Source organism: Limnothrix sp. FACHB-881 (genome assembly GCF_014698135.1).
Taxonomy (GTDB): Bacteria; Cyanobacteriota; Cyanobacteriia; order CACIAM-69d; family CACIAM-69d; genus CACIAM-69d.
In genome coordinates, this window is sequence record NZ_JACJSN010000005.1 from 1 (window position 1) to 57671 (window position 57671).

General features: G+C 56.3%; 46 protein-coding genes (1 of these 46 running past the window's edge). 16 read left to right on the forward strand and 30 right to left on the reverse strand.

Going from position 1 to position 57671, the window contains the following annotated elements; genetic code table 11:
• Positions 1–245: 245 nt before the first annotated feature.
• From H6G52_RS06370 to H6G52_RS06385, 4 genes are all read right to left on the reverse strand, one after another.
• Positions 246–1781 carry an NAD(P)H-hydrate dehydratase gene (locus H6G52_RS06370; protein ID WP_190527429.1) on the reverse strand — a complete coding sequence of 512 codons (1536 nt, stop codon included), beginning with the start codon at positions 1779–1781 and terminating at the stop codon, positions 246–248.
• 271 nt (positions 1782–2052) lie between these two features.
• Complete coding sequence (locus H6G52_RS06375; protein ID WP_190355982.1) at positions 2053–2364, reverse strand: DUF2470 domain-containing protein; 312 nt, start codon at positions 2362–2364, stop codon at positions 2053–2055.
• Positions 2365–2471: 107 nt separating this feature from the next.
• Positions 2472–3437, reverse strand: coding sequence for an NAD-dependent epimerase/dehydratase family protein (locus H6G52_RS06380; protein WP_190355991.1), 966 nt, complete (start codon positions 3435–3437; stop codon positions 2472–2474).
• A 17-nt stretch (positions 3438–3454) separates the two neighbouring features.
• A complete protein-coding gene (locus H6G52_RS06385; RefSeq protein WP_190355983.1) occupies positions 3455–4087 on the reverse strand; it encodes a DedA family protein in 633 nt (210 codons plus the stop codon).
• A gap of 201 nt (positions 4088–4288) precedes the next feature.
• Here H6G52_RS06385 and H6G52_RS06390 point away from each other — a divergent pair, with 201 nt between their 5' ends.
• Positions 4289–4837: an NUDIX domain-containing protein gene (locus tag H6G52_RS06390; RefSeq protein WP_190527198.1), complete on the forward strand. Its 549-nt coding sequence runs from the start codon at positions 4289–4291 to the stop codon at positions 4835–4837.
• A 138-nt stretch (positions 4838–4975) separates the two neighbouring features.
• Positions 4976–7078, forward strand: a complete 2103-nt coding sequence (locus H6G52_RS19035; protein ID WP_190527200.1) for a mechanosensitive ion channel family protein — start codon at positions 4976–4978, stop codon at positions 7076–7078.
• A gap of 442 nt (positions 7079–7520) precedes the next feature.
• On the opposite strand, the gene H6G52_RS06400 is transcribed toward H6G52_RS19035, so the two are convergent.
• Positions 7521–8093, reverse strand: a complete 573-nt coding sequence (locus H6G52_RS06400) for a manganese efflux pump MntP family protein (RefSeq protein WP_099534212.1) — start codon at positions 8091–8093, stop codon at positions 7521–7523.
• Between the two features lie 752 nt (positions 8094–8845).
• Here H6G52_RS06400 and H6G52_RS06405 point away from each other — a divergent pair.
• The 3 genes from H6G52_RS06405 to H6G52_RS06415 all read left to right on the forward strand — a co-directional run bounded on the left by H6G52_RS06405 (position 8846) and on the right by H6G52_RS06415 (position 11361).
• On the forward strand, positions 8846–9439 hold the full coding sequence (locus tag H6G52_RS06405) for a cytochrome b/b6 domain-containing protein (RefSeq protein WP_190527202.1): 594 nt from the start codon (positions 8846–8848) through the stop codon (positions 9437–9439).
• A gap of 563 nt (positions 9440–10002) precedes the next feature.
• Entirely contained in the window at positions 10003–10866 is an 864-nt protein-coding gene (locus H6G52_RS06410) for a ParA family protein (RefSeq protein ID WP_190527204.1), read from the forward strand.
• A 165-nt stretch (positions 10867–11031) separates the two neighbouring features.
• Positions 11032–11361 carry a hypothetical protein gene (locus H6G52_RS06415; RefSeq protein WP_099534215.1) on the forward strand — a complete coding sequence of 110 codons (330 nt, stop codon included), beginning with the start codon at positions 11032–11034 and terminating at the stop codon, positions 11359–11361.
• 12 nt (positions 11362–11373) lie between these two features.
• Here H6G52_RS06415 and H6G52_RS06420 read toward each other — a convergent pair whose 3' ends face one another.
• Positions 11374–11838, reverse strand: coding sequence for a DUF2809 domain-containing protein (locus H6G52_RS06420; protein ID WP_190527206.1), 465 nt, complete (start codon positions 11836–11838; stop codon positions 11374–11376).
• Between the two features lie 196 nt (positions 11839–12034).
• On the opposite strand from H6G52_RS06420, the gene H6G52_RS06425 reads away from it, so the two are divergent.
• Positions 12035–12928, forward strand: coding sequence for an ROK family protein (locus H6G52_RS06425; protein ID WP_190527208.1), 894 nt, complete (start codon positions 12035–12037; stop codon positions 12926–12928).
• Between the two features lie 205 nt (positions 12929–13133).
• The gene (locus tag H6G52_RS06430; RefSeq protein ID WP_099534218.1) at positions 13134–13601 is read left to right on the forward strand and encodes a helix-turn-helix domain-containing protein; all 468 of its coding nucleotides are present in this window, start codon (positions 13134–13136) and stop codon (positions 13599–13601) included.
• 35 nt (positions 13602–13636) lie between these two features.
• Here the strand turns inward: H6G52_RS06430 and H6G52_RS06435 are convergent, their stop codons facing one another.
• The 5 genes from H6G52_RS06435 to H6G52_RS06455 form a co-directional block, all read right to left on the reverse strand.
• Positions 13637–14347: a hypothetical protein gene (locus H6G52_RS06435; RefSeq protein ID WP_190355422.1), complete on the reverse strand. Its 711-nt coding sequence runs from the start codon at positions 14345–14347 to the stop codon at positions 13637–13639.
• 216 nt (positions 14348–14563) lie between these two features.
• A complete protein-coding gene (locus tag H6G52_RS06440) occupies positions 14564–16477 on the reverse strand; it encodes an alkaline phosphatase PhoX (protein WP_190527209.1) in 1914 nt (637 codons plus the stop codon).
• 80 nt (positions 16478–16557) lie between these two features.
• Entirely contained in the window at positions 16558–17100 is a 543-nt protein-coding gene (locus H6G52_RS06445) for a hypothetical protein (RefSeq protein ID WP_190527211.1), read from the reverse strand.
• Between the two features lie 543 nt (positions 17101–17643).
• A complete protein-coding gene (glyA, locus tag H6G52_RS06450) occupies positions 17644–18927 on the reverse strand; it encodes a serine hydroxymethyltransferase (protein WP_190527213.1) in 1284 nt (427 codons plus the stop codon).
• Positions 18928–19114: 187 nt separating this feature from the next.
• Positions 19115–19288 (reverse strand): hypothetical protein, encoded by a 174-nt coding sequence (locus H6G52_RS06455; protein WP_190527215.1) that lies wholly within the window; start codon positions 19286–19288, stop codon positions 19115–19117.
• A gap of 22 nt (positions 19289–19310) precedes the next feature.
• On the opposite strand from H6G52_RS06455, the gene H6G52_RS06460 reads away from it, so the two are divergent.
• On the forward strand, positions 19311–19559 hold the full coding sequence (locus tag H6G52_RS06460; protein WP_190527217.1) for a hypothetical protein: 249 nt from the start codon (positions 19311–19313) through the stop codon (positions 19557–19559).
• Positions 19560–20017: 458 nt separating this feature from the next.
• On the opposite strand, the gene H6G52_RS06465 is transcribed toward H6G52_RS06460, so the two are convergent.
• A complete protein-coding gene (locus tag H6G52_RS06465; RefSeq protein WP_190527219.1) occupies positions 20018–22750 on the reverse strand; it encodes a CHAT domain-containing tetratricopeptide repeat protein in 2733 nt (910 codons plus the stop codon).
• 178 nt (positions 22751–22928) lie between these two features.
• On the opposite strand from H6G52_RS06465, the gene H6G52_RS06470 reads away from it, so the two are divergent.
• Both H6G52_RS06470 and H6G52_RS06475 read left to right on the forward strand, forming a co-directional pair.
• Positions 22929–23168: a 2TM domain-containing protein gene (locus H6G52_RS06470; RefSeq protein WP_099534230.1), complete on the forward strand. Its 240-nt coding sequence runs from the start codon at positions 22929–22931 to the stop codon at positions 23166–23168.
• 11 nt (positions 23169–23179) lie between these two features.
• Positions 23180–25003 carry a hypothetical protein gene (locus tag H6G52_RS06475; protein ID WP_190527221.1) on the forward strand — a complete coding sequence of 608 codons (1824 nt, stop codon included), beginning with the start codon at positions 23180–23182 and terminating at the stop codon, positions 25001–25003.
• Between the two features lie 18 nt (positions 25004–25021).
• On the opposite strand, the gene H6G52_RS06480 is transcribed toward H6G52_RS06475, so the two are convergent.
• The 4 genes from H6G52_RS06480 to H6G52_RS18735 form a co-directional block, all read right to left on the reverse strand.
• Positions 25022–25567: a hypothetical protein gene (locus H6G52_RS06480; RefSeq protein ID WP_190527223.1), complete on the reverse strand. Its 546-nt coding sequence runs from the start codon at positions 25565–25567 to the stop codon at positions 25022–25024.
• A gap of 107 nt (positions 25568–25674) precedes the next feature.
• Positions 25675–26598 carry a tyrosine-type recombinase/integrase gene (locus H6G52_RS06485; RefSeq protein WP_190527225.1) on the reverse strand — a complete coding sequence of 308 codons (924 nt, stop codon included), beginning with the start codon at positions 26596–26598 and terminating at the stop codon, positions 25675–25677.
• Positions 26599–26951: 353 nt separating this feature from the next.
• A complete protein-coding gene (locus H6G52_RS06490) occupies positions 26952–27569 on the reverse strand; it encodes a LysE family translocator (RefSeq protein ID WP_199312218.1) in 618 nt (205 codons plus the stop codon).
• 280 nt (positions 27570–27849) lie between these two features.
• Positions 27850–27972 carry a hypothetical protein gene (locus tag H6G52_RS18735; protein ID WP_255508499.1) on the reverse strand — a complete coding sequence of 41 codons (123 nt, stop codon included), beginning with the start codon at positions 27970–27972 and terminating at the stop codon, positions 27850–27852.
• 96 nt (positions 27973–28068) lie between these two features.
• On the opposite strand from H6G52_RS18735, the gene H6G52_RS06495 reads away from it, so the two are divergent.
• Positions 28069–33339 carry a translocation/assembly module TamB domain-containing protein gene (locus tag H6G52_RS06495; protein ID WP_190527229.1) on the forward strand — a complete coding sequence of 1757 codons (5271 nt, stop codon included), beginning with the start codon at positions 28069–28071 and terminating at the stop codon, positions 33337–33339.
• 45 nt (positions 33340–33384) lie between these two features.
• On the opposite strand, the gene H6G52_RS06500 is transcribed toward H6G52_RS06495, so the two are convergent.
• The 4 genes from H6G52_RS06500 to H6G52_RS06515 form a co-directional block, all read right to left on the reverse strand.
• Entirely contained in the window at positions 33385–34350 is a 966-nt protein-coding gene (locus tag H6G52_RS06500; RefSeq protein ID WP_143473099.1) for an Hpt domain-containing protein, read from the reverse strand.
• A gap of 102 nt (positions 34351–34452) precedes the next feature.
• Positions 34453–35679 carry a 2'-O-glycosyltransferase CruG gene (gene cruG / locus H6G52_RS06505; protein ID WP_190527231.1) on the reverse strand — a complete coding sequence of 409 codons (1227 nt, stop codon included), beginning with the start codon at positions 35677–35679 and terminating at the stop codon, positions 34453–34455.
• A 313-nt stretch (positions 35680–35992) separates the two neighbouring features.
• Positions 35993–36922: a gamma-carotene 1'-hydroxylase CruF gene (gene cruF, locus H6G52_RS06510; RefSeq protein WP_199312220.1), complete on the reverse strand. Its 930-nt coding sequence runs from the start codon at positions 36920–36922 to the stop codon at positions 35993–35995.
• Between the two features lie 220 nt (positions 36923–37142).
• On the reverse strand, positions 37143–41615 hold the full coding sequence (locus H6G52_RS06515; RefSeq protein ID WP_190527233.1) for a PAS domain-containing protein: 4473 nt from the start codon (positions 41613–41615) through the stop codon (positions 37143–37145).
• Between the two features lie 1150 nt (positions 41616–42765).
• Here H6G52_RS06515 and H6G52_RS06520 point away from each other — a divergent pair.
• Positions 42766–43197, forward strand: a complete 432-nt coding sequence (locus tag H6G52_RS06520; protein ID WP_099534239.1) for a DUF4332 domain-containing protein — start codon at positions 42766–42768, stop codon at positions 43195–43197.
• Between the two features lie 93 nt (positions 43198–43290).
• Here the strand turns inward: H6G52_RS06520 and H6G52_RS06525 are convergent, their stop codons facing one another.
• Positions 43291–44583: a homoserine dehydrogenase gene (locus H6G52_RS06525; protein WP_190527235.1), complete on the reverse strand. Its 1293-nt coding sequence runs from the start codon at positions 44581–44583 to the stop codon at positions 43291–43293.
• Positions 44584–44771: 188 nt separating this feature from the next.
• Here H6G52_RS06525 and H6G52_RS18740 point away from each other — a divergent pair, with 188 nt between their 5' ends.
• Complete coding sequence (locus H6G52_RS18740; RefSeq protein ID WP_255508501.1) at positions 44772–44894, forward strand: hypothetical protein; 123 nt, start codon at positions 44772–44774, stop codon at positions 44892–44894.
• On the opposite strand, the gene H6G52_RS06530 is transcribed toward H6G52_RS18740, so the two are convergent.
• Positions 44891–45142 carry a hypothetical protein gene (locus H6G52_RS06530; RefSeq protein ID WP_190527462.1) on the reverse strand — a complete coding sequence of 84 codons (252 nt, stop codon included), beginning with the start codon at positions 45140–45142 and terminating at the stop codon, positions 44891–44893. The genes H6G52_RS18740 and H6G52_RS06530 overlap by 4 nt on opposite strands.
• Positions 45143–45325: 183 nt before the next feature.
• Positions 45326–45949 (reverse strand): tRNA-(ms[2]io[6]A)-hydroxylase, encoded by a 624-nt coding sequence (locus H6G52_RS06535; RefSeq protein WP_099534241.1) that lies wholly within the window; start codon positions 45947–45949, stop codon positions 45326–45328.
• A 345-nt stretch (positions 45950–46294) separates the two neighbouring features.
• On the opposite strand from H6G52_RS06535, the gene hpsL reads away from it, so the two are divergent.
• Positions 46295–48040 (forward strand): hormogonium polysaccharide biosynthesis protein HpsL, encoded by a 1746-nt coding sequence (gene hpsL, locus H6G52_RS06540; RefSeq protein ID WP_190527237.1) that lies wholly within the window; start codon positions 46295–46297, stop codon positions 48038–48040.
• 86 nt (positions 48041–48126) lie between these two features.
• Complete coding sequence (locus H6G52_RS06545) at positions 48127–49041, forward strand: CoA-binding protein (RefSeq protein ID WP_190527239.1); 915 nt, start codon at positions 48127–48129, stop codon at positions 49039–49041.
• A 76-nt stretch (positions 49042–49117) separates the two neighbouring features.
• On the opposite strand, the gene grxC is transcribed toward H6G52_RS06545, so the two are convergent.
• From grxC to H6G52_RS06570, 5 genes are all read right to left on the reverse strand, one after another.
• Positions 49118–49381 carry a glutaredoxin 3 gene (gene grxC, locus H6G52_RS06550; protein WP_190527241.1) on the reverse strand — a complete coding sequence of 88 codons (264 nt, stop codon included), beginning with the start codon at positions 49379–49381 and terminating at the stop codon, positions 49118–49120.
• A gap of 193 nt (positions 49382–49574) precedes the next feature.
• Entirely contained in the window at positions 49575–52661 is a 3087-nt protein-coding gene (ppc, locus tag H6G52_RS06555) for a phosphoenolpyruvate carboxylase (protein ID WP_190527433.1), read from the reverse strand.
• A 208-nt stretch (positions 52662–52869) separates the two neighbouring features.
• On the reverse strand, positions 52870–53391 hold the full coding sequence (locus H6G52_RS06560; RefSeq protein WP_099532052.1) for a hypothetical protein: 522 nt from the start codon (positions 53389–53391) through the stop codon (positions 52870–52872).
• 150 nt (positions 53392–53541) lie between these two features.
• On the reverse strand, positions 53542–54312 hold the full coding sequence (locus H6G52_RS06565) for a DUF928 domain-containing protein (RefSeq protein WP_190355403.1): 771 nt from the start codon (positions 54310–54312) through the stop codon (positions 53542–53544).
• Positions 54313–55051: 739 nt separating this feature from the next.
• Complete coding sequence (locus H6G52_RS06570; protein WP_190527243.1) at positions 55052–55453, reverse strand: fasciclin domain-containing protein; 402 nt, start codon at positions 55451–55453, stop codon at positions 55052–55054.
• Here H6G52_RS06570 and H6G52_RS06575 point away from each other — a divergent pair.
• Positions 55434–55664, forward strand: coding sequence for a hypothetical protein (locus H6G52_RS06575; protein ID WP_190527245.1), 231 nt, complete (start codon positions 55434–55436; stop codon positions 55662–55664). The genes H6G52_RS06570 and H6G52_RS06575 overlap by 20 nt on opposite strands.
• A gap of 161 nt (positions 55665–55825) precedes the next feature.
• On the opposite strand, the gene H6G52_RS06580 is transcribed toward H6G52_RS06575, so the two are convergent.
• Positions 55826–56800 (reverse strand): deoxyhypusine synthase family protein, encoded by a 975-nt coding sequence (locus H6G52_RS06580; RefSeq protein WP_099532056.1) that lies wholly within the window; start codon positions 56798–56800, stop codon positions 55826–55828.
• A 202-nt stretch (positions 56801–57002) separates the two neighbouring features.
• Positions 57003–57671, reverse strand: partial view of a diguanylate cyclase gene (locus H6G52_RS06585; RefSeq protein WP_190527247.1) — the 3' portion only. Its footprint extends 351 nt past the window's final position; 669 of the gene's 1020 nt are visible here — the last part of the coding sequence; its start codon lies beyond the right edge, outside the window; the stop codon is at positions 57003–57005.

Consider the following 57671-nt stretch of genomic DNA (forward strand, 5'->3'; position numbering starts at 1 on the left):
TTCTCAGGACGCTATCGCAATCGTCGTCGCCGTTTTGGCTTGAGGCTTCATCTGCTGGCCGGGTTGCTCAACTACCAGGCAACACATCCAATTTGATTCGTGCAAGAGGTCTATTGATTGGGTCATGAATTCGATGATTTGATGATTCATTGATCAATCATGGGGCGATTAATCGTCATCAATGATCGTTATTAATCATTGATCGTGTGAATCGTGTGATTAGATTGCATGGTTCAATCGTGCGATTAGATCGTGTGATTCAAAATGGCCTGCTGACGAGCAACGGTGAGCAGACCATCGGCCAGGCTGGCTCCATTCACTCCCAAAATCGATCGATCCTGAACGGCTTGAATGCCCGCTTGGGCGTGCCACCAGGCGGCCGTGGCGGCCCAATAGCCCCAATCGGTGAGGGTGGTGGGGCGGGCTTGAGCCACCAATCCCCCCAGCAACCCAGCCAAAACATCACCACTCCCGCCCCGAGCCAGGCCGGGAGTGCTTTCGGGTACTATCCAGCTCTGGCCGCCGGGTTCGGCCACCACGGTGCGGGCCCCTTTCAACAGGACGATCGCCCCAGTTTGCTGGGCCGCCCGCTGGGCTAGTTCCAGTCGATCGCTGGTTTGGGCGACCAAGTTGGGAAACAGCCGCTGAAATTCTCCCCAGTGGGGGGTGAGGACAACGGGGCCTTGGCGATCGCGCCAGCCCAGTTGGGCCAGGGCGTTTAACCCATCTGCATCCAGCACGAGGGGCCGATCGCTCTCCCAAACCGCTTGGACAATCGGGGTGGCTTCTCGGGTGAGGCCGCAACCACAGGCGATCGCGTCGTAACGAGCAAGATCCAAATCAACGCGGGCAATTTTGCCCATATCCGTTTCGGGACAGGCCACCACGAGGGCTTCGGGAATTTGGGCCACCAACCAGGGCTTCAGACTGGCGGGCACGGCGACGGTTAACATGCCCACGCCGCTCGATCGGGCCCCCAAGGCGGCCAGGAACGCGGCCCCCATATAAACAGCGGAACCCGCCACCACTAGCAAGTGACCTTGCTCATATTTGTGGGTGGCGGGCGATCGGTTGAGGGGTAATTGGGCGAGGTGGGCGGTGATTCGGTTCAGTTGGGGGTCTGGGCCCAGGATGGCTTGAATGTCGGCTAGGGGCAGGTCAAAATCAATCAGTTCCGCTTGGCCGACCCAATCCAGGGCCCGATCGAGCAGAAGGCCCCGTTTCCAAAGGCCCAAACAGAGGGTGAGGGTCGATCGAATTGCTTTGCCCAGGACTGCGCCGCTGTCGGTGTGGAGGCCGGAGGGGAGATCAATGCTCACGATCGGTTTGTCGCTGTTGTTCACCCGATCGATCGCCTCGGCCAAGGATCCCTCGATCGGCCGTTCCAAACCAAAGCCAAACAACCCATCCACCAGCCAATCGGCCGCCAAAACGGGGGCTAGATCAGGGCTGACCTCAATACCCAGGCTGGCGGCGTATTGGGCATGGCGATCGGTCAGTTCCTTGCGCTGCTCAAAGGGGAGGTAAACGGCAACTTGATAGCCGCGCAGGTGTAGCTCCCGGGCCACCACCAGGGCATCACCGCCGTTGTGGCCGGGGCCGGCCAAAATTCCCACCCGCGGCCCTTGGGCGATCGATCGCCAAGCCATGACTCGCTGGGTAATGAGTCCGGCCACTTTTTCCATCAAGGCTGCGACGGGCATTCCCGCCGCAAACACCCGAGACTCGATCGCTTGCATTTGGGCCGCCGTGACGACGTAGCGATCGCGCATCCCCCCCATTGGCCCCTTTGACGGTTGCACACCAAGTCTCCTCAAAACCATGCCTCCTCAAAACCACGGAGCAGGGACTGGCCAACCCAGCCAGACCCGATCGTACAGGATTGAGAGGCTAGGGATAGCTCAGTGGCTCAATCCTGTCGATGAATGGCTTTGCTGCAAAAAATTGGCCCCATCGGGTATTTTGCGCCACAAATCTCGGTTTTAGTGGCTAATTTTGGCGTTGAGTCCTTGTGGACGGCGCTAGCGGCTGATGGTCGGGGCCATTGCTAGATTAGCGATCGCTGGCCTGTTGCGCCTCTTTAATCATGTCTACCAAAACATGATGGGCGGCCTTTGCATCGGCCAAAGGTGCTTTGAATTCGATGCGCAGGGGCTGGAGATGGCCGTCCACTTCCACGGCTAAGTCCATGCCAGCCGCGTCGATCGACCGCATTCGGGCGCTGGTGGCCGTCGTGATCTGGCCGAAATATTGGGCATAGACCAACACCGCGTCGGCGTGGTCATCGTTCATGTGTTTACAGATTCGATCGCTCACTTGGGCCGTGAACGGATTTTCGGGGGCTGCGGTTGCCGAGTCGCTCATGGGTCTGGATGGTTTGAAATCGATTTTGCTGTTTTGGGGTTACGAAAGCCGGTTGAAATTGGGATGCAACCCAGGCGAAATGTTGGAATCTAATCTCCAGGCTTTTCCTATTCAACCATTTCGGCCACCACGTCCCGGAGGGTTTGGGCCAGCGATCGGGGTTGCCAGCCCAGCTCTTGACGGGCTTTGGTGGCATCCACTCGTACACAGCGATCGTAGATGTAGCGAACACGCTCGCGGCTGAGGGGTGGTTGCCAACGAAATAACCGCCCGATCGGGTCGAGAATTGCCCCCAAAATTCGCACCAACCAGGCGGGCACTTCCTTGGGGGGAGGGATTTCAGCCGTCTCGCCCACCATCCGAAACATTTCCCGCGTGGGGCATTCTCCAGCCGAGAGGATATACCAGCCGCCCGGTGTGCCCCGTTCGGCCGCCAAGATCATGCCCGCCACCAGGTCATCCACATGCACAATCCCGGTGGGGCGATCGCCCCCGACCCAAAAGGGCAGTTTCCCTCGCAAAAATTGGCGCAGGACGGGGCCAAAGTGTGGATCATCGCCACCAAAAATGCCGGAAGGCATGACGCTGATGGTGTCCAGACCGTTTTGGGCCGCGCGATCGACCAGCACTTGGGCTTCATATTTGGTGTGGTCGTAGGCGGAATCAAACTGAGCCTGCACCCGCTGGAATGTTTCGTCCACCACTTGACCAAAGGTGTGGCCAAACACCCCGATCGTGCTGCAATAAACCAACCGCTTCACCCCAGCGGCCTGGGCTGCCGCCAGCACTTGGCGGGTTCCTTCCACGTTGGTTTGCCACATTTTTTCGCTGTCCACCAGGCCCAATTCCACATAGGCGGCTGTGTGAAACACCCAGTCCGCTTCGGCCATCCCTTGGGCCAGGGCAGCGGGCTGCTGAAGATCGCCTTCAATGATTTCAATGGGCAGGCCGGCCAGGCGCGATCGATCCGCCCGGGGCCGCACCAGGGCCACCACCCGATCGCCCCGTTTCACCAGGGCCCGCACCAAATGAGACCCGGTAAATCCCGTTGCACCGGTCACGAATACCCGCACGATCGCCCCCTGCTGTCCTAGCCCAATGGTGTGGATTTGCGGTTTTCGAGCCACAGGGACACGGCCACCACCAGCCCGATCGCTAGCAGCGCCACCCAAGTGAACTGACTAGCCCAGCTCATCAGGGTTTCCAAGGACACCAGCCGCCCGCAGAAGTAGGCCGCTGTGACCGTGACTCCGGCCCAAACGGCGGCCCCGGCTGCGTTATAGGCCAAAAATTTGCCATAGGGCATTTCCACCAAGCCCGCCATGGGGCCCGCAAAAATCCGCAGCAGGGCCACGAACCGGCCCCAAAACACGGCCTTACCGGCGTTGTTGCTAAATTGCTCGCGAGCGCCTTCCAGCTTCTCTTCACCAATCCGGAAGAGTTTGCCCAGCCGCACCAACAGCGACCAACCGCCCCAGCGGCCCAGCCAGTAGCCCAGGTTGTCGCCCAAAATTGCGCCGCCGATGGCCGTTCCCAGAACGCCGCCATAGCTCAATTCGCCACTGCCCGCCAAAAAACCGCCCACAAGGGTGATGGTTTCGCCCGGCAGGGGGATACCGGCGTTTTCCAGGGCAATTCCCAGGAATACGGCCCAGTAGCCATATTCTTGCGCGAGCGCTTCGATAGTTTCGAGCGTAATCAGCTCGGGAATCAAAGCGAGCATGGAGGAGGATAGGGGTGGTGTAAAACTTTGTTAACTCATTCTAAACGGCGGGTTGGCGATCGCGGCCATGGAGTGACGAAGTTTTGGGTGGTTGGGGCGAATCCACACCCGATCGCCCGGGGTCGGTAATTCAAAATAGCCAGTGATAGCCAGTTCAAAACAGCCAGTTCAAGACAGCCGATTCAGGACAGCAACCAACGAATGGAACCAGCGCATTACTCGGAACGGAATCCGGAACCTCGGGGGACGCGATCGCCCCGGCCTTATTTGGATGCGATCACCTATGGCCAGGCCCTGAGCGCTTTGGTGATTACCTGTGTAGATTTGTTGTTCTGCGAGGGCGATCGACGGCTTTTGGGCTTTCGACGACGGCCGCCCCGGGTGGGTTGGTGGTTGGTGGGTGGGCGAATGTTTCCCGGCGAAAGTCCCCAGCGCACCGCCATCCGCAAGGCAAAGGAGGAGGCTGGCCTAGAAATTTTGCCCAGCCAGTTGCAGTGGATTGGGGCCTATTCCACGGAGTTTGCGGAGCGATCGCAACCCCCGGCCGAGGAAGGGTTACACAGCGTGAATCTGACCTTTGCCGTGAGGCTGACGGCAACCCAGGCGGCCCAGGTGCAACTCAGCGAGGATGAATATTCCGAATGGGCTTGGGTGCGATCGAGTGAGTTGCCCCAGTGGGTGACGGGCCAGGGCCCGATGGATGAAGCTCTACTGGCGATCGGGCGGGCTTGCGATCAGTTGAGCAAGTGAAGCGTCTGATCGAGATTTCGATTCACTTCGATCAACATGATTTCGATCAATATTTCGATCAATGCCTCGATCAATATTAATTATTGATTAATTTATTGAAGTCCATTCCAATTGCCGACCTTGATCGGAATCCCCAACGTGATCCAGAGAGCAATCCAGCGAGCAATCCGAACCATCATCCAACGTCGCTCGGGGCGATCGGCAGGACGACGCTGGCCATTGGGGGCGATCGTCCTGGGGCTGATCCTCTGGTTGGGGGCCAGCAGTCCCCTGAATGCTCAGGCTCCTGCGGCGGCCGGCTCACCCCTGGAAGCCAACTGGGCCAATAGCTTCATCCAGCCTTGGGCTGCTCCTTGGGTGGGAGCTGAGGCCGATCGCCCCCAAGCCGCATGGATTGAATTTGATGGGCGGCCGGTGTTCCAGATTGCGGCTCCCCCCAAGGAGTTGGCTCGGCGGACTGCCACCATCACCACCCAGCTACAGGGAGCGGGCGATCGCTTCCTCAGCGACCCTAAGGGATCGTTGGCGGTCACGATCGAACTCAGCGCGTCTGCCCCCGCTGCGGCTCCCAATTCCAATGCGGCGGTTCCCGGCTCGGGGTCGGCTCCCGCCGTTGCTGCTCCTGCGGCCCCCGCTGCGCCCTTGCCTGCTACGGCCTTGCCTGCTACGGCCTTGGTTGATGCGCCTCGAATTTTGGTCAATGGTCGCTACATCATGACGGTGACGGCCCTGGATGCGGGAACCCAGCTCACCCAGCCCCGAATCTATGCCACTTCCGTGAAAACGGCCATTGAGGAATCTTTGCAACAGGCCCGGGCCGATCGACAACCGGCGGCCTTGGGGCAACAGGTGCGATCGAGCTTGGCCATTTGGTTAGTAGCCTTGGGGGCCCATCTGATGTTGGGTTGGGGTCTGCAACGGCTCGATCGACTTAGCCACAGCACCCCGCCCGTTGACCCGAAACCCAACGACAGTTTTCCCCTGGCCGCTTGGTTGCAACGCCAGCGCCGAGACCATTGGCTGGCGATCGGGCGGATTCTGATTCAAATTGCCCAGCCTTCCGTATGGGCCACCGCCAGTTTGTGGGTGTTGGGTAACTTCCCCGTCACCCGCTGGCTCCAGGCCCGAATCTTTGATGCCCTTGAGGCCTACCTCAAGCTGGGTTTGGCCACCCTGGTCACCTACATTGCAATTTTGTTGAGTTACATCGCTGTCGATCGGGCAACGGCGATCCTCACGGCCGGAACCCAAATTGCTCCCCGCACTCGCCCCCGTTTGCAACAGCGTGTCCTCACCCTATCCAGCATCCTCAAAAGTTTCCTGACCGTGTTGCTGGTCATTTTGGGGGCGATCGTTGGCCTGGCTGGCATTGGCGTAGATGTGGGGCCACTGATTGCCGGGGCGGGGTTAATTGGGGTGGCCCTGTCGCTGGCTTCCCAAAACCTGATTAAGGATGCGATTAACGGGTTTTTGATTTTGGCGGAGGATCAATTTTCCGTGGGCGACGCGATCGCGGTGGGCAACCTGACCGGGCGGGTGGAGGCGCTCACCCTGCGGGTCACGAAACTGCGGGATGCAGAACAGCGGCTGATTGTGATTCCCAACAGCGAAATCCGCACGGTGGCCAACCTGTCCAACCACTATTCCCAAGCGGATTTGCGAATCCCGATCGCCTATGGAGCCGACTTAGATCAAGCCCTGGCGATTTTGAATCAGCTCAGTGATGATTTGGCGGCGGATCCGCAGTGGTCAGAAATTTTGCTCGATCGTCCCCAAGTGCTGGGGATTGATGAGTTTTCCGCCAGTGGTTCCATGGTGCGGGTTTGGATTCGCACCACTCCCTTGCAACAGTGGGGCGCGGCCCGAGAATTTCGGCGGCGCGTGGCAATTGCCTTTAATGCGGCCCAAATTGGCCTGATGGGTCAAACCGATCCACCTGCTCCAATTGTGCCTTTGGAAATGGAGGACAATGGGGCGCGCGATCGGGCAGAGGAGCGCGACAATGCGGAGCGCGACACCCTGGCCCAACAGTCCCAGCCCCGAAACCCAGACCCCACAACCACCACAACCAAATCACTAAAGTCCGACAGTAACGGCCAGGGCACGCACCATGCCCATGCTCCCCGCGATCGGGATGGCGGCGACCCGGCCCCGATTGCGGATGGAATGACCGCTTCCGCGCCCAATCCGGGAGCTGATCTGGATGCGGGCCCGATCGACCCGTCGGCCAAAACCAGTTAGGCCCCCTCCGTGTCTAGGGACTTGTGCCAGTCTGATTGAGACAGGTCTTGTCCGTATTGGTTGTGTTTGAATAGGTTGCAATAATTACCCTTGCCCCCGTGCGATCGTCTCTGATAGGCGATCGCTTCTTTTTTGCACCCATTTGCATCCCGCCAAGCCAGGTTCCCTCCGCCGCAATCCTGTTGTGGGCCAGAGTTTAGGCCTAGCTGCGAACGTCACCCTAAACGGCCATAGAACTGTTAGGCAACTGTGAAGCTTTCGTAATAGCCAATTTGGGCAGCTAGAACCCAAATTTGACGAAACAGGGTTTATTTAGGAAGGAAAAGCTTCTTTCTGAAATAAAAAGAGGGGAGCTAATCGAGATTAGCTTCCCCAAACTACAGGTTCTTGATACCTGCTATACCATTTCAATTATTGACATAATGATGGCCACTTTGCCGAATCACCCCGCAGTTAGTAACATTTTGAAGCCAAGCAAAATCAGAATCACACCGCCCACAATCTCCACCTTGCCCACGTGGGAGTAGAGTCGGCAGCCAAAGGACTTCCCTAAAAAGACCCCCGCCAAGCAGACTGCAAAGGTGATGAGGCCAATCACGCCGGCCACTTGCAAGATGGGCGTGTTTACCACCGTCAGCCCCACACCCGCCGCCAGAGCATCAATGCTCGTGGCGATCGCGAGGCCCGTGAGCATTCTGGTGTCAGCGGGGTTGCAGGCTTGCTCGCTGGGGTTGTCGTCATCATTACCCAGGGCTTCGCGAATGGTCTTGGCCCCGATCGCCACCAACAACAAGAAGGCAATCCACTGATCGTAGGCTTCAATGGTCGATCGCCAGGTCAGGCTCAGACCCCAACCCAAGATCGGCATCAACATTTGAAACCCACCAAAAAACAGAGCAATTTTGATGGCTTTGTGCCAGCGAGCATACTTCATGGATAAGCCGCTGGAAACAGAGACCGCGAAGGCATCTGCTGATAGTCCTAGCCCTAAAGAAGCTGCTGTTAAAATGTCCATGGCGGTTGTTGGGGAATTGAGTTGAGTTGGAAATCAGGGATGTTTATAAAAATGCTTGATTTTCTATCGGGAACAATCTATCAAGCATAAAACTAGAAGTTTTTATCTCATTTCTGAAACAGTGTCATTATAGATAATTTTTTGATTTCTTTGTTTCATATTCAATTCATCTTTGTTGTTTTATTTTCGATTCATTTTTGATTCATTTTTTCTAATTCAAATTAAATTGAGTGGATTAATCAAAGTTGGATTAATCAGAAGAAGATTTTAAGCAAGATAATCACGCTTTAGGGCTTTCCTTGGACTAATGATATCTCTGTATTCTAATAGGAGAATTGGCTTAGTATATTTGCTGGTAGGGCATTTCAATTGATTGTGATGTGGTTTGATCTGTATTTGATCTATTACTACCGTAATGTGGTAACCCTCAAGATCAGTAATAATGAATTTATTTTGAAAAATGAAATAATAGTGAATAGAAAATGAATTGAATTTGAATCTCAATGCAAAATCTTGAACCCAATCTCCTGTAATCCCTTGGAGGGTTGCGAGCACCCCAAAATACTCGCCAGGTTTTCTTTTGACCCTTGATCTTGATTTTCAGTGGATGATAATTTTTTAGTATTGGGCAGCCCATGCCGCAACTTATTTTTTCTGGAATTCCTTAAACTCTTTAAACTATATTCAACCGATGAGATGGTCTTTTACGACGATCTTTTTTAGTCAGTCAGGATGACTTGAGAGGAAAATTCATGGCCAAGGCTCAGCCCTATCAACCTTCGTTATTGCGGTTTTTGCATGGCATCAGTGCCATCTTGGGGATTGGGGCGATCGTGACGGCGGCCCTGACCTACAACACTTACGATGGCCGGTGGGGACGGTTGCCGTTGCCCCCGATCGCGGACATTGAAGGTCTGCACGGCACATTCGGTCTGTTTTTCCTGGTGATGTTGTTGCCGCTGGCGCTATACAGCTTTTATTTGGGTGCTCATCGGTTGCTTTCGATCGCGGCGCTGCGACAACTGGGCAATCAACAGGCGGGCCAAGCCAAGCGATCGCTCCATCGCCTGGCGAATACGTTGATGTTGTTGGCGGCGGGGCTGGCGGTGGTTTCCGGTCGGCAAATTAAGGAGGAATGGCTGCCGGCCGGGGAATTTCACCATGTTTGGTATTCCGTACATTTGGCGGCTTGGGTGGTGATGGTGTTGTGTTTGGGGTTGCATGTGGCGGCGGCGTTGCGATCGGGCGGTTGGCCCCTGATTCGATCGATGTTGAGCTGGCAGGTGCGATCGAGCGATCGGCCCCAAGCTTGGTGGTCACAGGTTCAAGGTATTTGGCGACGTTAAGCCGCTTCTTTTGAGGAGGGGAAGCGCTGAGAAATTCGGTATTAAACGAGGGACAAGGGGTTTAGGGCCTGTCGTCAAATTACCTGAAACCCTGATTCCACCGTTGGCAGATCGGGGGAGACAAGGGGCTTAAGCCCCTCGTTATGACAGACCCTAAACACCTTATCTGCTTGTACTTGGGGCATTGGCGATTCAAGGGCTGGATTTGAGATGGCATAGACCGCAATTTTGTATCGCAACTTCTAGTTTCTGAAGTGCCTTGGAGCTAACTGGCGGCGAGGTCAGTCTCCGTTGGGGGGTATGGGACTGCTTGGGGACTGGTTCTGACGGGTCTGTTTTGATGGATTTACTCGAAAGCATTCTCAAAATCATTTTTGAGTTTTTAACAAGTTGACAATTTGAATGTTTATATTCTTGTTAATTTATGTTTTGAAATTCTTGAGACGTTGTGAATTCATTAATTCAAATTCTTTTATTCTTGAGTGGCTGGATGGTTGACCAGCGAGCAAGATGGCGAGTGAAGCGGTAGAATTCGCCTGTGGTCTGGGATGTGGGCAAAACCGGTGGCAAGCACAACGATCGCGATCGTGAATCCCAAAGGGGGCGTGGGCAAAACCACAACGGTGCTTTGTTTGGCGGAACTGTTGGCGGCTCGATCGCCTGTGGAATCGCCTGTGGTGATGGTGGACTTGGATCCCCAATCGCACCTAACGGCCCTGTTGGGAGCAACGGATTCACCCTCGATCGCGACAACGTTGCAAGAACAGGGGGCGATCGGCGATCGACTGGTGGCGGCGGGCGATCGGGGATGGCTGTTGCCGGGTGGTTTGGATTTGGAGTCGGCGGCGGTGGCCTTGGCTCGATCGCCCGAAGGGTTGTTGCGGCTGCGTCAGGCCTTGGCGCAATCTTGGCCACTGCTGGGCAAGCTTGATGAGCAAAAACCCAAACCATTTTTGGCAACCTCTCCCGCCCAAACCCAAAGCCCTCTGGTGTTGCTGGACTGTCCGCCGGGATTGGGGTTTTGGACGCTGAGTGCGTTAGCGGCGGCGGATGGGTTGTTGATTCCGGTACAATGCCAACCCTTGGCCTTGCGCAGTTTGTTGGCTCTGATGGAAACGGTGGCCAGTGTGCGATCGCAGCTCAATCCCAATTTGCGGGTTGTGGGGGTGTTGCCCACCATGAGCGAACGACGGGCCCCTTGGTGTGATCAGGTGTTGGCGGGATTGCAAGATTGGGCCCTGGCCAGCCGAGGCGCGATCGCCCTATTTCCGCCCATTCCTCGATCGGCTTGTTTCCCCAAGCTCACGGTCGATGGAAAATTGTTGCGATCGGGACTTGCTCGCCAACGCCGATCAGTTGTGTTGCAGGGTTATGAGGCGATCGCAGCGGTTTTGGTCGATCGTCCCTCACCCACCAATCCAACCTGATCGATCGCTGCTACTCATCTCCTCGATTCATCTCCTCGATGGATGCTGCAACCGATCGACTGATTAACGAATAGACCAATCAACCGATCGACTGATTAATCTGATCAATTCCCCTGATTTTCCCTATCCACTTCTCGGTTCAAATCCCCAATTCTGCAATCCACCATGTCTCCAGAACCCACGGCCGGCGACCAGTTGTTAGCGCAATATCTGCAACCCACGGAATCCGAGACGGATTCGCTGCCGCCCGCACCCAAGGGCCAAGCGGCCAGTTTGCGCCGGGCTACTTTTCAAGTGCGGGAGTCGGTGCTGGACGAACTCGATCGCTTCCATTTGGAACTGCAATTGGCCCTGGGCAAAAGCAACGCCCCCTATAAGGAAACGATCGTGGAAGCGGCGATCGTTCATCTCCTGAACCAGGCCAAGGAAGATGGGGGGCAATGGATTGAACGATTGCAACAATGGCAGCAAAGCCGGCTGCGATCGCGCCGCTAGCGTCGTTACTCGTCACTGATCGATCGAGGGGCGATCGGGCGGGGCCACTTGGGGTTGTTCCTGGCCCCAGCGATCGAGCCACCGCAACCCTCCGTAGCCCAGCAAGGCCCCAAGGCCGTAGTGGACAAAATCCCACCAGTCGAAGTAGCTGCCAAAAATAATTTGCCCTAGGAAGGTGGCGCGAATCGCTTGCAACATCGGTGGATGCCACAGTTGCAGTAGTTCAATCCCGATCGCGATCGCCATCACCCAAGCACTCAGCACCCCAGCCGATCGCCGGGGCCACAACCAACGGGCCACCCCAATCAGAAAAATCATCACCAACACATCGCCCAGGTGATGTTGCACCCAATTTTCCAAGGGGCCGTGATAGCGCTTGGTTCCCAACCCGAGGGCCGTGAGCATCCCCAAAATGCCGGCCAATGGCCAACGATTTTGGCGACGATTTTGGGGTCTAGAAGCGGTTGGAGTCGCCATCGAAGGGTTTGGGTCACGTAATGGGGTTTCGACCCCCAATTTAGCGTTCTTGAATGCAAGATTACTAGACTAATCTTGCATTGAGATGGCTGATTGCTGCCCTTTTTGGGGTTGCTGACCGTTGCCCAGGCTTTTGACCCGATCGCGCCGCTAACCGAGATGCCAAAATAGCGCGGCGGAGTTTTGGTACAGAGTCATGGGTTTGGCAACGGTAATCGGGGTAGATTTGGGCGGCACGGCCATCAAGTTGGGACGATATACGGCCACGGGTGATTGCTTGGCTTCGTTGGTGATTGATACTCCCCAGCCGGCCACACCCACAGCAGTTACGGAGGCGATCGCCGCCGCCATTCAGCAACTCGACCCCGATCGAGGAGCGATCGCGATCGGGATTGGCACGCCGGGCCCCGCCGACGCGGCCGGCCGGATTGCCCGAGTCGCCATCAACCTGGAAGGCTGGCGCGATGTGCCCTTAGCCGATTGGATGGAAGCGGCCACGGGCCGATCGACCATTTTGGCCAACGATGCCAACTGTGCTGGCTTAGGAGAAGCCTGGTTAGGGGCCGGTCGCCAATTCCAAGACCTGCTGGTGTTGACCCTGGGCACGGGCGTAGGCGGAGCCGTCATTTTGGGGGGCGAACTGTTCACGGGCCGCACCGGAGCCGCCGGGGAATTGGGTCTGATTACCCTCAATCCCGATGGGCCCCCTTGCAACAGCGGCAATCAAGGATCATTGGAGCAATACACCTCCGTGCAAGCGGTGCGACGGCGCACGGGTCTGGAACCTCACCAGGTGGCGGCCAAGGCCGCGGCGGGCGATCTGGAGGCGATCGCCTTTTGGGCCGCCTACGGCCGAGACTTGGGAGCCGGATTAGCCAGCCTAATCTACATTTTCACACCCGAAGCTTTGGTAATTGGCGGTGGCATCAGCGCCGGGTCCCAGTGGTTTTTCCCGGCCATGGAAGCGGAAGTGAACCGGCGGGTGCTGCCCTCCTCCCGGGAAGGATTGCAAATTGTGGTGGCGGAATTGGGCAATCAGGCAGGCATGGCTGGAGCGGCCCGGTTGGCTTGGCAGCGATTGGCCCCCTAGGGTGCGTCGATCGGGGCGATCGGGTCGGGTGAATCAAAAGCGTCCGGATTCGACCCTGCCAGCCAGAAGAGCAAAGTGGGGATACGACCGCCGGGCCTTGGCTAGACACCGCAAGCCCAGGGTGGTTGTGCTGGCTCAGGTCAATCGCTTGGCCCCCTGATTTGCTGTTTTTTGATCGCTTGATTGACGATCCCAGGTCGTTCCTATGCCGCCGCGCGTCACGCTGAACCCCCATCTCAGCCTCGATCGCCTGCGCGATCGCTACCGTCAAGCCAAGGAAGCCACCGAGGCCCGCCGATGGCACCTGCTCTATTTAATTGCCCAAGGCTGGACCATTACCCAAGCGGCCCGAGTGGTGGACTTGAGCTATGACTATGCCAAGGAGTTGGTTCGTCGCTATAACCAACTGGGCCCCAATGCGATCGACCGGCGACCCAGCCAACGCCATCGATCGGCTCGATCGCTCCTGACCACGGAGCAACAACAGGAATTAGCGCAATTGCTGGATCAACCGGCTCCCGACGGGGGCCCTTGGTCGGGGCCCAAGGTGGCCCAATGGATTGCCGAACGCACCGGGCGCGATCGGGTCTGGCCCCAGCGGGGTTGGGAATATTTGCAACGACTCCAAGAGGGGAAACCGAGCAACCACCGCACCAACGGGAAGCAACATTAACGGACAACACCAACAGAGGGGTTAATCAACAGTTGTTAATCGGGTTGAACCAGCGACGCTAAAAACGCTTCCCATTGGGCAATTTCAGCAGGATCCGCCTGAGTTTGCTGTTTCCAAGCCAAAATTCCCTCCGCCCCTTGCCGGGCCGCCGCCAATCGTCCCAACGCCCGATCGGCATAACACCGAAACTCCAGCGCCATAATTTGCAATTGCGGATCCTGGTTTTCTAGCCCAAAACCATTCACATCGGCGCAATGCTCATCCAGCGCCTCCCAAGCGCCGTGATATTTTTCCCAATACAAAACCCAATACCAAACCGTGCGAAATCGCTCGGCATCCCGTAAATATTCCGTGGCCACGTTCATGGCATGGGCAAAGCGATCGATCGCTTCCTCCAGCAAAGACAAATGCCCCAACGTATTGCCATAGGCCAGATAGAAATCAAAAATTTCCGCCGTTTCCAACTGCCCGGCCATGCCCCGATCGAGTGATTGGAAAATTGCCTGAGCCGCTGCATAGTTCCGCAGGCTCATTAGGCAATAGGCCTTGCGCAGTTCCACCAGCGCCAAAAATGGTCCGGTCACCACCCCTGAAGGTTGGTTGCCCAGGTCTGCAAACACCGCTTCATATTGGGCAAGGGCGCTGGCAATGTCTCCTTCGCCGGCCAACCGGGCTGCCTCATTGAAGCGATCGAGACAAACTTGAGGAACAACCTGAGAAACACCAAAAGATGCGGGATCGGCCATGAACCAACCTCAAAAACAAGCGCCATCGCCCAGCATAACAACAGCGCGATCGCACCGGAAATTACCAGGCGATCGCGCTGTGAGGGTTCATCAACAGCTTGTTTTATGGTCTTGAGCGTCTCGTGGCGGATTGCAATGACAGGGGGCAATCGGGAATCGATCGCCCCCTACACCTAAGAATCCAATTGGAACCTAGAAACTGACGAATTCACCAGCCTACGAACCAATGATGCCGCCGTCCTTCTTGCGAATCACCAGCGTGCAATCGCGGGGAATCCGACCACTACCTTGGGGCGCTGGGAAATTGGTCTTCGCCGGGTTCCCATCCCCAGGGTGCTGCAGATTCACAAACATCGTGCGGCGATCGGGCGTAACCGTAATGCCCGTCACCTCACAGTCCGTAACCCCCGTCAGCAGGCGGCGAATATCACCCGTTTCCAGGTTAGCCACCAGCAACTGATCATTCAGGCCCTTCTTCTGAGTACCATCGGTCTCAATGAACAGACGGCCATCGGGATCCGCCCACAGACCATCGGGGCTGCTGAACGTGCGCTCGTCGCCGTTGCCGTGGGTATCCTTCGCCAGGATGAAAATATCCCAAGTGAAGCTAGTGCCCGTGTAATCATCACTGTCGCGCCAACTGATGATGTGGCCATCGGGGTTGGGGCCCAAGGGGTTCGCCGCATTCACCTGCGTGTCTTTGCGCTGGGTGTTGTTGGTCAGGGTGCAATAAACCCGCCCATTCGCCGCTGCCGTGATCCACTCGGGGCGATCCATCGGCGTTGCCCCCAGGGCATCCGCCGCCAACCGGGCATAGGTCAACACTTCCGCCTGATCGCTGAATTTGCCGCGCAGGGCCGGGTTGCTGATGTTTAGCTCCAGCCAACTGCCCGTGCCGTTGTCATTGAACTTGGCCACATAGAGCTTGCCTTCGTCCAAGGGGCTGACCCCACGGGCCCGCATCGATCGCCAGTTGTCCGCCGAAACGAACTTGTAGATGTAGTCAAAGCGCTCATCGTCGCCCATGTAGACGACAATCCGGCCGCCGCGACCTTCCACCACTTCAGCCCCTTCATGCTTAATCCGACCCAAAGCGGTGCGCTTGACAGGGGTTTGGTTGGGGTTCATGGGGTCAATTTCCACTACCCAACCGAAGCGGTTTTCTTCATTGGCATGTTCAGCGCTGGCCAGGTCAAAACGCTTGTCAAACAGTTCCCAGCCATAGCCAAAGCCAGCCGCCGCGAAGCCGTAGCGCTTTTGGGCGTTGGTCGTTTTCCAAGTGCCCGTTTTGGTTTGGGCGTTGTAGGTGCTGTCGCCAAAGTAGCCGTTGAAGTTTTCTTCGCAAGTCAGGTAAGTGCCCCAAGGGGTTTTGCCGTTGGCGCAGTTGTTCAGGGTTCCCAAGGGCGGGTTACCGGCAGCGGTGCGCAGCAGGGGGCTGTTGGCAGCGGGGCCGCTGAAGGTGACGGGGGTGTTCACGTGGATCCGGCGCGATCGGGGGCTGGGCACTGCTTGCCACTTGGCTCCCCGTACCCGCCGAATTTCCACCACCGAAACTCCGTGGGCGTGCTGTGAAACCCGCACATCTTCCAGGCTGGTGGGCAAGTTTTTGCCAATGACGTGGCTGTTGGTTCCGTACTCGTGGTTAATGGCCAACATCCCGTTGTCATTGCCTTGATCCAACGGGAAATACCACATCCCATCGTGGCCAATGCCGATTTGCTGGGCCTGTTCGGCCGAGCTGGGACGACGGTTGGGATCCCCATTGTAGTTGGGGCCTTGGCCGGGGCCCTGCAAGGGACTGCCCCAAGGAATCAGAATGTCGTACTCATAGGCGGAGGAGATGGCCGGCACCGGGCCCGAGCCTGCCGCAGCAGGGACGATCGGGAAGTCCACCAATTTCCGCGCTTGGGCCAACAATTCCCCACCGGCCAGACCGGCTTCGGGGTTAGCTCCCGTGGCCGCTGCGGCTCCTTGGGCCAGCAGTTTGTCGCCAGCCAGGGCCGCCAAAAAGCCGCTGGCTCCCAACATGGCGCTGCGGGCCAAGAGGTTTCGGCGGGACAAGCGGGCGCGCAAAATGTCTTCAAAGGGGCGGTTGTTCGATCGATTGCTGATGCCGTTGTCGTGAATCACGGGTCTTCTCCTAGTCCTGGCGATGCAAGTGGTGGAAACAGGCTGATGAAGGGGCTGAGGCCGCTGTCTTCGCCGCTGTCCTAATCGAGGTCGCTGAGATAGTCCTGAGCTTGCGATCGCGTCATTTGACCCGTATCCCAAGCCTGATCAATGGTTGCGCCGCGACCACCCACACCCCGAGGGCCCGTTTCCGGTTGCCCCGACTGCGTTGGGTTAGCCGGTTGCGCCGCCACCACAGAATCAGGCGGCTCCACTGGCTGAGGATCCGGCCGTTGCAGCAAGCGACCGGACGCATAATATTGCGTCCAGGCGTTGACCCTTGGGTTTTGTTGCCACTGCGATCGGGTAACACTCACCGTCAAAATGGGCACTAAATTTCCATGGCGATTGCCCAACACCACAACCTGAACCATCGAAAGGGCCGGTTTTTGCTGAAATTCCCGCGCGATCGCCGCTTGGGCCATTCGTTCGGCTTGGGCCACTAAATCGCGCTGTTCGGTCAGGGTATAAATCGGCAATTCGAGAGTTAGATTGGGGGGGTTGGCCAGGGCCGGCTGATCAATCAAAGTCAGTCCGCTCCCAAAGTTCCAAGGCCCGATCGCGACGGGATTCAGAACAGCCATGCAAACTGAGGCCAATGCAAACCTAGCCAAGCTCATAAATTCAGCGACGCACGAGACCCATTTGCCAAGAAACCAACATCCACCATGTCGGCTTCCGCAAAGAGCCATAAACGCTATTTACGCTAGGTTTCTTCAGTAAAGACAGGGTTAAGTGAAAACTGGATTTTGATTAACTTTTGGGATCTTTTGCCCTTAAGAAACCTTAATTCTCTAAATTGTCTTTTTCAAAAAATCCAAAATCAACTCATTTTGAGATCTTGAATTTCTCAATCTTTTAGAAGATTTTTAGCAGTTGCCAAGCTGTTAAGGAAAAGCCAAGAACTAAAAGCTTAAAAAGTTAGAATCTTTAGAATCTATGGATTTAAAAATATTCAATCAAACCCCAAAAATTCCCAAGAAAAAGGGCAGGCTTTTGGCCTTGCCCCTTTCAAAAAAACTAAGATTGATGCGCGACTTGCTCAACCAATTAACGAAGACAAGAGTCTCAAACCCTTTGCCCCCCCCCGCAACTGCGGGTGTTTGGCAAGTGCTGCCCGACAGCTTCTACGCCAGGGCTGGCAGCGCCACCCGCAGGTGGGGATAGAGCGGGAAGCGATCGCACAGGGCCGCCACCCGATCGCGGCAGGCTTCTTCCACCGACGCATCGGCCGCGTTAATCAGCCGCTCGGCGATGATGTCACCGATTTCCGTGAATTCCGCCGCACCCATGCCGCGCGTGGTCATGGCCGGCGAACCCAACCGAATACCGCTGGTGACGAAGGGCGATTGCGGATCAAAGGGCACGGTGTTCTTGTTGGCGGTGATGTTGATTTCACCCAACAGGCGATCGGCTTCCTTGCCGGTCATTTCGATCGAGCGCAGATCCACCAGCACCAAGTGGTTATCCGTGCCGCCAGACACCAGCTTCAGGCCGCGCGCCTGCAACTGAGCACCCATAGCCTTGGCGTTTTCAATCACTTGGGCGGCGTAGGTTTTGAAATCCGGGCGCAGGGCTTCCCCAAAGGCCACAGCCTTAGCGGCAATCACATGCTCCAGGGGGCCGCCTTGACTGCCGGGAAACACCGACTTATCAAACTTCTTGCCCAACTCCTCATCGCGGCACAGAATCAAACCACCGCGAGGGCCGCGCAGGGTTTTGTGGGTGGTGGTGGTCACCACGTCGCAGTAGGGCAGGGGGTTGGGATGCAGCCCGGCGGCCACCAACCCGGCGATGTGGGCGATGTCCGCCATCAGGTATGCGCCCACTTCATCGGCGATCGCCCGGAATTGGGCAAAGTCGATCGTCCGAGGATAGGCGGAATAGCCACAGATGAGCAGCTTGGGCTTGTGTTCGATCGCCAGCTTGCGGATCAGGTCAAAGTCCAGTTGCTCGGTCTCGGGACTCACGCCGTACTGCACCACGTTGAACCACTTGCCGGACACGTTCACGGGCGAACCGTGGGTCAAGTGGCCACCATGGGACAAGTCCATGCCCATGATCGTGTCGCCCGGTTGCAGCAGGGTCAGGAACACGGCGAAGTTGGCTTGCGCGCCCGAGTGGGGTTGCACGTTGGCCCAAGCCGCGCCGAACAGTTCCTTCACGCGATCAATCGCCAGTTGCTCCACCTGATCGACGAATTCACAGCCGCCGTAGTAGCGCTTGGCAGGCAGGCCTTCTGCATATTTATTGGTCAGCACCGAGCCTTGGGCCGCCATCACCGCCGCCGAGGTGAAGTTTTCGCTGGCAATCAGTTCCAGGTGGTCGCGCTGGCGCTGTAACTCGAGACCGATAATTTCGGCCACGAGGGGATCGGATTCGGCCAAAAAATCCAGGTTCGTGCGAGTCACGATGTCAGTTTCCTTGCTTGTTGCGTGGGGGTTGAAAGGGCTGGGGCGAGTGAGGGTCGCGCGATCGATCTGGCTCGGGTTTCGGGTTGCGAGCGCGATCAGCTAACTGTGGCGAAAACACCCCAAGCCAATCATCATACGGCCGATTGGACGGCGGGGCGATCGATCCATAATGCAATCAGCAGTTTCACCAGCTCCGACGGGGGCGATCGATCATGGTGACATGGAAATCTTTAAGTGAGCAAGCCGAACAACTGTCCTGGCGCGATCGGCTGATGTTGATCTGGCAACTGGTGCGATCGTTGGGCAGGCGATCGCACAACAGCGCACGGATGACGGAGCCATCTGTACGCATAGGCACTGTGATCAGGCAACGTCGAGGCTTGCCGAAGAACGTAGAGATCAAGGGAGCATCCAGACGTACTTTGCGTGTGATACGGGCGCAATCGTCCAAGCAGCAATCTCCAGAAGCTGTGGGAGTTTTGGAGTCATCTGATGTTGTAATTACCTCTCATTCCGAATCCATCGCTGCTCAATCATTTTTTGAGCAAGCTGCTCCTTGGTTGGGTGTTGTGGATGGGCCAAGTGATCTTTCAACTAATCCGGACTATCTAGATGGCTATGGTCAATAGTGATGTGGTTGATAATGCTCTAATTTTGTTGGATTCAGGCCCACTCGTAGCCCTAATTAACCGAGGCGATCAGTTCTATCCTTGGGCAAAGGCAACTACATTACAGCTCAAACCCCCATTTCTGACCTGCGAATCAGTCATTTCAGAAAGCTGGTTCTTACTCAAACGAATGCCCCATGGTCGAACTTCTTTGCTAAATCTTCTCGAACGAGGTTTTATTCAAATCAAACTGGATTCAACCCAAGAAAAAGATCGATTGCTGGAACTGATGCAGCGGTATAGCTCAGTTCCGATGTCCGTGGCTGATGCCTGCTTGGTACGACTCTCGGAAAAATTCCCAACGGGCGTTGTGTTGACGCTGGATAGCGATTTTTTGGTTTATCGACGATTCGATCGCGAGCCAATTCCAACGATCATGCCTCCACCGTTATGACTGATGCTGTGGCAATGATTCAGGGTTAGTTCGTATCTCCGATCGCCACGAAGGCCGCCCAATTTTGGGGCCCGGGATATTGCTCCCGCACCTGCAACATGGCCGATCGCAACGCCACCGCCGGATCACTGCCCGCTGCTCGCTCTGCATAGAACGCTTGCATCATCAGCGCCGTGGGTTCGTCCGGCACTTTCCAGAGACTCGCCACCACCGTCGGCACGCCGGCCTTGAGAAACGCCCGTGCCAAACCGATCACCCCTTCACCGCTGACGGTTCCTCGGCCCGTGTCGCAAGCACTCAGCACCGCCAGCCGCGCTTGCAAATTGCGATCGAAAATTTCCGCGATCGTCAATCGCCCGTCCTCATTGCCGCCGGGAACCAGGGCCAACCAACTTTCCAACCCGCCATCGACCGTCCTGGGCACAACCCCATGGGTCGCAAAATGCAGCAGACCCGCGCGATCGATCCGTTCTTTCACCTGCGATTCGGTGGCTTGGGCCCCAATTAAAGGCGTGGCATTCAGGGTTTGGGCGATCGCCCGGGCCTCCGCCTCTGCGCCCTGCAACGGGTTCAAATTGTCCGGCATTGGGTCAGGATTGCCCACAATCAGCGCCGGGCCGTTGCTGGTTTGGGGACGGCGGGCCGCTTCCGCCAACACCGACACCGAAGGCGCAAAGGCCAGAGTGTGGCGATCGATCAAAAATTTGCCCGACTCATCCCGCAGGGCCGCAAAGGGAACCACCGCCAATTCACGGTGGGGAATGATGATCAATTTGCTGCCCGTTTCTGTGGGTAATAAATCAGCGATCGGCTTGATCAACAGGTCATAGCCTTGTCGTAAATCTGTGGGATTTTCAGTAATCCGTTCGTTGCCCGTTCCTCGTAATTGATTAGCAAGATCACTCAGTCCTTGATCATTGCCCCGCATACTGATTAACCGCAGGGTAACCGCACTGTTTCGCAAAGCTTCCGCCGTTTGACCCAGACCTTTTGCGGATTCGGGTAAGGGAACTTTCCGAAAGGCGATCGCCCCCTGAGGCGGAATCACCCAAATATATAGCTCTCCCCAAACGGCGGAATAGTGAATAATTGTGCCCTTTTGCTGTTGGGCGATCGACTGCATTTCAGCAGCCGTCAGGGATGAATTTTGGGATGTGGAATTGGATTGCAAAAAAGACAGCAGCGATCGGGCCCGACCGCGATCGGCAACGACAACCCCTTCAGCCGTTTGATTCATGGCGATCAAAGTTCGTTGCAAAGCTTGATAAACATTTTGTTGGGTTTCCAGCAGCGAGGTGCGATCGCGATCGTTCTGGCCCAAATCAGCTTGAATTGCTTCCAAAAGATCTAAGCTGGACTGCAACGCTTTGGCGGATTCTGCCAATCGATTGGTATAGAAATTGGCAAGACCAAGGTTGCTGAATGTCATGGCTGCCACCTCGCGATCGCCAATGGAGCGGGCGATCGCCAAGGACTGTTCGTAATATTCAATGGCACGCTGATATTGATTAAGAGCTTGGTAAGCCATTCCGAGGACAGTCAGGGAGTAAGCGGCTCCTGCTTGGTTGCCAATTTTTCGTTTAATCGCTAGGGATTGTTCGTGATAGGTAATGGCGCGTTGATATTGCCCAAGGTCATGGTAACTGTTGCCCAAGCTGCTCAAAACCACGGCTTCACCTTCTCGATCGCCGATCGCCCGCTGAATGGCTAAGGCTTGCTCGTAATAATTAATCGCTTGCTGATGCTGACCCAAATTGTTATAAACATTGCCTAAATGATTTAGAGAAATGGCTTCTCCGCTGCGATTACCAATTTCGCGCTTGATCGCCAAAGATTGTTCCTGATAGTCAATTGCTCGTTGCGGCTGACCGAGGGAATTGTAGATCTGACCAAGATTACTCAGGGAAATAGCTTCTCCATTGCGATCGCCAATTTCGCGCTTAATTGCCAGGGCTTGTTCTTGATAATTGATCGATCGCTGATATTGACCCAGTAAATTGTAAATAGCGCCAAGATTACCAAGGGTAATCGCTTCTCCCTGGCGATCACCCAATTGGCGATCGAGGGTCAAAGATTGTTCATGATAGTCAAGGGCGCGTTGATAGTCTCCCAAGGATTGGTAGGCTAATCCCAAATTCCCTAAAGAAGCAGAAATGCCTCGTTGATTGCCGATCGCACGGTCAATTTCTAGGGCTTGTTCATAATAGGTAATGGCGCGTTGGTATTGTCCCAAACGGTTGTAGGCATTACCCAAACTGCCGAGGGAATCGGCCAGACCCGATTGATCGCCCAATTGACGCTCGATCGCCAGGGCTTGTTCGTAATAGGTAATGGCGCGTTGATGATCTCCGAGGGATTGATAAGCATTGCCCAGGTTATGGATCGACTGGGCGACTCCCTGGAGATTGCCCCGTTGGCGATCGAGCGCTAAGGACTGCTCGTGATACTCAATGGCGAGCTGGTATTGACCCAAAGCATTATAGGCATTGCCCAAATTACCGAGGGCCGCTGCTTCCCCGCTCTGAGACCGAAGGGCGCGATAAATCCGAAGGGCGGCTTCCCAGGACTGAAGGGCCGCCCGAAACTGACCGGTTCGGTATTGTTGAATTCCCTGTTGCAACAGCCGATCGGCCGCTGGTTTGGAGGGCAAATCCGTAGGCGACTGGGCGGGTTGTGCCGATCGAACCGGCTGGGGCAGGGCGATCGCGAGGATTGCGCCCAACAGCCACACCAACCCGCCCAACCAGAGTCCACGCATGGCCCATTTCCCCCGCACTGGATCGCCTTGCCACCCACCATAGCCTCAACCCAATCGCGATCGCCCCCTGAACCAGTTACAGCCGACCGTTGATTCACCCCAACCGCGATCGCCCCGGCAGACCATGGCAGAATGAGAACCGGTTTTCCGTCCCAAATCGCAACCCGGTAACTGTCCTATGCCTCCCCGTTGGCCCCGTGAACCCGATCGCGCCGATCCTGAATATCGCAAACTTGACGATCGGATGACCTTTGCGACCCACGTGGCGATTTTTGCCGCCAGTAACTCGGGTCTGTGGTTTTTTGAAACCCTGAACCGGGCGAGTGATCCTTGGGCCGTTTGGGTCACCCTGGGCTGGTTGGGAGCCTTGACCCTCCATGGGGTTTATATCTTCGCGATCGCGGACTATTCCGCTTAGATGGGTTGCCCATGACTGCGCTGCTAGAGGCGATCGAACAAGCCCTGGATCATTGGGATCGTCAGCCCTTTGCGCTGGAACCCCTGGCCCAATTGCGGGATCTGCGTCGTCAATTGGCGGAACAGTGGCTGGCCACGCCGGACGCAGCCATGGCGACCCAATGGGAAACCGGCCGCGCCGCCCAAGCGGCCCTTTGGGATTGCAACTTGCGCTATGAAGCCTTGACCCCCGAGGAACGCCAGTGGCTGGAGCCGATCGAGCGGGAATTGGCCGCCACTTGGCCAGCTCCCCGCCTCCAAGCGGTTTGGGCGATCGCCCTCTATCAACGGGCCGAAACCTGGTTGCCCGATCTGCATGGGTTGCAACTGCCGCCTTGGGCGATCGAACCCTTTTTTGACTATTGCTTGGCCTTTCCCTGCTTTTTTCGAGAATTGGGCGAGGTCGATCGCTATGCCAACTTCACCATCGCCCTGGTGGACTATTTACATGAACAAATTTTCCGCTATCCACAATCGGCACAATGGCAAAAAATCGCCCTGACGTTTAGTAATTTGGCGAACCTTGTCCCGCTTTATTTTTGCGATCGAAATTTGCGATCGACCTTTGCCAAACGGGCCGCGATTTTGGAATTTTCCCTGCGGTTGGCGGGCCATCAATTGGAATATGACTTTGCACCCCGACCGCCCGATCGCCCCAAAATTCGACTCGGAATTCTGAAAACCAATTATTTATCCCACCCGGAAACTTTCACAACCTTTCCGGTGTTTGAGTGGCTCGATCGCGATCGGTTTGAAGTGATTTTGTATGTCATTGATCGCGATCCAGATCTGCTAGATGCCTATCAACAACGGCGATCGGGAGATGCGATCGTGCCGCTGGTGGGTGATTTAAAACAACAGGTGGCCCGAATTCGGCAAGATGATTTGGATGTGTTGTTGGTGGCCACGATCGTCACCAATTCCCTACATCGGGTGTTGATGATTGGGGCCCATCGGTTGGCGCGAGTGCAAATCCATTCCGTTTCTTCCCCCGTCACCAGCGGCATGACCCATATGGATTACTACCTATCCGGTCAGCTCACGGAAACCGCCAGCGCCGCCGCCCATTATCAGGAAAAATTGCTCTTTGTGTCGGGGCCGGCCCACTGTTTTGACTATTCCTTGGAAGCCGCCGAACCGCGATTAGTCATCGATCGGGCCAGTGTGGGGATTCCTGAGGGGGCGATCGCCTTTGTTTCGGGAGCCAATTTATATAAAACCATCCCCGAACAACGGGAAACTTGGGCGAAACTGCTGGCCCAGTTTCCTGATAGTTATCTCTTGCTTTGTCCCTTTGGAGCCAGTTGGAAGCGCAACTATCCCAAGGTGCAATTTTGGCGGCGCTTGCGGGAAACTTTGGCCGCCCACGGAGTCAATCCCGATCGAGCCATTGTGTTTGACCAACTGCCCAGCCGCGCCGATGTGAAAGCGGTGTTGCAACTGGCTGATATCTATCTCGATTCGTTTCCCTTTGGTGGGGCGAATTCCATTGTGGATGCGATCGAGGTGGGGTTGCCGGTGGTGGCCCGCGAAAGTGACTGGTTTCGATCGCGCCAAGGGGCTGCCATTTTGCGCGATGTGGGTTTGGGAGATTGGGTTGCCCGCTCAGAGGCAGATTACCTGGCTCTGGCGGGGCGTTTGGCGGCGGATTCAGCCCTGCGGCAATCAATTCGCCAGCACCTGACCCGAGCCTTGGCCCAGCCGCCGCGCTGCCTGGATAGTCGAGCCTACGCGGCCGAGGTGAGCCAGCAGTTGATGCGGGTGTTGGAACAGTGGCAGGGCAATCGGGTTGAGTGACCGATTTCGTGACCGAACCTAGGGCGAGCTTTGGCCGTCGCCGGTCGATCGTTGCATTTGCAGCAGCGACCCGTTGTAAGGGTTCGGCAAGTCCTGTGTCCGAATCCAGGGATCCGACAAGCTTTGGCGTTGCAGCACTTCGTAATACAGGCGGCTGATGTTGCGGCTGTCGGCATTAGTGCCCTTTTCGGGGAACGGCAGCCCTAGGATGACTTGCAACTGTCCCCAAATCGTTTGATCGGTTTGGGTTGGGGGGTTGTGGCGATAAAACGTTGCGTCAAAGGCTTGGGGAATGGTGGTGATCGGAATGGCGGCCGATGAACGACTGCCGGGCGTACCGGTTTGTACCGTGCCGCTGCCCAAGGGGTCGTTTGGCCCCGGCACAATGACCCGATCGCCATAGTCAGCCGACTGGGCCAGGGCGGGGCCCACGCTCAAAACCGTGGCGGCGATCGCCGAGCCGATCACAGTAGCCCAAGTGGTGGTCTTCATTTGCTTTGCTCCTAATCGATCGCAGTCTTGCATCGTGCTCGATCGCTTCTCAGACGGCCGCCCACGAGTCACGGGCCAATGGCTCCAAAGATCAGCCCCATCTTGCCACGGGTTCCCGAAAGGATGCAATGGACGAATGGTTTGCGACGAAGAGTTTGCAGAGTAATGATTCCCAATCCTTAAAGATCCAGATAGCGCCCGGAACTGTCCTGGGGGCGGGCATGGAGATAGCGGCCCGTGGTGGCAATGCTGGCATGGCCCAGGGTGGCTTGCACCAGGTGAATCGGCGCACCCCGATCGAGGCTGTGGCTGGCGTGGGCGTGGCGCAACCAGTGGGGCGAAACATTGGCCTCAATGCCCACGCGCTGGGCCGCCGATCGCACAATTCGCATCAGTTGCGAGGGATCCAGATGCCCCCCCTTGCGACTCCGAAAAATCGGGTCTTGGCGATGGGGCAACGGTTCGATCGACTCGCGATAGGCCTGGAGTTCTTGCCAAAGCGTTGGCGGCAGCAACACCGCGCGGGTTTTGTTGCCTTTGCCATAGACCGTCACTTGGCCCCCATCCCCTCGGGGTTGCAAGTCTCGCCAACACAGTCCACAAAGCTCACTAGCCCGCACCCCAGCCGCATAAAGCAATCGCAACATTAATCGATTTCGGAGCTGGGGTTCTGCTGCCAGCATTTCTTGTACCTGAGCTTCACTTAAAATCCGCTCCGAAAGAGTGTCTTTCGTGCTGGGGACTTTAAAAGCCACCGCCGGATTGTCGGGAGCCAGGCCCATTTGATGCGCAAACCGCAGCAGGGATTTAATCGCCGCGATCGAGCGACCCATGCTGCTCGGAGCCAGTCGATCGCGCTCCAACTCATCCAAAAACCCCTGCACATCAATGGCGCTCACCTGCTCGATCGGGCAATCCACAAAGGCCAAAAACCGCAAGGCCTCCCGCTGGTAATAGCGACGGGTGTGGCGGCTTTTGCCATGGAGCCACAGGGCCAGGAGCCGCTCATGGGCCGGCGAAAGGGGCAAATCAGAGCGATCGACCCGATCGGCTTCAGGCCGTGAGCCGATCAATTTTCGAGAAGTGCCGCCCAATTTCGCCATGAAACCTTCCCTCGGAACCTATTTCATAATCATCATAATTGTTTAAAAAGAAGTTTAAATTCTCAAAGCCTATAGCAACCGAGTTTTAAGCAAATACAGCCCTTATCTCGATTACTAAGCATAGTAGCCCGTAGGGTGGGCAATGCCCACCGAGCCGTTGCTTCATGGTATCTGTGATATGGCGTGCCAATTATTTTAGGGAAAGGCTGTATCTAGGATATCGAAAAAGTCCAAATTGATCTGCTGTTGATCTGAGTGATGATCACTCAAATCATTCGATTGATTGATAAAAATAAGGGCTACCGATCAATCAAGACAAGGGGCTTAAGCCCCTTGCTCCCAGGTGATTGAAACTATGATCGAAAAATGACCACCAATCCCACCACAATCATGATCACCGCCGCCACCCGATTCATCATCACCCCTAGCCGTTGACCAAAACGCAACCTCGCACGACTTGCCAGATAGGCATATCCCAATTTAACGCCACCCACCGCCAACGCCGCAATTGCCATCAGAATCAGAATATCCAAGGTTGTCAATTGCTTCAAATTAACAAACGCTGGCAAGAACCCTAGATAAAATAAAACAGCCTTTTGATCACCCAAAGTAATCGCTAAGCCAGTGATGAAATGCCCCCAGTTGGATGGCTGCACAGAAATGGTTTTAGTGGGTTCCAATTCCTCCGTCTTACTCAAGGATTCATGACCAATAGGCGATCGCCCCGTTGAACGCCACAACAAACAGCCGATCGTCACCAAATAAGCGCCGCCCAAATACCGAATGATGGCGAAAGCACTGCCTAGCGATTCAACCAACAGAGTCAACCCAAAAACCGCCAGCAAAATCAACAGTAAATCCCCCAAAACAATGCCCAGCGTTGTCCAAACACCTGGCCGGAATCCCCCTTGGGCTGCTGCCGCTACCACCGTGAACACACTAACGCTGGGTAATGTGGCTAGGATTGTCATTGCTCCAAAGAGTGCAAATAGGTTAGTCCATTCAAGATTCATTTAAAGCACCAAACTTGTTAGGCAAATTTAAAAATTAATTTAGTGATTAATTTTGTTTAATAAAGTCCTAAATTAATAAGTTATTTAAACTAATAGCTTTAAAAATTACTTAAACTACTAAAATTTGCCTTTATTGCACCAACTGTAACGCAAACAGGCGCGATCGCCCCCGCAAACCAGCTCAACAGCCACCATGATCATGATTGTGGCCTATAAATTGCGATACAAAACCACAAAGCTAAACCACAAGGCTAAAAAACCAGCTAGGCCGCGCCGATCGCCCCGTTGTGCCCAACCGAGGCCAGCCCTCGATCGCCAACCAAGACCCCATGGGCAATCCAGAACTTGGAACAGTCAACAAGACCAGCGAAATGAGTCGTCTATGATATGCACAATCGTGCAGCGGGGCTGATGGCTAGCTCGCACGGGGTGAGGAGTTGCACCGGGTTTCAGAGCTATGCAGTCGCCAGGAAATTTGCCCGATCGGGAGCCGGATCAGCCCTCCGAGCTTGAGCCATCCCCCCCCGGATCGCGCCGTCCCCAAAGGAATCGAAGATCCCTGTGGCGTTGGGTGGGACGGGCGGCCGTTTTGGGGTCGATCGGGCTGGTGGCCGGGGGGCTGGGGTTTGGTTGGTATTGGCTGCACTATCGATTTTCGGATTTTTTGTCCGCAGCCCTCAGCGATGCCCTGATGCGGCCGGTGAAGGTGGGGCCCCTGACGGGATTGTCCTTGGGCGGGCTGACCTTTGGGGAATCGGCCCTGTTGCCCACCGCGCAGGATCCTGACCAGGCGAAGGCCGGTGCGGTTGAGGCCAGGTTTGATTTTTGGTCGATCGCCCAGTTGCCTAATTTGCTGGGCGATCGCGTCATCCCGATCGCGATTACCTTTCGGGATCCGTCGGTGTATGTGGAGCAAACCAACGACGGCAATTTATTTGAAGTGCGCTTGAAGTCGGGCCCTAAGCCGCCCTTTGAGCTGCGTCCCAGTCGTTTTGAGTTCCAAAATGCCCAGGTGACCTTGGTGCCTGCGCCGGCCTTGGTGAATCGGCCCCGGCGATCGACCCCGCCGTTGCCCGTGAAGATTGTGGCTTCCGGTTCGGCGGATTTGGAGCAGTGGCGTGCTGGCCAGCCGGAATTGGCGCGGTTTTCGGTGTTGGGAACCGTGGGGCAAGCGCGGCCCGGACAGTTTGACCTCAAAGGAGAGTTCAAAATTCCGACCCAGGAGTTGGCGGTGCGATCGCGCCTGCAAAACCTGGATGTGACTGGATTGGCCCAGGCCATGCCCGCTCCGATGACGATCGAGCGGGGACGGGTGGATGGGGTGGCCGATGGGCGATATCAATTGGGGAAAAGCATTCCGGCGCTTCAGGGCACGCTCCAACTGCGAGATTGGCGCATCACCAGCCCCCTCGTACCCAAGCCCATGGCCCTAGCCACGGGCCGGTTGCGGTTGCGGGGGCCCGTCGTGACGCTGGATCAGGCCCAAGGTCAATATGGATCCTTGCAGGCGATCGCGAATGGGCCGGTGGATTTTTCGGGAACGGTGTTGAATCTGCAAAATCCCCTCAAAACCACCCTGGAGGCTCAATATGATGTGACGTTGCGGGCGGAGGCATTGCGGCCGGCGGATCTGGCAACCACGCTCGATCAGACCTTGCCTCTCCCGATCGTGGGGCCGGTGGAGGTGAATGCCAGGCTACGGGGAACGCTCGATCGCCCGCAAATTACCGGCAATTTCGTCTCGGTGGGCGGCTTACGGGTCGATCGCCTGGCCTTTCGGCGCGTTCAAGGCAATTTCTCCGCGATCGGCCAAGAATCGGAACCGCCCAAAAATTCGCCCCTTCGCCTGTTTGAAAATTGGCAAAGTCGGTTAGTGCGGGCCTTTCCCCTGGCGGCTCGGCTCGATCGGCTGCGCGTTGAACCAACGGCCGGGGGTGCAATCACCGCCGATGGTTCGGCCCGTCTGTTGGCGAATGGGGCCTTGGATCGGTTGGGCATCGATCGGCTGTCGGCCGATTGGCGGGTTCAGGATTTGCCCCTGGCCCCGATCGCCCAAGCCTATGGCCTAAATTTACCCCAGGATCCGGGGCCGGTCTCCATCACGGGGCGATCGCGCGGCAACTTAACCGCGCTGGACACGGAGGCCCGCACGGAACTGCTGGGCGGGCAACTCACAACGGTGGTGCAACTGCGCGATCGGGCTTGGGCCGGCTCGGCCCGGCTGCAAAATCTGCAAGTGGGGCGGGTGATTCCGCAACTCTCGGGCCAATTGACCGCCACAGCCCAAGCTCGGGGCACTTTAGATCGTCCCTTGACGGGTTTGGCTGTGCAGGCGGCGGGCAACTTGCAGAATTTAGCCGGTGGCAAGCTGGATTGGGCCGCCCAGGCCACGGGCGATCGTTGGCAATTGCAAACCCAATTGGCGGGCATTCAGTTGGCGCGGATTGTGCCCCAAGCCACCGGACAACTCAGCAGCCAGGTCACGGCCCAAGGAACCGTGGCCGGCCTGTTGGCCCGCAATCCTGCTTCGATCGCGGCCCAAGTGACGGGGCAACTGAGGCCGGGCGATCGCTCCAGTTTGTTAACCGTTGCCCAAGCCAACTACCTCAACCAACGGCTGCCGATCGACTTTGCGGCCCGTTGGGATGGGCAAGCGATTCGGCTCGATCGGGCTGTGGGGCCCGGGTTGCGGGCTGAAGGGTCTTTGTTTCCCAACATTCCCCCACAACTGGCCGGCTTGCCCACCCTCCGCCATCTGGATTTGCAAGTGGCGGTGCAAAACGTCAATTTGGAACCCCTGCCCGGTTTGGTTCCTAATCTAATTCCGGCCGGGGTGCGGGATGCGTTTCGCGATCGACCCCTGTTGGCGGGGCGGGCGAATTTTACCGGCCAGATTAATGGCCCTCTAGCCGGTTTACGGGCGATCGGGACGGCCAACTTGGTGGGGTTGGAAGCGGCGGGCGCAAACTTTAACCTGCTGATGAGTGGGCCCGTGGACGTGAGCTTGCATCGGGGATTGTCGATCGACCTGCGGGGCGAGTCTGATCGCCTGGCCCTGCGGCTCGATCGACAATTTCTACCCACCGGCTTAGATCTGCAATGGCAAGGGGCCACCGCCACCGGCCGCCGCCAAGGGCGAGATTTCTTGGCCGAGCTGGCGAATTTGCAATTGGAGCGGTTGCGTTGGCCCGCGGCCCTCACGGAACCGGCCGGCATTCCCCGAGGGACGATCGCCGCCCGAGCACGCCTGAACCTCGATCGCTTCACCGCCCAGGGTCAAATCAGCGCCGAACAACCGGGCGTGGGAGTGGCCTTTGGCGATCGATTCACTGGCCTGTTGGGGTATGCCAACAACCGCGCCGTACTGACCGACGGCAAATTGACCCAAGGAGACAGTGAATATCTGGTGGGGGCGGAGTTGGTGGTGGCCGCTGACCCGCGCTTCAAAGGCCAGGTACAAGCCCGCAACGGCAAGCTAGAAACCCTGATTCGGATCCTGCAACTAACGGATTTTGAATCCGCAGCCCAATGGGCCAAAAACCTGCGGCCGCCCACCTATGCCGCCGCTGCCCAGGTGGCTCCCTTGGCGGTGGAAATGGCTGACCAACCCCTTTCCCAGCAGTTGCGGAAGTTAGCGGAAATCAAGGCCCTGCTGAACCAGTCGATCGCCGATCGCTGCAATGCCAGCCCGATCGCCAATCTCGATCGAATCCGGGGCGGATTTGGGGCCAATCTCACCTTCAATGGCAGCGTGCAAACGGGCATTGCCGCCAAGTTCAATCTCTCGGGTCGCGACTGGAGTTGGTTACCGGAAGAGGCCTGTAGCCTGGCTCAAGTGGCCCTGAATGCGGATCAGGTGGATATTCGCGGCGACTTCCAAGACAACACCCTCACCCTGGCCCCCTTGGAATTTCGCCGCAACGATATCCTGCTGGCCTTTGCGGGGCAAATTGGCAAAACCCAATCGGGTCAATTTCAGCTCACCAACTTTCCCGCCGAATCCCTGGAAAATATTCCCCAAGTCCGTGAACTCTACGGCCGCACCGGTTTGCCCCGCCTCAGTGGCCGGGTGAATATCACGGCGGCCCTGGCCGGCACGATCGACGATCCAAGGGCCGTGGGGCAGGTGGTGCTCAACAGCGGCAAACTGAACAACACCCCGATCGAAACGGCCACCAGCAACTTTAGCTATGCCCAAGCGCGGCTGAATTTCAGCAGTGCCGTGGCGGTGCAAGGCAGCCAAGACAAAGACCCGATCGCGATCACCGGCAGCATTCCCCAAAAGTTGCCCTTCGCCAAGGTGGAACCGGATAACGACAGCCTGCGCCTGAATGCCGAATTGGAAGATAAGGAATTGGGGTTGGCGAGCTTGCTGATTCCACAATTCCAATGGCTGGGCGGCCAAGGGCGCGTGCGGCTGAGTGTGGGCGGAACCTTGGCCCAACCCCAGGCCACCGGAGAGGCCCAGTTTGCCAACGCGGCGATCGGGTTGCAGGGTCTCTCCCAAACCATCACCAACATCAACGGCCAGGCCACCTTCACGGGCGATCGGCTGGTGGTGAACGGCATCAACGGAGCCTTTGGCCAGGGACAAATTCGCCTAGCGGGCATCTTGCCGATCGCCGACACCAAAGCCCTAGGGCCCAATGATTCCCCCCTGAACGTGGCTTTGGATCAATTGCAGCTTAATGTGCGGGATCTCTACGAAGGAGGCGTGAACGGCCAAATCAGCATCACGGGCACGGCTCTCAAGCCGATCGTCGGCGGCAGCCTGGGTCTGGTCAATGGTCGGGTGATCTTGCCCACGGATCCGGCGGCCCTGATGGCTAGCACGCCCAATGCCGCCACGGTGGGGATCAGCCCTCGCTTCCAAAACCTGCAAGTGAACTTGGGCCGGGGTCTGCAAATTTTGAAATTGCCTGTCCTGAATTTCCTGGCGGAGGGGGGATTGGAGCTGAACGGAACCTTAGCCGATCCGCGTCCCAGTGGCCGCATTCGACTGCAACGGGGCTTAATTAACCTGTTCACAACGCAATTTACCCTGGAGCGCGGCGAACCCCAATTTGCGGAATTTCGCCCCCGATCGGGTCTGGATCCTTACCTGGATGTGAAGATGGTGGCCTTTGTGCCCGACTCCAGTCGCAACCCCCTGCAAACGGACAATACCAGCGGCTTCAACCCCGCCGAAATTCGAGAAAGTGTGGTTGGATCCATGGGTTCCGCTCGCACCGTTCGGATCAAGGCCACCGTCCAAGGTCGCGCCAGCCAACTGCTGGATCAAATTCGCCTCACCAGTCGGCCCGCCCGCAGCGAGGCGCAAATTTTGGCCCTGATTGGTGGCAGCCTAATCAACACCTTTGACGATCGCAGTGGTGGGGCCGTGGTGCTGGCCAACTTGGCCGGCGCTGGGTTGCTCAACAACATTCAAACCAACATTGCCAGCGCGATCGGGCTGACGGATTTTCGGATTTATCCCACCACCGTCACCGCCCGGCCCCGGGGCGACAACAACCGGAACGATCGAGCCACCGCCCTGGGCCTCGGCATTGAAGCGGGCATTGACCTGAATAACAACCTCTCCGTTTCGATCGCTCAGATCATCTCGGAAATTAACAACACCACCCGCCTCAATCTGGACTATCGCCTCAACGACGACACCGTAATTCGCGGCTCCACAGACTTTGCGGGCGAGTCGCGTCTTTCGGTGCAATTTGAGCGCCGCTTTTAGGGGGCTAGTTCACCGTTGATTAACCCCCAGCATCTTGCAGCGCACCTAGCGAGCTGCCGCCGCCAAATAGCGGGCAATTTCCATCAATTGATCCTTGGGGAACGTGGAAATCAGAATCCGAGCAGCACCCTTGGGATCCCGAGGAATGCTGACTTGGCCATTGGCCGGGGCTGGGGCCGGAGTAGCGGCCGGAGCGGCTGGGGTCGCGGCGGGAGCGGCCGCAGCGGCTGCGGCGGCCGGGGGAGCAAATTTTTGGAGTTCAGGGCCCAGGGTGATGCTGTGGCCTTTGCCCCCGGCCATTAACTCAGTGGCCTGTTTCAGATCCCGCACCACGATCGGGGCGATCGCATTGAAGGGCACTTTGGGATGGGCGATCGCCCGGCGGGTGGCTTGGATCAGGGTTTGCCAAGTGGCATAGCCATCACCCAATTGCAGCAGCTTTTGACAGAGGCGATCGAGCTGTGCGCGCAACTCCGGCGTGGCCGGTTGCTTAAACAGCACCACCATTTGCTTCAGCGCTTCCATCACCAACGGGCCAAAATTGGCCGGCAGGGGTTTAGCCGCTGGGGCAGGCGCTGGGGCAGGTGTTTCCGGTTCGCCCGCCGCCCGCTTCTTAATTCGTTCGTATAGGGCTTCTAGGGATGGGCGCAGACTGTCCACCGCCGGAACGGCCTGCTCATCGTTGTAAGTGCCACCCTCCAGGGCCCGGGTCAATTTCTCCAAAAGGGCGACACCGTTTGCGAAATCTTGCTGATCTCTGTTATCTAACTTGATAGGGTTTTCGCGCAGGAACTTAAAACAGTTTTCAAGCAACAAAGCTAGGTGGCGCATTCCCTCAAAGCCAAGCATGGCCGCACTGCCCTTGATGGTGTGGGCGGCTCGGTAGATGGTGTTGCACTCCTCATATTCTTCGATGACTGCTTGCAAGTTCCCCAGGGCCGCCTGCATCGCCTCCAGATGCTCATTGGCTTCCATGATGAAGTACTTGACAACTTGTTCGTTACCACTCACGGGCGGCACTCCTCGCGACGACAGGACGGAAGCAGCGGCCGGGCTAGGATCCAGGGCAATCAAAAGGGGGGCAAAACCCCTGGAAGATGTGATGCCGCTGAACTAGCCCGCGTTGGTTGGCACGGCTGGGGAATAGCTACGCCCGCGCCACTGCGTCGGCGTTTGCACCGATGATAGCCCAATTCTCAGGGCGGCCAAGGGATCCGCCAAGGGAGACAGAAAGAAAAGCCAGGGAAGCTTTGCGCCGCTGAGGTTATAGGACGGTGCGATCGCCCAATTTAAGGCAAATCGGATGAGCAACAGTGCCAGATTCAGGCCCCAGGCGGCGGTTACCAACCAGGAAGCACTGGCACAGGCCGGCTCGAATAATAACAATACCAAGGGTAAGGGCAAGCCCTGCACTGCTAACAAAAAGAGACAATCCCCCAGGGTTTGGGCCCGGGGGCTGGCATCCTTAAGATCGAGCGATCGGCCCCACTCTTTCCAGGTTTCGGCGGCCCCTTCATACATGCGCACCTCGATCAGCTTGCCCCCATCCAAAAAGCCCACCTTCATTCCCTGGGCCGCCGCCGCCCGCGCCAGGGTCACATCATCACAAAAAGACCCCCGAGCGCTGCTGTAGCCGCCCAAGTCCACGAGCCGATTGCGCCGCACCAAAAAGCATTGACCATTGGCCATGGTGCGAGTGGGCCCCCCGATCGAGCTGCCCGCCGGCCCAAACCGATACACCAGCGTCATCAACAGGGCCGGTTGCAAAATCAGCTCACCGGGCGTTTGCAGCAAAAAGCGCGGCGAAAAAGAAACCAGATCATAGCCCCCCGCTTCGGCCGCCGCGATCGCCGCCGACACCAAGCCCGCCTTGGGCCGAGTATCCGCATCAATCCCCAAAATCCAACGGCTCTGTTCGTTGCTGTGGCGAAATCCTGTGTGCAACGCCCAGGGCCGCCCCACCCAATCTCCCGGCAAGGGATCATCCGGCAACAATCGCAGGCGGGGATCTTGGCGACCGGCGGCCTTCACCAGTTCCGGCGTGCCATCGGTGGAGTCGCTATCAATCACCAAAATTTCCCGCACTTCGTAGCCCTGAAGCCCCAAGCCCGTTAGGCAGGGCCCCAGCCTGGCCGCCTCGTTCAGGGTGGGCACCAGGATGCTGACGGAACCGAGCTGGTCGTGGGTGGTGTCCCTGGGTTGCAGGGGCTGTTGGCGACCGGGGCCTTGCATTAACCGAGCCAACAAAATGGCAACGGCCGGAAGCTGCACCAATAACAACCCAAGGGCGATCGCCCCCCAAACTACCGCTCCGGTCTCAGTTTCCGCTCCGGTCACCATGCTGCTGTTCTCCAGTGGGATTGATCGCAGTGGGATTGATCGCAAAGGGCGATCAAAACAAGGCGCAATATTAAAGCGCAATACAGGGCAAAATGCATCAGCCCAAGGGGTTTGTGAACACCCGCGAGGCTCTCAACGTGAATTTTACAGGGGGCTTGTGGCCAATTGGAGCTTGCCTGCTTGGCTGAATGCTTCACCGAACAACAACCCCCCGCACCCGCTCAGAGGGGATTGGGGGGAGAAGATTGGGGTTATGTTGCGATCGGGCGATCGGCCAAAAGCGGCCAAGCTCCCGTTCGTTACTGAGTAACCACTACTTAGCAACCACTTCCAGCGGGGGAGCATTCAGAGGCTCGGTCTCCGCCGGTTCCGCCTTGGGAGCCTCCGTCGGCGCGATCGCCCACAACAGCACCGCCGGCAACACCCCGATCGCCACACTCATCATCGTGGGCACCAGGAAGCCCGGATCCAGCGAAAACACCGTAATCGCTGCCCCAAAGACAAAATTCACCAGATAGACAATCACCGGAACCGTCAGTTGCGATCGGGTCAAATTCAACCGCTGACCACGCCACAACAGCGCCGCCACCGACATAAACACCATCCCCGTCGCCACCCAACCCGACAGGTTGCGATAGGGCATTCCAAAGAACTCGCCAATTTCCTCAAATTCCCAGAAGGGCAGCGACGTTTGGCTCATGGCCGGATCCAACACCAGATCCCAAGCCATCAGCAACACCGCGCCACCCACCACGGCTCCCGCCTGGCGCAGCAGCCCCGGCAAATTCAAACGCTCCAGCCCCACCATCACCAGCAGGTAGCAAACCGCACCCATATAAAACCAAGACAGCGGAATCGTGAACGGCACCAAACCCGCAACCTTATATCCCAACCCCGACAGGTAGTGATAGTGACCAAAGGGGAAGCCAGTGCTGGTTCCGAGCAGTTCGCTGCCCAAGGACAGGCCCACCGAGGGCAAGAAAAACAGCAACATCCGTTGCCAACCCAAAACGCGGGCCAGGTACAGGGCCACGGCCGCTGCACCCAGGATGATGTAGCCAACACCCCCCTGACCCATACTCCATTGAAAAAACTGGATTCCAATGGGCGGCAAGCTGGCGATCAGGTCAGGACGAGGCAAGACGTACAGCAACCCAGCCAGGCCAAACGCCATGGCAATAATGTGACCTATCAGGCAAGCGCGCTCAATCAACGAGAGCGGCTGTTGGGGCAGTGACTTCATGACACTCCTCAAAGTTTCGAGACACCGATCGCATCCGGCCAGTTGGGCCCGGATGGTGTCTAACTAGTTTACGAATCTTTAAGAGAATTTTTTAAAAAAGATTAGATTTTGCCAAGCGGGGGCCGATCTCTCGATCGGATTGTTGCCAGCTCAGCCAGATCGTTGCCAACGGAAGGCCCTGGCCCAAGGGATGGCCCTCAAGGGATCCAGAGACCAAGCCCTAGGTTTCTGGATGGGCCGTCGGGCCCGTTTGATGGTGCGGAATTTCAATGACAAAGGTAGCTCCTTGGCCGGGCGCAGATTCGCAAATCAAGCGGCCCCCATGGCGCTCCGTCACGATTTGATAGCTGATGGACATGCCTAGCCCCGTGCCCTTGCCCACGGGCTTGGTAGTAAAGAAAGGATCGAAGAGCCGTTGCTGGATGTCTGGTGCGATGCCTGGCCCGTTGTCTGAGAGTTGAACTTGCACCCAATGCGGGTTGATCGCCCGGGTCGTGATCGTGATTTGGCTTGGGTGGTTTTTGATGGCTTCGGTGTCACGGAGGCGATCGCGCTCTTCAAGGGCATCGATCGCATTCACCAAAATATTCATAAACACCTGATTGAGCTGTCCGGCATAGCATTCCACCCTCGGCAAAGCACCGTATTGCTTCACCACCTGAATACCTGGATGCTCCGGCTTGGGTTTCAGGCGATTTTGCAGAATTAGCAGGGTGCTATCAATTCCCTCGTGCAAATCCACCTCCTTCACATCCGCTTCATCCAGTCGGGAGAAGTTCCGCAAGGAGGAGACAATTTCGCGAATTCGATCGGTGCCCACCCGCATGGATTGCAGGAGCTTGGGCAAATCTTCCGCCACAAATTCCAAATCCACTTCCTCAATCAGGTCGTTGAGGTCTGGGTCTGGGTTGGGAATTCGTTCTTGATAGGCTTGCACAATTTCCAGCAGGTCTTCCGCGTAGCGATGAGCATGGCTGAGGTTGCCATGGATGAAGTTCACCGGGTTGTTAATTTCATGGGCCACGCCCGCCACCAACTGCCCCAAGCTGGACATTTTTTCGCTTTGGATCAGTTGATTTTGCGTATGTTGCAAATCCAGTAGCGCCGCTTCTAGGTCGGCTGCCTTTTGTTGGAGGGCATCTTCGGCTTGGCGACGCTTGGTGATGTCGATCGAGGTGGCCACAATTCGATAAACGCGCCCCTTCTTGTCGAACAGTGGATTCAGGGTGGTCAGCAGCCACAGATGTCCCTTCTGGGTGGTGACATACTCATCCTGAACAATGGTTTGGCGTTGGTCTACGCAGCTCCAATAATGGGCTTCCATGATGGCTCCGTACTCTTCGCCAAACACTTCGGTGGGGGTGTGGTGATAGACCCGGGACTCGTGCAGTCCGGTTAAGCGTGCGCTGGCCGCATTCCAACCGATATATTCCAACCGGCGATCGGGCAGGACAGCCAAAACAAAAATGGGATATTCCACCCCGTCAAAGATGGTGCGCAGGAAGGCTTCGCGATCGAACAGTTCCAGTTCCGCCAACTTGCGATCGGTAATATCCGTGTGAACCCCCACCCACTCATAGACACTAGCCACATCATCCAGAATCGGCACGGCCCGCACGCTCATGTAGCGATATTGCCCGTCATAGCGTCGCAGCCGGTGCTCCAGGGTGAAGGGCTGTTTGCTGATGATGGAACGAGACCAGGCGGCCTCCGTGGCGGCGCGATCGGCTGGGTGAATCGCATTCAGCCAACCCCAGCCCAACAAATCCTGGCGCGATTGGCCCGTAAAGGCCCGCCATTTGGGCTGATCGGCCGCAAACTCTCCCAGGCGGCTGGTGACCCAAACAATTTGCGAGGTGGCCTCAATCAGAGTGCGGAACCGCACTTCGCTCCGGCGACGGATGGCCTCCGCCTGTTTGAGATCGCTGATATCCATCAAAATGCCGTAGACCCGCACGATTTGGCCATTGGCATCTCGCTCCGGCAGTCCCTTGACCCGGAAGTAGCGCGATAACCCGTTAATTTGCTCGATGCCTTCGAGTTCCAGATCGTAGGATTGACCGTCGCTGAGGCATTCTTCAAACGCCATCTGCAAACGTTGCTGGGAGGAAGGGCTGTAGAGGGAAATCGACTGATCAAACTCCGGCACACCTTCCTCGATCGGGTAGTTAAAGAGCCGAAAAATTTCCTCTGACCAACTGACTTTACCGGTCGCCACGTGATATTCCCAGGAACCCAAATGGGCCACGCGCTGGGCCTCTTGCAGGCTCTCGGTAAGGCGACGGAGCCGCTCTTGGGCTTCGTAATACTCCGTCACGTCATACATCACGACCATGGCCCCGATTTGGTAGCCGTCGCTTTCCCGTAGAGGTTCCGCATGGCAAACAATTCGATGGGGGTCTTCGTTGGCCACATGAACCACCATCTCGAAATCATGAACCGATTCCCCTAGGATCGCCCGGCTCAAGGGCATTTGGGCCGGAGCGATCGGGGTGATGCCATCCGGCTCCAAGACGGTGCAGAGGCTCATCCACTCTTCGGGCAAGAGTCCTTGCAGGTTGCAGTTGTACCACTGTCGGGCCGTGTGGTTGGCGAGGGTGATGCGCCCAGCCATGTCACAGGCCATCACCCCGTCGGAAACGTTATCCAACACCAATTGCATGAGCGATCGCTCCTGTTGCAGGGCCACTTCAGCGGCCTTGCGATCGGTCACATCCAAAATCAATCCATCCCAGATTGATCGCCCATCCTTGAGAAACCGTCCCCGCGCGGCGGACTGGAGCCACTTCACTTCCCCTTGGGGGGTAATGATCCGATATTCATACTGCCAATCGGCGCGGGTTTCAATGGCAACCCGAATGGATGTTTGAACATTGAGCAAGTCATCGGGGTGGGTCAGCGTCCAGAGACTGAGGGGGTCATTTTGGCCGCGTAAGGGGTCAATGCCATAGACCTCCTGGCAACCGGGACTGAGATACAAAAAACGCCCCACGGGATCATTGCCGGACGTTTCGTACTGATAAATCACGCCGGGTATGCTGCCCGCCAATCGCTGGAACCGATCGCGCATTTGCTCTAGGTTTTGCAGCGCCAACTGTCGATCGGTAATGTCCAGCAGCAACCCATCGGCATGTAGCGTGCCTTCTTCGTCCAACACCATGCGCGAAATGCCCTGGATCCAGCGCAATTCACCCGAGGGCAACAAAATTCGATATTTGTGTCGCCATTCCAGGCCATGGTTCACGGCTCGCTCCATGGATTCTGCGAAGATGGCCACATCATCGGGATGCACACAACCCCACATGACGGCCGAATCCGCCAGGATCGCATCCGGCTCCACATGGAAGATTTCGCGCACCCGGGAGCTGATATAGATAAATTCTCCTAGGGGGTCGCCGGTTCTGCGTCGGTACTGGAAGACAATGCCCGGTAGATTATCGGCAATTTGTTGAAACCGGCTGTTGGCCTGGCGCAAGGCCGTTTCGATCCGCCGCTGCTCCGTGATTTCAACCACGATCGTCCCGATCGCGCTGATGGTTCCTTCTCGATCCCAAATTGGGAAATAGGACAGGTTCCAAACCCGATCGGGGTCGGGGTGATGCAGTTGGGCCCCGGTCAACTCCAGGTTGGAAATGGCCTGGCCCGTTTGCCACACCTCTTCATAGATGCGTTCCAAGTGAGGGGCCAGGTTGGGCGCGGTGGCCTGCATCGTTTGTCCGAGGTGGTCGGCCGCCGTGAGGCCATTCAACTCGGACAAGCGATGATTGGCTTCCAGAATGCGATAGTGGCGATCGGTAATCGCAATCCCGATCGGGGCCGCCGCAATCAGCGATTTCAGCAACGCCTGCTGCCGCAACAGCTCCTGTTCAGATTGGTAGCGCTCCGTCACATCCTCGTAAATCGCCATCAGATACTGCGGGCGATCGCCGTTCCAAATGGCAATGCGGCGGCTTTGTAACCAACGCTGCTCACCACCAATCCGCATGGGCATGGGCGGCTGATCCAAAATTTGTCGTTGTGCCAAGGCCGCCCGATCGCCCGATCGCAACTCCGCCGCCTCTTCCGGCGCAAACAGCTCATCCATGGGCCGGCCCAACAAATCCGCCGCCGCCACCCCAAACAACCGCTCGGCGGCCGGGTTCAAGGTGCTGACTCGCAACTCCGCCGCCTCCTTCACCACCACCGGCATCGGCAAAGCATCCAACACCGCCGACAGGAACCGTTGAGTGCGCCGCAGCTCCTCCTCCGCCTGTCGCTGTTGCGTCACATCAATCACCAAGCCATCCCAAAGCGTTCTCCCATCGGCCAAGCGTTCCGGCCGGGACACCAAGCGCAACCAACGCTCTTTCCCCGAGGGCAACATGAACGGCCCTTCCCAGTGAAAATCCGACAGGTTTTGCCGCGATCGCTCCGTAGCCTGCATCAGGGTTTCCCGATCAGCCAGCGACAACATCTCAATCGCCTGGATCATCCCCTCCGGTTCCACCTCGAATAGCTCACGACAGCCGATCGAGGCGTAGGGAAACGTCATTTCGCCCGCCGCGTCTACTTGGAATTGGTAGACCACGCCCGGTAGGTTTTGCGTTAAACGATCAAACTGAGTTTGCTGCTGACGAACCTTCAGGCGCAGGGTTTCTAGCTCTTGCTGAAGAGCATTGAACACTTCTGGTTCCAGAACAATCGAAGCAGTCATGGCAGGCGCAGGATGGGGAGAAGGAGCAACTAGGAAGCAACTAGCGATGAACTAGCGATGAACTAGAGCCAATTGGTCAACCTCAGTGGGTGAATCTGAAGAGCAACTAGAGCCAATTGGTCAACCTCAATTGATCAATTTCAAGTTGATCAGCTTGCAATGGCGAAATATGAGCGAAACATGATGAAAATTCAGCAAAAACACAAGCAAAACACAATATTTTACGACCTTGCTTCATGTCATGGTTTGTACCTTAGTTGCAAAAAGAAATCCATAAATTTGCTGGCGGCAATTGGCAGAAACTGACAGCAATTAATCACCATTGATTCATGACTCAATCATAATCATCCGTAAAAATATCCACGATTACCATGCACGATCGATATTTGCGATTAATGATTACCATTCATCATGGTCGCTAGCGATAGTCACTGATTATTGCATCCATAGAAATTGATCATTTTCCTCGAAACTAATCAATCATCGGATTACAAAATCCGTGAATGCTGATTAATGATCTAGAAACAGTCGATCGGGGCAGGGTTTTGGGGCAGGATTGTGGAATTGAAGACAAAATGCAACCTCAATTCGTGAAATTGCGCCCTAGGATTGCTCCAAAAGATCACCAATCTCCAAAACCCATACCCAAAACCAAGGCAGGACGTAGACGTTAGCAACTGAGCTGGCAAAAACGAAAAACCCAGCAGGGCTAACTCAAGGCGCTGCTGCCCAAGGGTTGGCTAGCATTTGTTTCGTTTTTGTGAATGAATTTTCGGGAACCCGGATGATTTGACCCGATCGACCTGAGTTCAGCCTATTGACGCAAATCCGGGAGTGATGCATTTGCTGATAGTCTAAGTCTATTCATCCACGATCCCCAAGTATGAGGATGCCAAAGCTGTTTGAGGCTTGGAGATTGCAGCTCGAAAATGTGCATCGGGATCGTGCCTCGGAAATGCGCAATCGAATCTTCAAATTGCAGCATTGGGTAGAGCAGTGACGGGGTTGGCTGCGATCGAGAGAGCATGAAGGCGGTGGTTATCCCTCGGACTCTCAACAAGACGGAAGAAGCACCCAAAACCGGACGATTTATCCATGCATCACCCGTGAATCATTATCACTCTTTGCAGCATAAGGGAGCGTAATCAAAATGGCTCAGCGGGCGATCGCCCAATGGTGGCCCTTGGCTCAATTGCCGGGGCTGAGTGCGAAGGACTTGTTGCAACTTCAGGAATTGGGATTGGTTGATACCCGATCGCTTCTGCGATCGGCCGCGAGTCGCGATCAACAACGGGCGATCGCCGCCCAATTGCAGCTCCACGAACACCATGTGCGTAAATGGGTTGCCCTGGCGGATTTGGCCCGGGTTCCCAGCGTGGGTCTAGATTACTGTGGTTTACTGTTGCATTCAGGCATCATTAGTACCGTTCAACTAGCACAGCAACCGGCCCACAAACTCCATCAGCAGGTGTTGCGGTTGCATGTGCGAGAGTTGCAGCGGCGCAATCTCTGTCCTGGTTTGGGTGAAGTAACGCGCTGGATTTTGCAGGCCCGAGAATTGGTGGGGCGATCGTCGTCCTGATCGCCTCCCCCGATTGCTTAAGTCTCCAGTGAATTCCCAGTGAATTCCCAGTGCATCTCCAGTCAATTCCAGAGCGAATTCCAGCGGCGATGGCTAAATCACGCGCAGGACGCTGGCGACCGATCGAATGGCATCGCTGGCGTGAATGTCAGCCAGGGCGGCACGGAAGTCCCCTTCTCGCACCGCGTGGGTAACTACCACCACTTGGGCTTCGTCGCCGTTCACCTCCGTTTGCACCAGCGATTCCAAGCTGACCAGACGGTTCCCAAAGCAACTGCCGATATGGCCGATCGTGCCGGGGCGATCGCTCGTCAGGAAGCGAACATAGAACCGGGTTTCCAGATCATCCAGTGAGGCGATGGGGCAAAAATCGCTGTGGCTACAAGCCAACATGGGATTAATGACCGGTGTGGCCCTCTCGCCCGTGGCTTGCATGGCCGCCGCCACATTCAACACATCGGAAACCACGGCGCTGGCGGTGGGGCCAGACCCGGCCCCAGGGCCAAAGAACATCACCTGCCCGATCGGCTGGCCTTCCACAAAAATTGCATTGAATGCGCCGTCCACACGGGCCAGGGGGTGGCTGTGGGGCACTAGGGTAGGATGCACCCGCAGCGATACGGCAGGCCCCTGGCGACGGGCGATCGCCAGCAGTTTGATCGCAAAGCCCAACTTGTCCGCGTAGGTAATATCCGTGGCGGTGATGTTGCGAATACCTTCCGTATGCACCGCTTCCCGTTTGATGCGACCTCCGAAGGCTAGGGAGGCCAGGATTGCGATTTTGTCGGCCGCGTCCAGGCCGTCCACGTCGGCGGTGGGGTCGGCTTCCGCATAGCCCAACCGTTGGGCATCGGCGAGCACATCGCCAAAGTCGGCTCCTTCGGCGGTCATCCGCGACAGGATGTAGTTAGTCGTGCCGTTGATGATGCCGGTGATTCCATTGAGCCGATCGCCCCCCAGGGATTGCTTCAGGGGTTGAATGATGGGGATGCCACCGCCCACGGCCGCTTCCAGCATCAAATAAACCCCCGCTTGCTTGGCCGCATCAAATAGCTCTGGGCCAAAGCGGGCGATCGCGGCTTTGTTGGCGGTCACCACATGTTTTCCGTGGCGGATGGCTTCCAACATCAGCGATCGCGCCGGTTCCAGTCCGCCAATCACCTCCACCACAATATCCACATCGGGATCGGTGACGATCGATTGCAAATCGGTTGTGAGCTGTTCGCGGGGAATTTCCACCGGCCGGGGCTTATCGAGCGATCGGGCCCCCACCCGATAGAGTTCCAACGATTGCAGGAGCGGGCTGCGGCCGGTCGCGTCCAGCAAAATCTGCGCCACACCCGCTCCAACGGTTCCGAGACCCAACAGACCGACTTTGAAACCCACGACTTTTCCCAACTTTCTCTAAACAATTCGTCCTGGGTCAGGGCGGCCACCCACGGGAGCCACTGACGGAGGAAACACCCGATCGCGATTTGGGGCCGCTTGCTCAACGAGCCTGCTCAGCAAACCTCCCGCACCAGTTTTCGGAGTTTCGCGATCGATCAAATTTCCAAATCGTCAAATTCCTGACCATGGATATTCTGACATTGGGCGGCCCGCTCAAACGGGCCGGTTCCCCGGGTTCATCCATCACCGAACAATCGCCAGGCAATCACCAGGCAATCGCTAGACAACGGCTGGGCGATCGCCCCTAGGATTCCGAATCCAGTCGCTCTAGGTCGATTTGATTCAGGTCGATCGGTTGCAGTTGCGATTCAAAGGGCTTAGTGAATCGGGCGGCAGCAATTTCGTTTAACTTATCCAGCGGCGTATCCCAAATAAATTGGGTCGCAGCCTTGGCAAATTCCTGATTTGGGCATTGGTCACCCAAAACACAACCATTGACACAGGCGGTTTTACAGTCGATCGACTGGGGATCCAGGGAATTGGTTATTTGGCTCATGGTGATGATTCCGGCTCTTCTCTGGCCCCTTAACATAGCTGATTTTCCAGTTCAAGCCATTGCAGGTAAGGTGCTCAGTCCCCTGGTTCCCCAGGATTTTGCGATCTCAGAATTAGGGTTTCAAGGACTTTTGGCCGATTGCAAGTTGATCGCAAGTCGATCGCAGGGATCTAAAAACTCGCCCTAACTGTGAACCCGTGCTTGGGGATGCAGCGTCGCCAAAACATTGCTTTCGATCGCCGCCAACTCCGCCAGCCGTTCCATCACCACCGGGCGATCGTAGTAAGTATCCGCCAAAACCCAATAAATCCCGTAATGTCGTGCTTCGGAAGCCATTAAGCTGCGATAGAAGGCCGCCAACTTCGGATTGGGGCAATGTTGCGCCAACAGGCCCAGTCGTTCATGGCTGCGGGCTTCGATCAGCCCCGCCACCAGCAGGGAATCCAGCAGGCGACCGGGTTCCTGGCGGCGAATTTGCGATCGCAGGGTGGCCCCATAGGGCGGAGCTGCCAAGGCCCGAGGGGCAATCCCCAGGCGATCGAGCCATTGGTTTACCTGCTCAAAATGCTCCAGCTCCTCTTGAGCGATCGCGGTGAGCTTGCGCACCAGCAGCGTTTTTGTGGGGTATTGGCCCATCAGTTGCAAAGCCACCCCGGCCGCCTTTCGCTCGCAGTTGGCATGATCAATCAGCACCTCATCCAAATGGGCGATCGCCTGGTTCACCCAAGCTTGGGAGGTGGGCTGCTGCAAAAAACGCACCGAGGGCAACTCAGAAACGGCCGGCTGCGGCAGAGAAGGGGAAGACATGGCGATCGGGAGGAAATTGCAAAGAACTGGAACCGTCGATCAGACAAGTTAATCAACCGGGTGAACCACTTGGTGGTCAATTTGGTGGTCAATTTGTTGATCATGGTCAACTGGTTGATCAAGTGATCGAACAAATCCAGTGAACCAGGCCATTGAACAACTGAGCAACCCAAGAGACCCAAACATCTCAAACCGGCAGCGGGCGATCAGGGCAGCCCCGAAACCATCCCGGAATTCGCGAAATACAATGGCAAACGTTTCCTAGTCAATTCCTAGTCGATCGGGCCCGTTCGCCGCCCTGTCCGCAACCCACGCTGCCGCCCCTCACTCTCCCCACCCCCGTCTATGGCCGTCGCTCGCAAAGCCAAAGCCCGCCCCACAAAAGCCAAAAAACGCAACACCAAAACCAAGAAAAAACGCAATCAGAAGCGAAAAAATACCAAGGTCAAAGTTGATCCCAAGGAGCTAAAAAAGCGCCAACGGGAACAAGCCAAAGCTCGCCAAGCCTTTATTCAGTCCCTCACACCGTCCCTCATTGTGGGTGTGATTTTAGGGGTGATCGCTGCCGTTGCCGTTGATCCCAAAATGGGTGTAGTGGCCGGCGCGGCCATTCCGGTTTTGTCCCTGTCTTTGAAATATCCGCGTCAGGCTTTTTGGGGCTTTTTAATGTATTTGCCCCTCAGCGGCACGGTCACCTATGCCTTGGGTGGCAGCGTGGTGTTGCAATTGGCCAAAGACGGCATTTATTTGCCAGCTTTGATTGGCATTTGGCGATCGTGTCGGCAGATGCGAATTCCTTTCTGGGCCTCCAACGCTCTGAAACCCACGCTCCTGATTTTGTTAACTTGCTCCGTGATGACGCTGCTGTCCGTGAATGGAATGCAGCAGCTTAAAAAGCCCTTTCCTGATGACAAATCGCCGCTTGCTTTGGGAATTTTAGGCTTCAAGGTTTTCATGGGTTATATTCCCATTATTTTCTGCACCTATCACCTCATTCGCAGTAAAAAAGAACTGCTGTTTGCTACGCGAATCACATCGGTTTTGGCCATTGTTTGCTGTGCATTAGCCTATGTGCAATATTACTTTCTGCTGACGGGGCGCTGTGCGGGCACTGACCACTTGGAAGGATCGGGATTGTTCAAGGCCTCGATCGACGCTCGTTGCTTTGTGGGCGGCTCCTTGGTTTGGAGTCCATCGCAAAATATGGTGCGACTACCGGGAACCTTTGTGGCTCCTTGGCAGTGGGCTTGGTTTCTAATTTCCAATGCCTTTTTTACCTATACGACGGCTTTTAATGATCCATCCCCCCTGTGGCGGCTGATTGGCTTGGGAGCCATGGGTGGCATCTTCATGAATGCGGTGATTTCAGGCCAGCGAATTGCCTTGGCGCTCGTGCCAGTGGTGACCGTCATTCTGTTGGTTTTGACGGGGCAAGTCACCAACTTAAAACGCTTTTTGCCGATCGCCCTTGGTTTGGTGTTGCTGTTGGGTGGTGCAGCGGTTTTATTCCCTGATGTGTTGCAAGAGCGGATCGATAGTTTCACCAGCCGTTGGGCTGCTTCTCCGGCCGATGAATTCATTGGGGAGCAGTTTGGATTTGTGCTTAAAAAAGCCCAAAATAATCCCTTTGGGGCGGGCTTAGGCCGAGCCACCAACTCAGCGCGGGTTTTTGGTCGCACAACCTTAATTGAAACCTGGTTTCCCAAGGTGATGTGGGAGGTGGGTTTTCCGGGCATTGCGGCATTTTTGGCCTTCGTTACGGTGATCACCATCACCACGTTTAAGGCCTATCGATCGGTCAAGGAAAAAAATCTGCGCGGCATCGGAGCCAGCTATTGGGTGTTTGTGCTGTTTATCAGTTATCAAACCTATTACTACCCGTTGGATGTGGATCCAGTGGCGGTTTATTACTGGTACGCAGTCGGGGTGTTGTTGCGATTGCCCGAGATCGATCGCGCCGATCGCAAGCAACGACTCTTGGAAGCCGAGGACGATTCAGAAGACTTAGAGGCAGATTTAACCGATGATTTGGAGGAATCAGCCAATAATGGAAACAGTCGCCGGGGAGCCGCCAAGGCCGCTCCCGGTTAGCATCTGGTTTTAGCATCTCGCTATTTTTGTGCCAGTCTTGTGGGATTGAATCAACGAATCGGCAGGAGCGTCAGGGAGCTTTGTGGATGAGACTGACACCCAACACCAAGGTTTTGATTTGTGGGATTGCCGAACCGCTGGCGATCGACCATGTGCCGCTGATGCGGGACTACGGCACACAGGTGCTGGCGGGTGTCAGCCCCGGCGAAGGGGGCCGATCGATCAATGAAATTCCCGTTTTTGATTTGGTAGAAGAGGCGATCGCCACGGTGGGGCCGATCGATGTGGTGATTGTTTTTTCGCCAGCCTATGCGGCGGTGGATGCGGCCTTGGAGGCGATCGCGGCCGGCATTCGCCAGGTGGTGATGGTGTCGGCCGGTGTGCCGCCGTTGGATATGGTGCGCCTGGTGCGGCGAGCAGAGGCCACCGATACGTTGGTGCTCGGCCCCAATTGCCCGGGAATTATTGTGCCGGGACAGGTGTTGTTGGGAATGCACCCGGCCGAGTGCTATCAACCGGGGTCGATCGGGATTGTCAGCCGGTGCAGCACCCTGGCCTACGAGGTGGCGCTGCAACTGACGCGGGCTGGGTTTGGCCAATCGATCGCCGCTTGCATTGGGGCCGATCGCGTGGTGGGATCGTCGTTGCTGCAGTGGCTGCAAATGCTGGATGAGGACGATCGCACCGAGGCCATTGTGTTGATTGGCGAAGTCAGCGGTGATGGGGAACTGCGAGCCGCGCGTTACATTGCCGAAACGATCGATAAGCCTGTGATTGCCTACATTGCCGGACACTTTGCCCCCGTGAACCGCTCGATTGGCCATGCCAACCAGATCGTGGCCTCGCGCACAGAGTTGGGCAAACGGGGCAAAACCGATGTTGCCACCAAGGTCGCCGCGCTCAAGGCCGCCAAGGTGAGAGTGGCCGATCGCCCCTCCAAAATCCCCGAACTATTGCAAAGGGCCCTGAACACTAAAGCCAAGGCCCCTAGTGCCAAGTGATAACCGGTTGAGCTAAACACCGGTTGAGCTAGGCAATGGCTAAACACCGGTTGAGCTAGACCTGACCAGCGGCAGCCTAGACCGCCGCCAATAGCTCATCTAGCTTGCCTTCCTGCTCCAGGGCGTGGATATCATCACAGCCGCCCACATGATGGTTATTGATAAAAATTTGGGGAACCGATCGCCGACCATTGGCCCGTTCCGCCATCTTGGCCCGCCCTGGCTCATCGCCGTCTAGGACATATTCCGTATATTTCACCCCTTTGTGGTCGAGCAATCGCTTGGCCCGAATGCAAAAGGGGCAAGTTGTCCAGAGATAAATTTCAACGTTGGCAGCCATAGGATGCGATCGCAGTGGTGTTCAAGATTTATGAAGGATTGTATCTAGTTTCTCGATCGCTTGCGGCCTAGGCCAGGCTTCAGCCCGCCTTCAGACACCAGAAGGGCGATCAACCCGTCGGTCGATCGCCCTTCCATTCAGGCCCCATTGAGCCGAGACGCATTGGGATCAGCACCCCAATGAGTCACCGCGATCAACCGGTGTTCCGCATTCCGGCCGCAATCCCGTTAATGGTCAGCAGGGCCCCGCGCAACAGCTCGCTGCGGCTATAGCGCGATCGCGCCATACCAGTTGCTGACTGTTGTTTGTGTTGGCGTAACCGCTTGAGCAACGACGCTTGCAGGAAGCCCAGGGGCACGATCGTGCCGTTACGCAACTGCACCGATCGCTGCAACGCCGGGTCTCCATCCAACAGGCGCTCATGGCCTGTAATTTTCAGCACCAGATCCCGAGTCGTCATGTACTCATGGGCAATTTGCTCAAACAAAGCCTCAAACCGGGCCCGGTTAGCCGGCTGCGTCAACTCATTGGTGTAGTGGCGAGCAATTTGCAGATCCACCTTCGCCAACGTCATTTCCACCTTCGAGATTGCCATCTTGAAGAACGGCCACTTGAAGTAGAAATATTGCAGCAACTTCAGGTGTTCTTCCGGCTCCTGATCCACAAAGTCTTGCAGGGCCGTGCCCACCCCATACCAGGCAGGCAACAAGAAGCGGCTTTGGGTCCAGCTAAACACCCAGGGAATGGCCCGCAGGCTGCTGAGATCTTTCTTGCCGCCCCGGCGGGCCGGTCGCGAAGAGATTTGCAATTGACTAATTTCCTCGATCGGGGTGACCTCATGGAAAAAGTCAATGAAATCCGGTTGCTCATAGATCAGTGCCCGGTAATGTTCCCGCGATCGCGCCGACAGGGACTCAACAATCTCATTCCAAGCCTCAATGTCATCAAACCCCGTGCCCAGCAGGCTTGATTGAATCGTGGCGGCGGCCACCTTCTCCAGGTTATAGAGCGCCAACTCGGGCAAGGAATATTTGGAAGCCAGCACTTCCCCCTGCTCCGTGATTTTGATGCGGCCTTGGATACTGCGGCCCGGTTGGGCCAAAATGGCCTCGTAGGCTGGGCCACCGCCGCGCCCCACGGATCCACCGCGCCCGTGGAAAATCTTGAGGGCCACCCCAAAGCGATCGGCCACCCCTTGCAACGCCTTTTGGGCCTTGTGAATTTCCCAATTACTGCTGAGGAAGCCCGAGTCCTTGTTACTGTCCGAGTAACCGAGCATCACCTCTTGCTGATTGCTGGTGGGGGTGTGGGGGCGCATTTTGGCAAATTCTGCGCCTGTTTGCCCTTCGGTAGTCGCTTCCAAAACGGCATCAAGGCGATCGTAGCCACCCGCCAACAATGCGCGGTAAAGCCGCATGGAGAACAGCCCCTCCATCACCGACGGCGCACATTTCAAGTCTTCCACCGTCTCAAACAGCGGCACAACGCGCAGGGTTCCTGACCCGGTGGCGGGGTCATAGAGGCCGGCTTCCTTGGCCAGCAGCAGCACCTCCAGCAGATCGCTGGCGTTGTGGCTCATGCTGATGATGTAGGTTTGGCAGACTCCGGGGCCAAACTCGTGCTGTAACTGTCGCACCACCCGCAGGGTTTCGATCGCCTCGCGGGTTTTGTCGGAAAAGGGCAACTCCGCCGGAATCAAAGGACGACGGGTGCTTAATTCCTGCACCAGCCAGGCCGTTCGCTCTGCCTCGTCCATTTCTCGATAAGGCTTGGGCAACAGTTGCAAATATTCCGTAATTTCATCGATTGCAGCCGAGTGACGGCTACTCTCTTGGCGAATATCCAAATGGGCCAAACTAAACCCAAAGATTTCCACCCGACAGATCAGATCTTCCAAATCCGAGCAAACTAAGCCCGTCTGTTGCAAACTGCGCCGAATGAGATTCAATTCCGCCAAAAATTCCGTGCCCGATCGATAGATGCTGACCGGATTGTTTTCCAACATATCCGAGTGCAATTCATCTCCTTCGTAGAGCCGGTTCGATCGAGCCAGGGTGTTAATCAACCGCTGTTCAATGTAAGCCAGCTTCAGGCGATAGGGTTCTTGGCGGAAACGCACCGCATATTTTTCGTAAATATCTGGCAGTCGGGCCTGCTCCTGCTCCAAAGATTCCAGCAGCTCCGGCAGCACGTCGCTCCAGTGCAAAGAAAGGCTCAACAAACTGCTGAGACTTTTCACCGATTGCAGATATTTTTTCAGCACCAAGTTGCGCTGATAGCAGGCGGTTTTCCAGGTCACTTCTGGCGTGACGGAAGGGTTGCCATCGCGATCGGAACCTACCCAAGATCCAAACCGACAAAAATCGAAACGGGGCGGAGTCAGGCCCGGAAATGACGATTTCAACGCCCGATCGAACCGGTGATAGAGCTGGGGAATCACCTCAAACAGCACTTCTTCAAAATAGTGCAAGGCATAGTCCACCTCATCCAGCACCGTTGGTTTGAATTGGTGCAACTCATCGGTGCGCCACCAAAGGCGAATTTCTTCCGTGAGTTTTTGGCGCAGGGTTTGGGCCTCGATCGAGGTGCTCAGTCCCCGATCGCGCAAATCTTCCTCCACCAAATCCAGCTCCCGCAAAATCTTCACCAACCGCCGCTGTTTATCGCGAATCGTGTGGCGCACAATTTCCGTTGGGTGAGCCGTAAAGACCAACTGAATATCCAATTGATCAATCAACTTTTGAATTTGCCGAGGCGGCACATTCAGTTGTTGCAAATAGGGAAATAGCCAATAGAACGTACCGCAATTATCCGGAATCTGATCCGGTTTGGGAATGCTCCGCTCCAGCACCTTTGCTTCAATTCCACCCTTCGATTCAGGATTGTCAAAGGGGCTATGGTTGCTAAAAAGCTTCGTCAAAATGGGCTGACTGCTGGCAGTTTCGTATTGCCGTTGTTGATCGCGTTGTTCGTAATGTTGCTCAACGATATTAATCAGTTGAAAATAAAGGGCAAAGGCACGCGCAGCCCGAATTGCCGAATTAAGGTCTAGGTTTTCAACCAGCTTCAAAACATCAGCTTCGCAAAAATCAGCGGCTTGGCCGTCCGGCGCGCAGAGATCCAACAGTCGATCTAGCAGGGATACCAATTCCTGACCGCACTCCTGTTGCAACACCTGCCGCCACAGGTCTTCCATCACCTTGAGACGATGCCGCAAAAACAAGTCTGATGCCGAGGCTGCGGCAACTTCTCGATCGAGCGAATGGATGGTCGAACTCATAGAGCGATCGGCTGGCTCGGTAAGGTTGGTCATGCTCCCTAGATTATAGGAAGGCGGGGCTTTAGAAACCCATCCTCATCCCGCCAGCTCGCCAGCGGGTGGGTTCTTGATGAGGGACGGGAAACCTGAATCCTGTTTGGGTCTGGGGGTGGGCAGTTTCCCCCCAAGGAGCCAACATGGTGCATGAAATCCCGGATGGATTGTGCGTTTAAACGGCCCCAGAATCGGTATAGCCCTGTACGGTTTCCGGGTTTTGCAGCCGAATTAAATCATTTGCTTGGCGGGTTTGCATCGGATCAAGATTTTTGATCACCAACAGGTATTGATCTTGATCAAGTCGATTGCGATAGGCCAGCACATCACCGTTACCTCCCGTCAGGCCCAGGCCGCCCCCAACGGTCACGCTGCCCATGGCTCCCCCGATCGCCCCCAACAGACCACCTACCAAATGGTTGCCCACCGGGCCAGCCCATTCCGTGAAGGTTTGCAACCCCGTCGCCAAGCTGAATCCCACGCCGGCCAAAAAGCCAAAGGGAATCGTCCAAAAAGCCATCATCTTAATTTGGCGACGAGCCTGCTGGCTGGGGTCAATGAATCCAAATTCATCGGCGGTTTTGTAGCCCTTGCCCAAAATGGCCATTTGCTTGAGGTCAAAGCCTGCCGCTTCCAGGGCCGTGTAAGCCGCTTCCACGCCCATGCGATCGGCAAAGACAGCAATTAGGTAGTTCATCAACCAACTCCAAGAAACAAGCCCTAAAAACCAAAATCAGGATTGAGCTTACACTCCATCCTGATTCTGACTCGACAGGCATCATAGCCTACGCACTGTCTTGAGGATTGCCACCCGGCAATCTGACGAGTTGCGGGGCCGGTTGCTGGTCTAGTTGCTGGGCAGGTTAATGGCCATCAGCGATCGATCCAAACCCGCCGAAGTGGCCAGCGCTTGCCAAGCGGCTGCTCGATCGCCCGAGCGATCGGCTTCAATCACGCTGCTCACCGCGTCGTACCAAATGCCCGCACGAGCATAGGCCGCCGCCGCCGTCAGCCGATCGGGAGCTGCCGTTGCTTCCGCCACTGCAGAGCTGGCTTCCACCCGTTGAATCCAGCCGCTAGCGAAGGTGTTGCGCGGTTCTTCGCCGTTGGCCGTTTCGCAAGTGACCGAAACGTACCATTGATAGGCCTTGCCAGCGGTCAGGCCTTGGCCCTTATCCCGCAGCTTCACCTGCACCAAGCCGCCTTCCTGGGGAAGAGCGATGGTTTGCTCGTCCAAGTCGGCTTCCGTTGCGTCCGTCAACCGGAAACGAGCCGTGCTGCCCATCCCAGCGGGCACATAGACCCACAGCGAAGGATGAGCACTGGCCGTCAGCGCACCCTGTTGGCCTGGAACTAAGGGCATGAGGGCCAAGGCCGAGGAACCACAAGCACCGCGCCGGCCTCCACTGACCGTGTGGCGAAGGGTGCGGTTACCCCGGGGAGCGAACCCAGCTTCTTGGCTCGGGAGCGAATTAAAGCTAACGGCGGGCCCTTCTGAGCCAGCTTGACCGTTAACCAAAGGCATTCCTGCCGAAGCGGTGAAACTTGAAAGGGCGATCGCCCCGGCCGTCAAAACCGAGGAAACAAAGAATCGGGAGAGCATGCGATTGGGCACCATAAGAACTACCCCTTATGAGACTGATACAAGCAAAAGCAGTAGCGACCTACAAGGGCTGGATGTTATCTGTCCTCGCGGCTGCTGTTCCCTACCCCTGAGACTCTATTGAAAACGATACTCGGGAAAAAGTAGTGAACCATGTTCCGATCGCGGCTTCGGTTGGGCCATGGTCTGGATTGATTATGACCATAGCTGTGCCCTGCGAACCGCAAACTCAACACCAGGCGAGGACGGAAGCGAATTCCCGTTCAGTCAATAGATGCCCCTGGAAGCCGAGTCCGTCTAGACAGTTAACAAACTGTCTCTCAGTGTATGGCATTCCCCCAAACCAGCTATGTACCGATCAACACTCAGTTCACGGTGAGCTGACTGATCTTACCGGCGGGCGGGCGCGAAACAGGAACCGGAGCGATCGCGCTAAATCCTACGCTGAGCGCGGAACGCCCCTTGCGGAGCACAATTCACAAAGCAAGTTTGGGGGAAGCTTGGCGAAAGCAGTCCCCTATTGGGAATTTTGAAGAAATGTAAAGAGTCGCAAACAATCGCAAGCTTGAGTTGGACTGCCTCAAGCGGGATCGAAAAGTTGGATCGAATTTGACTCAACTTGATGGATTCAGCTTGGCAGACTCAACTGAATTTTGGGGAGCGGGGCAGCCCCTTTCCGGCCGGTTCTGAAATCGGAAAACCGCGTTTTTGCCATTGTTTTTGCCATTGATTAACCCACTGGCCCCCTAACCCGTTAACCCATCAAAATCACCCGATCGAGCACATGGATCACGCCATTGGCCGCTTCGATGTCGGCCGCCACCACCGTGGCATTTTTCACCTCGAAGTTTTTGCCAACCCGCACCGGAATTGGAGCACCTTCGAGCGATTCCAGTTGGGTTATCTGGGCCAAATCCGCTTGGGTGTATTTACCAGCCACCACGTGATATTTCAGGATGCGAGCCAGTTGTGGGGGGTTTTGCACCAGGGTTTGCACCGTGCCGGGTGGTAGCTGAGCAAAGGCCTGGTCGTTGGGCGCAAACACGGTGAAGGGGCCTGGACTTTTCAGGGCTTCGACCAATCCAGCCACCTTGACGGCGGTTACGAGGGTTTCAAAGGAACCGGCATTAATGGCAATGTCAACAATGTCGGGCATGGTCAAGGATGGGGGTGAAGTCCAGGTACAGGGCAATGCAGAGCCGCTGGGGCCCAAGGTTGCCGCTAAATCCCAATCATCCTACCGTCGATCGCCCGATCGATTGGCGGTGGGCAATTTTGGAGTTTTAATACCTCCGATTGGGCATGGTTGGCCCGCCCCGCTGTCCTTGGGAAATGGCAACCATCCCCAGACAGCAGAGCAGGGCTAGACCTAGCAACGATGAGCTACATCGAATGAGCTACATCGATTGACAAGCAATTGGCAATCAGCAATTGACATTTAGCAATCAGCAATCAGCAATCTGAGACTGGCCGGAGATTAATCTGAAAGTGACCTGAGCGATCGATTGGGTAACCGATCGCCGCTTCGTTACCAGCCCAACACGTAGGCAAACACCAACGGAGCCACGATCGTTGCGTCACTTTCAATCACAAACCGGGGCGTGTCGATCGACAGCTTGCCCCAGGTGATTTTCTCGTTGGGCACGGCTCCCGAATAGGAACCATAGCTGGTGGTGGAATCGCTGATTTGGCAGAAATAGCCCCACAGCGGCGTTTCGCGCAGCAGGTCTTGCTGCAACATGGGCACAACGCAAATGGGGAAGTCGCCCGCAATGCCGCCCGCAATTTGGAAGAACCCGATCGACTGGCCGCTCTCGATCGAAACCTTCGTGTAGTAGTCCGCCAGGGCCATCATGTATTCAATGCCCGTGCGCACCGTGTGGACATTTTTGATGTCGCCCTCAATGCAGCGAGCCGCAAAAATGTTCCCCAGGGTCGAATCTTCCCAGCCGGGCACAAAGATCGGCAAATTCCGTTCAGCCGCCGCCAACATCCAGGAATTCTTGGGATCGATTTGGTAATACTCCTTCAAGGAGCCATTCAGCAGCACTTCGTAGAAGAATTCGTGGGGGAACTTCCGTTGCCCAGTCGCATCGGCCGCCTTCCACACATCCAGCACGGCCTTTTCCATACGGCGAATGGCTTCTTCTTCCGGAATGCAAGTATCGGTGACCCGGTTCAGATGCTTGTCCAGCAGTTTTTGTTCATCTTCTGGGGTCAAGTCCCGATAGTTCGGAATCCGCACATAGTAATCGTGGGCCACCAGGTTAAAGATGTCTTCTTCCAGGTTGGCCCCCGTGCAAGAAATCGCGTTGATTTTGCCTTGGCGAATCATTTCCGCCAGCGACAGGCCCAATTCTGCCGTGCTCATGGCTCCGGCCATGGCCAGCAACATCGGATTTCCAGCTTCCACATGCACCTTAAATGCTTCAGCGGCATCCACCAAGGCCGCTGCGTTGAAGTGGCGGTAGTGGTGTTTGATGAACTGACTGACGGGGCCCATAGGTTACTTGCCTTTCAACAAAAGAGTGCGACACAACCAGCAGCCCCGGAATTTGCGTCCAAGGGTCGATCGCGCTGCCCCAGCGTTGACCGAGGATGATTCAAGCCCAGCATCCTTCAGCCCAGGGGGCGATCGCGCGCGATCGAAAAAACGGGGCTGCAATCCAAAACGATCATCCTACCGCCTTGGCCTCAACGAAACATTAAGAAGCGGCGCAAACTCGATTCCGTCCCCCATGTTTGGCGGCATAGAGATAGCGATCGGCCTCTGCAATCATTGCCTCATAATCTCCCAGGGCTAAATGGTCAGAAACACCAATGCTGAGGGTGACGCTGAGTTCTGGGTGAATTTTGGGCCAAGGCGCTTGTTCGATCGCCTGGCGAACTTTGTTGCAAGCCGCCACCGCATCCGCTGAGCCGATGCCCGGCAGTGCAATCACAAATTCTTCGCCCCCATAGCGAGCACAAAGATCGCTCGATCGCAGATTTTTTTGCAGAATTTGCGCCACCCCTTTCAAGACCCGATCGCCCACCGCGTGCGAAAACCGATCGTTGATTCGCTTAAAGAAATCCACATCCCCGATCGCAACACTCAAGGGAGAACGATAGCGCTGAGCTTGCTCAAATAATTGGCTCATTTGCCCATTAAAGTGACGGCGATTAAACAGTCCTGTCAGCTCATCTCGAATGCTCAATTCCGTGATTTTGGCGTTCGCCTTTTCCAAATCCAAAATCTTTTGACTTAGGGCCTGTTGCAGTCGATAAATCTGTAAATGGGTGTTGACCCTTGCCAACACTTCCAACTCTTGAAAGGGCTTGGCGATATAGTCCACACCGCCCACCTCAAACCCCTTAACCTTGTCGTGAACAGC

Coding starts and splice junctions, on each gene's coding strand:
- H6G52_RS06515 (WP_190527233.1), bottom strand. CDS start 41,615: ATGACTGCTTCGATTGTTCTGGAACCAGAAGTGTTCAATGCTCTTCAG.
- H6G52_RS06415 (WP_099534215.1), top strand. CDS start 11,032: ATGTCTCCAGAACCCACGGCCGGCGACCAGTTGTTAGCGCAATATCTG.
- cruG (WP_190527231.1), bottom strand. CDS start 35,679: ATGGTGACCGGAGCGGAAACTGAGACCGGAGCGGTAGTTTGGGGGGCG.
- H6G52_RS06485 (WP_190527225.1), bottom strand. CDS start 26,598: ATGGCGAAATTGGGCGGCACTTCTCGAAAATTGATCGGCTCACGGCCT.
- H6G52_RS06375 (WP_190355982.1), bottom strand. CDS start 2,364: ATGAGCGACTCGGCAACCGCAGCCCCCGAAAATCCGTTCACGGCCCAA.
- H6G52_RS06495 (WP_190527229.1), top strand. CDS start 28,069: ATGCAGTCGCCAGGAAATTTGCCCGATCGGGAGCCGGATCAGCCCTCC.
- H6G52_RS06465 (WP_190527219.1), bottom strand. CDS start 22,750: ATGCGTGGACTCTGGTTGGGCGGGTTGGTGTGGCTGTTGGGCGCAATC.
- H6G52_RS18740 (WP_255508501.1), top strand. CDS start 44,772: ATGGATATTCTGACATTGGGCGGCCCGCTCAAACGGGCCGGTTCCCCG.
- H6G52_RS06475 (WP_190527221.1), top strand. CDS start 23,180: ATGACTGCGCTGCTAGAGGCGATCGAACAAGCCCTGGATCATTGGGAT.
- H6G52_RS06405 (WP_190527202.1), top strand. CDS start 8,846: ATGGCCAAGGCTCAGCCCTATCAACCTTCGTTATTGCGGTTTTTGCAT.
- ppc (WP_190527433.1), bottom strand. CDS start 52,661: ATGAGTTCGACCATCCATTCGCTCGATCGAGAAGTTGCCGCAGCCTCG.
- H6G52_RS06580 (WP_099532056.1), bottom strand. CDS start 56,800: ATGGGCCCCGTCAGTCAGTTCATCAAACACCACTACCGCCACTTCAAC.
- H6G52_RS06425 (WP_190527208.1), top strand. CDS start 12,035: ATGGGTTTGGCAACGGTAATCGGGGTAGATTTGGGCGGCACGGCCATC.
- H6G52_RS06400 (WP_099534212.1), bottom strand. CDS start 8,093: ATGGACATTTTAACAGCAGCTTCTTTAGGGCTAGGACTATCAGCAGAT.
- grxC (WP_190527241.1), bottom strand. CDS start 49,381: ATGGCTGCCAACGTTGAAATTTATCTCTGGACAACTTGCCCCTTTTGC.
- H6G52_RS06420 (WP_190527206.1), bottom strand. CDS start 11,838: ATGGCGACTCCAACCGCTTCTAGACCCCAAAATCGTCGCCAAAATCGT.
- H6G52_RS06385 (WP_190355983.1), bottom strand. CDS start 4,087: ATGCTCGCTTTGATTCCCGAGCTGATTACGCTCGAAACTATCGAAGCG.
- H6G52_RS06435 (WP_190355422.1), bottom strand. CDS start 14,347: ATGGCCGATCCCGCATCTTTTGGTGTTTCTCAGGTTGTTCCTCAAGTT.
- H6G52_RS06535 (WP_099534241.1), bottom strand. CDS start 45,949: ATGTCTTCCCCTTCTCTGCCGCAGCCGGCCGTTTCTGAGTTGCCCTCG.
- cruF (WP_199312220.1), bottom strand. CDS start 36,922: ATGAAGTCACTGCCCCAACAGCCGCTCTCGTTGATTGAGCGCGCTTGC.
- H6G52_RS06520 (WP_099534239.1), top strand. CDS start 42,766: ATGGCTCAGCGGGCGATCGCCCAATGGTGGCCCTTGGCTCAATTGCCG.
- hpsL (WP_190527237.1), top strand. CDS start 46,295: ATGGCCGTCGCTCGCAAAGCCAAAGCCCGCCCCACAAAAGCCAAAAAA.
- H6G52_RS06530 (WP_190527462.1), bottom strand. CDS start 45,142: ATGAGCCAAATAACCAATTCCCTGGATCCCCAGTCGATCGACTGTAAA.
- H6G52_RS06470 (WP_099534230.1), top strand. CDS start 22,929: ATGCCTCCCCGTTGGCCCCGTGAACCCGATCGCGCCGATCCTGAATAT.
- H6G52_RS06390 (WP_190527198.1), top strand. CDS start 4,289: ATGGAACCAGCGCATTACTCGGAACGGAATCCGGAACCTCGGGGGACG.
- H6G52_RS06490 (WP_199312218.1), bottom strand. CDS start 27,569: ATGACAATCCTAGCCACATTACCCAGCGTTAGTGTGTTCACGGTGGTA.
- H6G52_RS06445 (WP_190527211.1), bottom strand. CDS start 17,100: ATGGCTGTTCTGAATCCCGTCGCGATCGGGCCTTGGAACTTTGGGAGC.
- H6G52_RS06545 (WP_190527239.1), top strand. CDS start 48,127: ATGAGACTGACACCCAACACCAAGGTTTTGATTTGTGGGATTGCCGAA.
- H6G52_RS06565 (WP_190355403.1), bottom strand. CDS start 54,312: ATGGTGCCCAATCGCATGCTCTCCCGATTCTTTGTTTCCTCGGTTTTG.
- H6G52_RS06560 (WP_099532052.1), bottom strand. CDS start 53,391: ATGAACTACCTAATTGCTGTCTTTGCCGATCGCATGGGCGTGGAAGCG.
- H6G52_RS06575 (WP_190527245.1), top strand. CDS start 55,434: ATGTCAACAATGTCGGGCATGGTCAAGGATGGGGGTGAAGTCCAGGTA.
- H6G52_RS06370 (WP_190527429.1), bottom strand. CDS start 1,781: ATGGGGGGGATGCGCGATCGCTACGTCGTCACGGCGGCCCAAATGCAA.
- H6G52_RS06570 (WP_190527243.1), bottom strand. CDS start 55,453: ATGCCCGACATTGTTGACATTGCCATTAATGCCGGTTCCTTTGAAACC.
- H6G52_RS06430 (WP_099534218.1), top strand. CDS start 13,134: ATGCCGCCGCGCGTCACGCTGAACCCCCATCTCAGCCTCGATCGCCTG.